Origin of the sequence: Nonomuraea sp. NPDC048916, from assembly GCF_040649575.1 — a bacterium.
Lineage (GTDB): Bacteria > Actinomycetota > Actinomycetes > Streptosporangiales > Streptosporangiaceae > Nonomuraea.
The window spans coordinates 56,780-113,332 of the sequence record NZ_JBEZFS010000020.1 but is presented as its reverse complement, the minus strand read 5'-3'; the positions used below and the strand labels follow the sequence as shown (position 1 = coordinate 113,332).

The following is a 56,553-nucleotide window of genomic DNA, read 5'->3' as shown; positions in this document are numbered from 1 at the left end:
CGATCGCCTGCGCGAACGCGATGCCCGGCGCGACGGTGTCGGCCATGGCGCTGAGGGACAGGCCCCGGCGGCGGCAGGCCAGCCACACGCCCACGGCACCGAGCGCGATCGCGCCCCAGATGCCGAGCCCGCCTTCCCAGATGAACAGCGCCTGGTAGGGCTTCTTGATCGCGCGGTCGCCGAAGTAGGTCTGCCAGTCGGTGATGACGTGGTAGAGGCGGCCGCCGATGAGGCCGAAGATCACCGCGGGCACGGCGATGTCGATGACCGTGCCCGCCTGGCCGCCGCGAGCGCGCCAACGGCGCTCGCTCAGCCAGACGGCGACGACGACTCCGAGGACGATGCACAGGGCATAGGCCCGGATCGGAACGAATCCGAGATACCAGACCCCCTCGGAAGGGCTGGGAATCGAGGCAAGGGGCATGTCAGGTGAGGGTAGCGGACGCTGGGCTACTTGGCCGCCCCCGTGACCTGATCGCGCAGTTCCTGTGGCGCGAACACGACGGAGTTGTCCAGAGCGCGGCCGTCGAGCTTGACGGTCGGTGTGCCCTCGATCTTCTGCTCCTTGGTGATCTTCTCGCTGTAGGCGGCCTGGGCCTGCGCGTATTTCTGGCCGGTGACGCAGCTCTCGAAGTCGGGCGCGGTCACCCCCACGTCCTTGCCCCACGCCACCAGGTCTTCGAGCTTGAACCCCTCGGCGGTCTCGCTGGGCTGGTTCTTGAACAGGATGTCGTGGTAGGCCGACCACTGCCTGCCGTCGCTGACGCAACGGGACGCGGCGCCCGCGCGGATCGAGTTGGACCGCGTCGGGTCCTGGCTGAAGATCGTGATGGGGTGGTAGACCACCTTGGCCTTGCCCTCGGCCGCGAGGTTCCTGAAGGTCTGCCCGCTCACCTCCTCCAACTGCTTACAGGCGGGACACTGGAAGTCCTCGTAGATGTCGATGACGGGTTTGGTGACACCCTGCCGGGCCATCACCACGCCGCCGTCGGCCTGCACGGTGATCGGCGCCAACGCTCCGCCCGACTCCTCCGACTGTGACCGGGTGGCGGCGTACAACCAGCCGGCCCCGACCGCCGCCAGCGCCACCACGCCCACGGTCACGTAGGTCGTGAGGCGCTTGCGCTGCTCCCGCTTGCGATCGGCTGCCTGCTGCTCCCTGATCTTCTCGCGCGCCGATTTCTGGCGGTCGCCCTTGCCCATCAGGCAGTCTCCTCTCCAAGATCAAGTACGCGTTCCCCGCCGGCCAGGCCGAGCGCCGAGTCGAGCGCGAAGCGCCCAGGCGGGAAACGCACGGTCCAGGCACCCAACAGCACCAGGCCGAAGTCGCGGACGAGATCGAGCAGATAGCTCGGCTCCTGTCCGGCCGCGAGCTCGCCTCCGCCGCCGAAGCAGCCGCAGTCGATCCGCAGGCCGTTGGCCCACGCCCAGGCGATGCCGAAGACGAACGCCAGCATGAGCAGCGTGGCGATCACCCCGGCCACCCGGGTCAACAGGCCGACGACCAGCAGAACGCCGACCACGACCTCCAGGATCGGCAGGCCGTAGCCCACCGTCGTGGCGATCGAGTCGGGCAGCAACCGGTATGCCTTGACCGCCACGACGGAGTCGGACGGGTTGCCGATCTTGAGCCATCCGGCCGCTATCAGCACCACGCCCAGAACGAGCCGGGCGACGGTCGTCACCCAGGGTATCGCTGCTCGCACGTTGTGCGACGATTGCGACGCGGTCACGGGCCTTCTCCTTGTCTCTGCGCCGAGATGCGCACAGTACCCGGAGCCATCCGATCACGCTGCGGATAAGCATGGGCTAAGACGGATTTCGCTCCTGTTCACCGTACCGGGTGGGCCTATGTCCGGAAACCGCCGATCGTCGCGCCTACCCGCAACGGAGCCGGCCGGCGCGGTCGCCGCCCGGAGCCCTCTGGCGGACGCACGCCCTTGTGCCGTTGCCCCGGCCCGTTGCTCGCGCCGCCCCAGTCCGGGTCGCCGGCCCGGGCGTCGGCCGCGTCAACGTCCGCACGCAACCCGGCATGGGCGCCGGGTCCGACTCGGAGCCGTACGCCGGGCCACGGTCGGCACGATGGTGGCCACGAGGGCGACGCCGTCCTCTCGGATATGCGTTCACACCTGAAGCCGCCCCGCTAGTCGCCAACTTTGGACCATCGGTACAGCCATTTGCCGACATTTGACACAAACATTCAAGTCCCGCGCTCCAGTGTTCATGCTGCCGGGCACCGCAAAGCTGTTGGATGCCACGGAAAGTACTGGGCATTACGGAGGCTGGATTGCCGCGCAGCGTTGGGCATCACGGAGGCAGGATGGCTCCCTGTCGTGCCGCGGAAAGCAGCGTTGGGCATCACGGAGGCAGGATGGCTCCGTGGGTGCCGCGGAGGCGGGTGGGCGTTCCGGCCGACCGCGATTGCCTGGGCTCTGGTGCATTTGGCCTTCGGCCTTGTTCCGGGCGCGGGGGTAACTGGCACGGTCTTAAGTCGGCCGGAACGCCCACCCGCCTCCGCTTTTACGCCGCCCCGCCGCCCTGTCCACCCACCGCAGTACGGGTTGATCATCGGGTTCATGCTCGCCGCCGACGCTGAAGCTCCTGTGCCCGTGCGGGATATCCGCTCGCCGTAGCTGAAGCCCGAGCTTTCCGGCACAGTGCGGGCTGGTGGCCAGCGTCATAGGCCGCTCACCGCCCCATCACTGGTTCCGCCGATGGTGCAGGAACGCCGAAGGCGCACCGATCCGGCGGCGACATCGATGCCGTAGACCTTCACCCGCACCAGCTTGAACCCGAGCTCGGCCACGGTGTGCCCGTCGGCGTTCAGCGCGCCGGTGGCCGCGGTGTCACCGATGAGCCGAGGCGGCACGACGCCGGCCGTCCGCTTGCCGTTCAGATCGTGGACGCTGAGCGTGCCGGACTTGTCGTCGTCCGCGCTGACGAGGATCTGGTCACCGTCGCCGCTGAAGCTCAGGGCGTCCTCATGGCACCGACACCCCCGACACCTTGCCCAGCAGGGCGCCGATGGCGGCGTCGTACACCCTCGCCGGGTGTTCGGTGAAGCCGGACCAGCAGCAGTTCACCGCCACGAGGGAGCCGTCATACGACATCGTCACGCGGGTGACATCGAGCTCCGTCGTCGACGGCCACGCCTTGGCCCGCGAGACCCGCGTCCGGCCGTCGAGGTCGCGAATGACGAGCCGAGCGCCCTTGGCCCTGATGTAGGCGAGGCGGCAGCTGTCACCGCTGACCGCGACCGGCTCCGTCGTCCGGGCCACTCCGGTGAGCGGGTGGCGCTCGCCGTCGGTCGTCCGGTACCACCAGGGCCCGCACCACGCGGCGTTGTGCGGGTCCTTGGCGCAGTGGCAGGTGTGGGCGGAGGTTGCCGAAACCCCCGGCAAACGCGGGCAGGGAGTGAGCCGTTTCCAACGGAAGGCGCTGATCGAGGGTTAGGGCGAGGCGAAGCTGGGCGTAGCCGATGATGATCAGCCAGGTCCCGCGAACGGCCTGCGGGTCGCGGACCTTGGGGGTGGTCCAGCCGAGGCTCTGTTTCCACATCCGGAACACGCGCTCAAGATCGAACCTGCGGAGAACGCCCGCCAGAGTCGGTCCAGGTGGTGGCGGTGATACCGGCCGCGCCGGCCACCACTTCGTGCCCAGCCCGCACTGTGCCGGAAAGCTCGGGCTTCAGCTACGGCGACCAGGGCCAAAGGGCGGAAACGGGCGCGTCAGCATCGGCGAGAAGGAAGGCGACGGACCCCAGCCCGTTCTGCGGCGGTCAAGCCAGGACGGCCGGGCGCCGTAAAAGCGGAGACGGGTGGGCGTTCCGGCCGACTTAAGACCGTGCCAGTTACCCCCGCGCCCGAAACAAGGCCGAAGGCCAAAAGCACCAGACCCCGGGCAATCGCGGTCGGCCGGAACGCCCACCCGCCTCCGCGGCCAGAGCCGCACCCACCTCTGCGGCCCAGAGCCGACACCCGCCTCCGCAGCCCCGACACAGGGCGCGGGCGCGGATCGAGCGCGCGGGTCCAGGGTGCGGACGCGGGTCAGGCGCGGGCCCGGGTCAGGCGCGGGCCCGGGTCAGGCGCGGGTGCGGACGCGGGTCAGGCGCGGGCCCGGGTCAGGCGCGGGTGCGGACGCCCTGGGCCATTTCGCGGGCCAGCTCGCCGATCGAGGCGAGCCCAGCGGCCTCGTCGGGGGCGTCGAGCATGCGCCGGATGAACGCGGACCCGACGATCACGCCGTCGGCGTAGGAGGCCACCTCGGCCGCCTGGGCGCCGGTGCCCACGCCGAGCCCGACGCAGACGGGCAGGTCGGTGTGCGCGCGGGTGCGCTTGACCAGGTCTTCGGCGGCGACGTTGACGGTCTCCCTGGCGCCCGTGACGCCCATGAGGGAGGCCGCGTAGACGAAGCCGGTGCAGCACTCGACGACCGCCTGGATGCGGGGCTCGGTCGAACTGGGCGCCACCAGGAAGACGGTGTCGATGCCGGCCGCCGCCGACGCCTCGCGCCACGGCCCGGCCTCTTCGGGCGTCAGGTCAGGCGTGATCGTGCCGACCCCGCCGGCGCTGGCCAGGTCACGCGCGAACCGCTCGGCGCCGTAGCGGTCGATGGGGTTCCAGTAGGTCATGACGAGTGTCGCCGCGCCCGTGGCGGCCACGCCTTCGACCGTGCGCATGACGTCGGCGATGCGGGTGCCGTTGGTCAGTGAGCGGTGCACCGCGTCCTGGATGGTCGGCCCGTCCATCAGCGGGTCGGAGTAGGGCAGGCCGATCTCGATGACGTCGCAGCCCGCCTCGACCAGGGCTGCGGCGGCCGCGATCGCGCCGTCCTTGGACGGGAAGCCGGCAGGCAGGTAGCCGACGAGCGCGGCCCGGTTGTCCGCCTTCGCCTTGGCGAACACCGTCTGAAGAGTAGTCATGATCGTCCGTTCTCAGTGGTCGAGGCCGTTTCGCCGCCGTTCTAGCCATGGTGCCATCGCCCGTCGTACCTCTCCCAGGATGCCCCGGCTCGGGTGCGGCGGGAAGGCGCTCGGCGCGAGCGCCGTGTCGTGCTCGCCCGGCAGGCCGTCAGAGGTTGAAGTACTTCATCGCCGTGCCCATGTCCTTGTCGCCGCGCCCGGACAGGTTGACCAGGATGGTCGCCTCCGGACCCAGCTCGCGGCCCAGCTCGAGCGCGCCGGCCAGGGCGTGAGCGGACTCGATGGCCGGGATGATGCCTTCGGTCCGGGCCAGCAGCGAGAAGGCGGCCATCGCCTGGTCGTCGGTGACCCCGTGGTAGGTGGCACGGCCGCTGTCCTTGAGCCAGGCGTGCTCGGGGCCGACGCCCGGGTAGTCGAGCCCGGCCGAGATCGAGTGGGACTCGATCGTCTGACCCTCGTCGTCCTGCAGCACGTAGGTGCGCGAGCCGTGCAGCACGCCGATCGAGCCGGCGGTCAGCGTGAGCGCGTGCTCGCCGCTGGCGAGGCCATGGCCGGCCGCCTCGTAGCCGTGCAGCCGGACGCCCTCGTCGCCGAGGAAGGCGTGGAAGATGCCGATCGCGTTGCTGCCGCCGCCGACCGCGGCGCAGATCGCGTCGGGCAGCCTGCCGGTCAGCTCCAGCATCTGGCGGCGGGCCTCGACGCCGATGATGCGCGCGAAGTCGCGGACGATCTCGGGGAACGGGTGGGGACCGGCGACGGTGCCGAACAGGTAGTGGGTGGTGTCGACGTTGGTCACCCAGTCGCGGAACGCCTCGTTGATGGCGTCCTTGAGGGTCTTGGAGCCGTTGTGCACCGGCACCACGGTGGCGCCGAGCAGCTTCATCCTGGCCACGTTGAGGGCCTGGCGCTCGCAGTCGACGGCGCCCATGTAGATGACGCACTCGAGGCCGAGCAGCGCCGCCGCGGTGGCGGTGGCCACGCCGTGCTGGCCGGCGCCGGTCTCGGCGATCACCCGCTTCTTGCCGAGGCGCTTGGTCAGCAGCGCCTGCCCGATCACGTTGTTGATCTTGTGGGCGCCGGTGTGCGTGAGGTCCTCGCGCTTGAGGATGACCCGCGCGCCGCCGGCCTGCTCGCTGAAGCGCGGCACGTCGGTCAGCGTGGTCGGCCTGCCCGCGTACGTGCGCAGCAGGTGGTCGTACTCGCGCAGGAAGTCGACGTCGGTCTTGGCCTTGGCGTAGACCGCGGCGACCTCGTCGAGCGCCGGGATGAGCGCTTCCGGCACGTATCGGCCGCCGAAGACGCCGAACTTGCCGCGCGCGTCGGGGTCGTCACCGTGGACGCCGTTGCCTGCCAGGTCGGCAGCCGTAAGGATCAAGCCGTCGTTTGCCACTGCTATCCCTCTGCTCCGTGGTCGGGGCGCGTCGCCGGGTGGGCGCCGGCGGTCACCAGCGCCTCCACCGCCTTGCGTGGGTCCTTGCCGGTGACCAGGCTCTCCCCCACCAGGACGGCGTCGGCGCCGGCCCTGGCGTAGGCGAGCAGGTCATGCGGCCCCCGCACGCCCGACTCCGCGATCTTGATCACATTATCCGGGATCTTCGGCGCCAGCTTGGCGAAGACGTCGCGGTCGACTTCGAGCGTCTTCAGGTTGCGCGCGTTGATGCCGATGACCTTGGCGCCCGCCGCGACGGCCCGCTGGAGCTCGTCCTCGGTGTGCACCTCGACCAGCGGGGTGAGCCCGATGGACTCGGCCCGCTCGATCAGCGACACCAGCGCCTCCTGCTCCAGGCAGACGACCATCAGCAGCGCCAGGTCGGCGCCGTGGGCCCTGGCCTCCCACAGTTGGTAGGAGGTGAGGATGAAGTCCTTGCGCAGGATCGGGATGTCGACGCGGGCACGCACCGAGGCCAGGTCGTCGAGGCTGCCGCCGAACTTGCGCTGCTCGGTCAGCACGCTGATCACGTGGGCGCCGCCGGCCTCGTAGTCGGCGGCCAGCGCCGCCGGGTCGGCGATCGCGGCGAGCGCGCCCTTGGACGGGCTGGAGCGCTTCACCTCGGCGATCACCGAGATCCTGTCGCCACCCAGCGCGGCGAGCGCGTCCCGGGGGGCGGGAGCCCGGCCGGCCCGCTGCTTGAGCTCGTCAAGCGACACGTCCTGCCGGCGTGCGGCGAGGTCGGCGCGCACCCCGTCGAGGATGTCGTCGAGGACACTGGGTCCTTCGGTCCGCTCACTCACGCGCTTGGGATCCCTCCGGTCGACAGTAGGGGGCGGCAGAGAGTTCGCGTCGCGTCCGCTCCCGGCCTGTCTTGCGATGGTATCGGCCTCGCCGCCGTTACCTAGCCACAGGGCCCCAGCTACGGCGCCAAGAATGCCCCAAAGGGGAGATTTCGGACTACCCAATAAACGAGTACGACTCCGAGGAACACCCACAGCCAGGCGGGATGGGCCAGAGTCGTTTTCCGGGGCCTCCCCTGCCAGCCGCGCACGAGCCAGCGACCCCACCAGAACACCAGGAAGGGGATCATCACCATGGCGAGCGGGTTGAGCCCCAGCGCGGCCACGGGATCGAGGTGGGCCAGCGCGTGGATGGTGCGTAGGGTGCCGCAGCCGGGGCAGTAGAGGCCGGTGACCCAGAGGAAGGGGCAGGTCGGGTAGTTGCCCGGCTCGTTGGGGTCGATGGCGCCGACGACCGCGAAGACCGCGCCCGTCGCGGCGGCGACGCCGAGCGGCGCGAGCACGGACCGGAGCCGGTCCGTGCCGCGCCGCTCGAGCTTCGCGATGTCCATCAGTACGTGTAGCTCGGGGCGTTCGCCGCGACGAACACGAAGAGCAGGATGTACCCCACGATGATGATGACCTCGGCGATGAGGCCGAAGATCAGCGCGCGCTTCCACCAGGTCTTGGCCTCTTCGGACGCCTGCACGGCGCCCTGGTAGTCGCCCATGGCCCACTTGGAGTTGACCTGCGACGACTTGACGATCGACACGATGCCGAAGGGAAGACAGCAGAACAGCGTCGTGAGGATGGCCGCGACCAAGTGGTTGTCCGGCGGGGTCTGCGGGGCGCCGTAACCGCCCGGCTGGCCGTAGCCGCCGCCGCTCGGCGGCTGCTGACCGTAACCGCCGCCGCTCGGCGGCTGCTGGCCGTAACCGCCGCCGCTGGGTGGCTGCTGGCCGTAGCCACCGCCGGGCGGCTGGGATCCGTAGCCGCCGTCGCCCTGGTTTCCGTAGCTCATGTTAATGACTCCTCATGTGGTCATTCTCTGGCGAGTTGCGCGCGGCAGCCTAGCGACAAACCACCATCGACATGGAATAACACCCCATTTTGGGGACAATTTGTGATCCGACCGCAGCCATGTCCGCCCGGGCCCCTCACCGCCGGGCTTCCGGCCGATCGCTCTCCGCTCAGAATCCGCTTGATGTGGCTGCCGTGCTGAACCCGATGAGCGCGAGCCACATACCGCCGAAGAAGACCCAGAGGATCAGCCAGAGGACGATCGTAATGTAGGAGGTGACCAAGCCGCCCATCGCCATCCCTTGACCGTCCTCGCCGGTCCGCTTGATGCGGTTGAGCGCGATGTGGCCGACGATGGCGCCCGGGATGCTGGTCAGGCCGCAGAAGACCAGGCCGATGACGCCGAGCACCAGCGAGGTGACCGCCAGACCGTTGGTCGACCTGGCGGGGGCCGGGTGACCGTACTGTCCGTAACCGGGCTGGCTGTAGCCCTGCGGCCCGTATCCCTGCCCATAGGCCTGCTGCCCGTAGCCGCCGCTGCCCGGCTGCTCCCCGTAACCCCCCGGCGGCTGCTGACCGTACCCGTAGCCGCCACCACTTGGGGGCTGCTGACCGTAACCGCCACCACCGCTCGGGGGCTGCTGACCGTACCCGTAGCCACCGCCGCTCGGCGGCTGCTGGCCATAACCGCCGCTGCCCGGCTGCTCCCCGTAGCCGCCCGACGGCTGCTGACCGTAGCCGGGCTGCTCCCCGTAGCCGCCCGACGGCTGCTGACCGTAGCCGGGCTGCTCCCCGTAGCCGCCCGACGGTTGCTGACCGTAGCCGGGCTGCTCCCCGTAGCCGCCCGACGGTTGCTGACCGTAGCCGGGCTGCTGGCCGTAGCCGTCACCGCCTTGGCCGTATCCCCCGCCGGGTGGCTGCGAGCCGTAACCGCCGCTTCCCCCCTGGTCCCCGTAACTCATGCCCTTGGCTCCTCAGATGATCGTGCCGCTGTGCACCGGCAGCCTATTGACTAAACGCGGGCCGGAGAGGCAGAGGTTCAGACCGACGAGAATTCGTGACCGGAGCGCGACTGCGCGCGACCGCGAAGGCGCGGGCCGGGCGACTCAGGTGGGGTCGTCGCCGCGGTCGAGGGCGTCCCACAGGGCGCGGTCGTCGGCCACCGGGGCGCGTTCGCCGGCCCGCTCGTAGCGGTCGGACATGCCGGCCCATCCGCGTCCGCGCAGGACGGCCACGACTCCGCCCGCGACCATCAGCGCCGCGCCGGCCCCGGACACCACGGGCCACAGCACCACGGGGTCCCATTCCAGCGAGCCCGTGCCGTGCAGGACGTTGTGCTCCCGCAGCCAGCTCAGCGGCGCGGCGGACCCGGCCGCCAGCCAGGTGCCGAGGCCGGCCGCGAGCCCGCACACCGCGATCAGCACGCCGATCACGGCGCGCCCGGCGCCCTTGGCGGCCAGCGCGGCCACCACGCCGGCGAGCCCGGCCAGCGCCACCGGGGTCAGCACGGGGCCGAGGTCTCCTCCGGTCGGCGTGACCACGTCGCCGCCGCCCGCCGGTGCTCCCACGACGCGTACGTCGGTCACCCAGGCGCGGCTCGCCGCGAACAGCACCAGCACGCAGCCCAGCGCCGTCAGGGCCACCCACGCCCACAGCTCGCGCCGCCGCGACGGGGCGGTGGCGGCGTCGCCGGGGGAAGGCGAGGGGGCGGGCAGGTTCATGACGCTGCCGACACCTCCAGCGGGGTCGCGTCGAAGCAGGTGCGGTCGCCCGTGTGGCAGGCCGCGCCCACCTGGTCGACCTTGAGGAGCACCGTGTCGCCGTCGCAGTCGAGGGCGGCGGACTTGACGTGCTGCACGTGCCCGGACGTGTCGCCCTTCACCCAGTATTCGCCCCGGCTGCGCGACCAGTAGGTCGCCCTGCCGGTGGTGAGCGTGCGGTGCAGCGCCTGGTCGTCCATCCAGGCGAGCATGAGCACCTCACCCGTGTCGTACTGCTGGACGATCGCGGGCACCAGCCCGTCGCCGTTGCGCTTCAACAGCGCGGCGACCTTGGGATCAAGGGACATGCCGTCATTCAACCAGCCGCGGCGACCGCTTCGCGCACCGGCCGCCGGCGTGAGCGACGGGGGGAGGTGGCGCTAGTCGAGCGCCTGGGAGAGCGTGTCGAAGATCGGGAAGAGCGGCGCCAGGTTGGTCCTGCGCAGCCGCCTGAGCACCTGGCCGTCAGGTGCGACGAGGGACAGGGTGCCGTCGCGCTCGCGCAGGCTGTCGAGCAGCCGCACCAGCACGCCGAGCCCTGTCGTGTCGATGAACGTCAGGTTGCTCAGGTCGACGACCAGCCGCGAGCCGGGTGACTCGGCCGCTTCGTCGAGGCACTCGCGCACCTTGGCGGCGTTGTCGACGTCCACCTCGCCCGCGAGGCTGACGACTATCGACTCGCCGTGCCGGTGCCGCGTCATCTCCAGCACATCCACGTCTTGCTCCCTCGACGACCTGCCTGGGCCCCGTCCGAAAAGGTACACCGGACGAGACCCCATCACGGTGGGTTCCGCCGAGAACGCGGTACGTCACGGCATCGCGCGGAGTACCTTCTGTGCCACCGGCCGGAGGGAGGATCGCAGTGGACGTCGCGGGTTCCGTCCTCGATCCGGATCTGGGCGATCACGTCTGCCTGCCGTTCGACGGCGAGCGTGAGCGGATGGCGTCCACCCGGGCGTTCACGATGAACCTGCGCCGCGGCGCGAAGATCGTGATCATCACGCACATCGACTCCCCCGAGTGGACCCGCGGCTGGCTCGCGCCGCTCGTGCCGGGCTTCCGTGAGGCCGAGGCGGCGGGCCAGATCGCCGTCGTGGCGAGCGCCGACACCCGTTTCAGCGGCGGCCGGCTCGATGCCGGGCGGGTGCTCGACGGGCTGAGCGCCGCCTGCCTGCGGGCCCGCGATCAGGGCCGGCGCGGCCTCCACGCGCTGCCGACGCCGTGGCCCGCGTGCTCGACCTGACCAGGGCCGACGAGCTGCTCACCGTCCGCCGGGCCGGCGATGTGTAGGCAGTTGCTCGCGGCGACCTTCGCGCGCGGCCGGGTCACCGTGCTGCGCCGCGCGATCAGCGCCTGCGCCGCCGGGGAGGGGTTGCGGGGCAAGCGCCTGGAGGACTTCGTGCTCGCGGTCAACGAGATCATCACCAACGCGGTGCTGCACGGCGGGGGCAGCGGCCGGCTGCGGCTGTGGGCTCAGCAGGGCCGTTTGTGGTGCGAGGTCACCGACCACGGCCCCGGGCTGCCGCCGGGCTGGATGGGGTCGAGCCGGCCGCCTTCCGGTCACGACACCGGCGGCAGGGGGCTGTGGCTGACCCGCATGCTCTGCGACCACGTCACGATCGTGTCGTCGCCCGGCGGGACCAGTGTGACCTTCTCGGCCGTGATCGAGCAGGCCACGGGGTGAGCCGCCGGGGGTCAGGAGCGGGCGGCCGAGATCCAGGAGGCGTGCAGGTCGGCGTAGACCCCGGGCAGCGCCACCAGGTCCGCGTGCGCCCCGCGCTGGACGAGGCGGCCGTTGTCGAACACCAGCACCTCGTCCGCGTTCTCCGCCGTGGACAGCCGGTGGGCGATCGAGACGGCGGTGCGGCCGCGGGTGACGCCCTCCAGCGCCCTGGCGAGCCGCACCTCCGTGGCCGGGTCCACGGCCGAGGTGGCCTCATCGAGCAGGAGCAGGTCGGGGTCGGCCAGGTAGGCGCGGGCCAGCGCGACCAGCTGCCGTTCGCCCGCCGACAGCGACTCGCCGCGCTGGCCCACCGGCGTGTCCAGGCCCGCGGGCAGGCCGTCGAGCCAGTCGGCCAGGCCGAGTTCGGTGAGCGCGAGCAGGATCTCGTCGCGGTCGGCGGAGGGCCTGCCGTACCTGATGTTCTCCTCCAGTGAGCCGTCGAACAGGAAGCCGTCCTGCGGCACCATCACGATGCGCTCGCGCAGCGAGGAGAAGCGGACGGCGCGCAGATCGTGCCCGTCGACGGTGACGCGGCCCGAGACCGGGTCCATCAGGCGGGTGAGCAGCTTGGCGAAGGTGGTCTTGCCCGATCCGGTCTCGCCGACGACCGCGACGCGCGAGCGTGGCGGGATCTCCAGCGACACCTCGTGCAGGACGGGGACGCCGCCCGGGTAGGCGAAATGCACGCCCTCGAAGGCCACCGAGATGGGCCCGCGCGGCAACTCCAGCCCGTCGGGGCCCGGATCGGCGACGTCGGGCGGGGTGTCGAGCACGCCGAGGACGCGCCGCCAGCCCGCGACCGCGTTCTGGGCCTCGTTGAGCACCTCGGTGGCGGTCTGCATGGGCGAGACGAACAAGGTGATGAGGAAGAGGAACGCGACGAGCTCGCCCGCCGTGATGTCGCCGGACATGCCGAGCCGGACGCCGAGCACCACGATGCCGGCCAGGGCGACGGCGGCCACGATCTCGGTCAGCGGGAAGACGAACCCGACGATGGTCTGCGCCTTGACCTGGGCGGCCTTGTTGGCGTCCACGGCCGCGTCGACGCGTTCGGCGGTGCGCCGCTCGGAGGCGTAGGCCCGGATGACGGCCGCGCCCACGACGGACTCGCTGACCGCGGCGAGCATGTCTCCGGTGCGCTCGCGTACGGTCGTGTAGGCGCTGGACAGCCAGCGCTGAAACTTCGGCAGCGCGACCATGAGCGGCAGGAAGCACACCCACACCAGCAGCGTGAGCTGCCAGGAGTAGACGAACATCAGCACGCTGGCCACGAACAGCTGGCCGAAGGCCACGATGATCATCAGCCCGCCCCACTGCATGAACGTGCTGATCTGGTCGATGTCGTTGGTGACCCGGGAGACCAGCGCGCCGCGGCGCTCGGTGTTCTGGGTGAGCACCGACAGGTCGTGCACGTGGCGGAAGCCGCGCACCCGCAGCGTGGCCAGTGACGACTCGGTCGCCTTGTAGAGGCGCACGTTCATGAGGTATCCGGCGAACGCCGTCAGGACCACCGCCGCCGCACACAACAGGACCGCTCGCGAAATGTACGAGATGTCGGGAGAGGATCCCTTGAACCCGGTGTCGATCGTCTGCTGCACCGCGATCGGGACGATGATCTTGCCGACCGTGGCGACCACGGCCAGCGCCAGGGTGACGAGGAGCCCCTTGCGGAACTCCGGCGTGAGCGACAGCCCATGACGGACGGTGGCCAGAGCCGACCGTTCGGCGCTGCCCCCGATGCTCTGGACGTCGCTCACGCGCTGACCCCTTCTTCCTCTTCGGCCTCGACCGCGGCCCGTTCGGCCTCCTCGCGCTCGTAGGCGGTGACCAGGTTGCGGTAGCCGAGGCAGCGCCCCAGCAGCTCGTCGTGGGGGCCGCGGTCGACGACCCGGCCCCGGTCGAGGTAGACGACCTCGTCGGCCAGCGCGATCGTGGCCATCCGGTACGCCACGACGACCACGCTCGACGCCTCCGCCGCGTCGCGCAGGCCGTACAGGATCTTGGCCTCGACCTGGGGGTCCACGCTGGAGGTGGCGTCGTCGAGGATGAGCAGCCGGGGCCTGCGCACGACGGCGCGGGCCAGCGCGAGCCGCTGGCGCTGCCCGCCGGACAGCGTCGCGCCGCGCTCCCCCACGCGCGTGTCGAGCCCGCCGGCGAGCCTGCCGACGAACCCGTCGGCCTGGGCCAGCCGCAGCGCCGCCCACACCTCCTCGTCGTCGACGGGCAGGCCGAGCGCGACGTTGCCGCGCACGGTGTCGTCGAACAGGAACGTCTGCTGCGGCACCAGCGCCACCGCCTCCGCGACGCCGCCGTAGGCCAGCTCGCGCAGGTCGACGCCGTCGAGCAGCACCCTGCCCGCCGCCGGGTCGACCAGCCGGGCGAGCAACTGGACCAGCGTGGACTTGCCCGACCCGGTCGGGCCGACCAGCGCCACCGTACGGCCGGGCCGCACCTCGAAGGTGACCTCGCGCAGCACCTCGCCCGTTCCGTAGGAGTAGGACACCCCCGACACCTCGAGCTCGGCGGGCTCGGCCTGGGACAGCGACGCCTCGCCGTACTCCATCGAGCCCTGCGCCTCCAGCACGGCCTGCACCCGCTCCCAGCCGACGACGCTGCGCGGCAGCTCGGCCAGCACCCAGCCGAGCGCCCTGATGGGGAAGGCGAGCAGCGTGAACAGGTAGGCGACCTGCACCAGGTCTCCCGAGTCGATGGAGCCGGTCGACATCCGCAGCGCCCCGACGGCGAGCACCGCGAGCACGCCGAGCGTGGGCAGCGCCTCCAGCATCGGGTCGAACAGCCCGCGGACCCGTCCGACCGCGATGTTCGCGTCGCGCAGCTCGTGCGCGCGGCGCCGGAAACGGTCGGTCTCCAGCGCCTCCCTCCCGAGGGTCTTGACGACCAGCGCCCCGTCGAAGCTCTCGTGGGCGATCTCGCTGACCTCCGCCCGCAGCTGCTGCGCGCGGGTCGCGAGAGGGCTGAGCCTGCGCTGGTAGACCAGGTTCAGCACGGCGATGGCCGGAAAGATCAGGAAGCCGACCAGGGCCAGCACGGGATCGACGATCAGCATCGCGATGGCCGCGGTGAACAGCATGACGATCACGCCGACGGCCATCGGCAGCGGCGCGAGCGGCGCCCAGGCGGCCTCGGCGTCGGCGCTGGCGTTCGACAGCAGCTGCCCGGTGGGGTGCCGGTGGTGCCAGTCGAGCGGCAGCCGCAGGTACTGCTTGGTGACCTCGCGGCGGGAACGGGCCTGCATGCGGTACTGCAGGAGGCCGGCGAGGATGCGCCGCCCGGCCACGCCGATCGACTTGAGCAGCGCGGCGCCCATGATGAGGAGCACGCCCGTCCAGAGCGCGCCCGCGGGGACATCACCCCGGTCGAAAGCGGGCAGCACGACGTTCTCGGTGGCCCATCCGAGCGCCCAGGCGGACGCCACGGTCATGCCGCCGTAGAGCGCGCTGGCCAGGACCGCGGCCGCGAAGACCGCCTTCTCGGTGCGGACGGCCACTCCGAGAACACGGAGCCCCTTACGCATCACGGCCGTGGTGACCTTGCTCGCCACTCGCTGGTTTTCCTTCCGTAGCTACAGATTTCTACATCAGTGCCTATCACGGCTGATCGTGCCGTTATTCCCAAAGGTAGGGTTGACGTCGTGACTCACGCTCGTGGCGAACGTGCCGCCCTCTGCGATCTGTTCGATCGGCTCGGCCCAGACGCCCCGACTCTCTGCGACGGCTGGACGACCTACGATCTGGCCGCCCATCTCGTGTTGCGCGAGCGCAGGCCCGACGCCGCGGCGGGCATCGCGCTCAAGCCGCTGGCCGGTCACACCGCCTCGGTGCAGGACGGCCTGAAGGCCCGCCACCCCTACCCCGAGCTGGTCGACCTGGTCCGCAAGCCCGGCGGCGTCTACGGCCTGCTGCCGTTCCTGGACGAGGCCGTCAACACCCTGGAGCTGTTCGTCCACCACGAGGACGTCCGCCGCGCCCAGCCCGGCTGGGAGCCCCGCGAGCTGCCCCCCGACCTCGAACGGCTGCTGTGGAAGCGGGTCTCGGCCGGCGGCAGGCTGATGCTGCGCAGGTCGCCCGTGGGCGTGGTGCTGCACCGCCTCGGCGGCGGCGTGGCGCTCGGCGGGCCGCAGATCGGCCCCAAGGTCGAGGTCACCGGCACCGCGGCGGAGCTGCTGCTCTTCTGCTTCGGCCGGCAGGGGCACGCCCGGGTCGAGTTCAGCGGCGATCCCGACGCGATCGCCCGGCTGAAGAACGCGCGACTCGGCATCTGACGCTCCAGTGCCGCCTGGGATGGCGGCCAGGTTGGGCGCCGGTCGCCTCTACGTCGGTGCCGGATCGCGTGCGATGCCGTGAAACGCCAGGTCGAGCAGCAGGTTGAGGTGCGTGGTGACGTCGCCGGCCCGGCCCTCCGCCCAGTCGCGCATGGCGGCCTCAAAGGTCCGCGCCAGGTGCGCGGTGATGAGCATGGGGGGGACGTCGGTTCGCAGGGCGCCGACCGCGGCTGCGTCCTCGACCACGCGTTCCACCGCCTCGAGGACGGGTGGGCGGGTCCCCTGTCCCAGTAGTGCGGCGTGCCGGATCGGCAGCGTGTAGACGAACCTGGCGAGCTGTTCGCTGGCCACCATTCGGGCCGCGGCACCGGTCAGCAGCTCCCGGATGCGCGGCAACGCCTCGGTGGCCGCGCCCGGCCGGGGAGACACCGGCTCCCCTCCCAGCAGCCGGGCGAAGAGCTCGGCGAGGATCTCCTCCCGTTCGGAGAAGTGCTTGTAAAAGGTCGCCCGTGAGATGCCGGCCGCCTTCGCGATGTCCTCCACCCGCACCCCCACGTAACCACGCTCCGCGAAAAGGCGTAGTGCCGTGTCGACGAGCTGGTCGCGAGCTCGCTCTCGTTCGTCGTTTCGGGTACGGCCGAAGCCGGGAGGCCGTACGACCATCTGATCCTCCGGGCGGGTTGTCCGATCGCGCTCGACACGAATCTACGCCAGGTCGCGAGCGGTTCGGCGGGGAGGCACCCGCCGCCCTCCGGCGTCGCACGGACGCCCGGCCGCGGATTCTCCGGTGGCCGCGCTCGTCCCGCCTCTGCCGCCAAACGTGCGACACGTGTCTAGCCATATGCGTAACATATGGCTAGACACGTGTCTCGATTTGGATATGTGCGACCTGTCGTTCGATCAGGAGGTTCGCTGTGCTCGCTGCCCTCGGAGGCTTCTCGATACGTCACCGATGGTCCGTGGTGATCATCTGGGTGCTCCTGCTCCTTGGTGCGCTTGCAGGCGCCCGTGCGTACGGGGGTTCGTTCACCAACGACCTCACCCTCTCGGGCGCGGACTCTCAGGCCGCCTACAACACGCTACGTGCACGTTTTCCCGACATGTCAGGCGACGGCATGCAGGTCGTCATCCACAGCGAGACCGGAGTGACATCACCGGAGATCCAACGGACGGCGGAGACAGCGCTCGAGAAGGTTCGAAGAGGCCCAGAGGTCACGGCGGTCCGGTCCCCCTACGGGCAGACACCGCGGATGGTCTCCCCCGACGGCCGGACGGCGATGGCCACCGTGCAGTTCTCGTCACGCGCGAAGGACATCCCGAAGGAGGCGGTGGAGCAGGCGCAGACAGCCCTCGACCCGATACGCGACCTGGGTGTCGAGGTCGCCTACGGCGGCCCAGTGGTGCAGACGGAGTCGGGGCCCTCGGGCGGCGAGGTTTTCGGCCTGGCCGCCGCGGTGATCGTCCTGCTGATCGCGTTCGGCTCGCTGTTCGCGATGATAGTGCCGATCATCACCGCACTGATGGGGGTCGGGGTCGGACTGGCGGTGATCACCCTGCTGTCCGGCTGGGTGACGATCGGCACCTCCGGGCCGGTGGTAGCGGCCATGATCGGTCTGGGTGTGGGCATCGACTACGCCCTCCTCGTGGTGACGCGGCACCGTGAAGGACTCGCCCTCGGCCACGACCCCGCCACCTCGATCACCCGCGCGATGGCCACGGCCGGCCGGGCGGTCCTGGTGGCGGGCACGACCGTGATCGTCGCCATTCTCAGCCTCTACCTGATCGGCATCCCGTTCGTCTCCGCCCTCGGACTGGCAAGCGCCATCGCCGTGGCGGCGACCTTGCTCGCCTCAGTGACACTGCTGCCCGCCGTACTGGCCGTTTTCGGGCGGAACCTGGATCGGCTGCGCGTCCGGAGGGTGCGCTTCGACGACGGTGCGGAAAGCGGCTGGCGTCGCTGGGCTCTCACCGTCCAGCGGTTCCGCTGGGTCGCGGTGGTGCTCGGCACCGGCCTGCTCGTCGTTCTCGCCATGCCGCTGTCGTCCCTGCGGCTCGGCACGGCCGACGGCGGCGCCCAGCCGCCGGCGTCCACCCAGAGGCATGCCTACGACCACGTGAGCGACGGCTTCGGCCCGGGCTGGACCGGCCCACTGCTGGTCACCGCCGAATACCCACCCGGTGCCTCACCCGATCAGATCCAGGCGTCCGCCGGTCGGCTGCGTTCAGCGATCATGACGACCGACGGGGTCCGGCAGGTGACGCCGCCGCGATTCGATCAGGAAGGCCGCACCACCGTGCTGACCGTGGTGTCCACCGGGTCTCCCGACGACGAGTCCACCGAACTCCTGGTGCGCCGCCTCCGCTCCGAGGTGCTGCCGCAGGCCGCTCCCGAGGCCCGGACGCACGTCGGCGGCGCGACCGCGACGAGCATCGACCTCGCAGCCAGGCTCGGGGAGCGGATGGGCTGGTTCATGCTGCTCGTGGTGGGCCTCGCGCTGATCCTGCTCCTGGTGGAGTTCCGGTCGGTGCTGGTCCCCGTCGTGGCGGTCGCGATGAACCTGCTGGCCGTCGGCGCGGCTTATGGGCCGGTCGTCGCGGTCTTCCAGTGGGGCTGGTGGCCCGCCTGGCTGCTCGGCGCGCAGCCGGGTCCGGTGGAGTCATTCGCCCCGGTCATGCTCTTCGCCGTGCTGTTCGGGCTTTCGACCGACTACGTGGTATTCCTGTTCAGCCGGATCCACGAGGAGTACCGGTGCACGGGCGACTGGCGCCGGGCGATCGTCGACGGCATGGCGGCGACCTCCCGGGTGATCCTCGCCGCCGCCTCGGTGATGGTGGTGGTCTTCGCCAGCTTCGTCCTCAACGACCAGCGGGTGGTCAATCTCTTCGGGTTCGGGCTGGCCACCGCCATCGCGATGTACGCGCTCGTCGCCATGCTGGTGCTCGCCCCCGCGACGCTCGCCATCCTGCGCCGGGCCGCCTGGTGGATTCCCGGCCAGGAGGGGCGGTGGCCGCGCGCCCGCGCCCGTATGGAGCCTTCCGAGACCGGACATGATCCCGGTCAGGCCATCGCCGCGCCGGCGCCGGAGGCGCCCGCTCGGTGACCGCCGCGACCCGCCGGAGGCCGGGAGACGCCGGAGGCCGGGAGACGCCGGAGGCCGGGAGACGCCGGAGGCCGGGAGACGCCGGAAGGCCTCAGCAGGACGGCCGGCTCATCCGGTCCCGGCCAGCGGTGGCCGCGCCAGCCGCAAGAATCCCGGCACGGAAGGCCCTTCAGCGCCACCTCTTGGCCTTACCATGGCGTGAGAAAGATGCCCCCCGGTTAGGATCAAGAACATCTTCATAGAAGATGCCAGTGATCGCCCAGATCCGGGTATATACGGCTGGGAATGGACTGCAGGAGGCCCCCATGCAGGTCAAGAAGGTGATCACCTACGTTCTCGTGGCGTTCGTGGTCTTCTACCTGTTCACCCGGCCGGCAGAGGCCGCAAGCGCGGTCAACGGCGTGTTCAACGGGATCGTCCAAGGTGCCAACCAGTTGGCCGTCTTCTTTACCAATGTTCTGACCTGACGTGTGGTTCTGTCTGCGTTAGACGCTTCCCCGCGCTGCCGGATCGTGTTACGCAGGCAGGATGAGAGATCGTCCGAGTGCCACCAAGATCAACCAGCCTGATCCCAACGTCCGGCGAATTCTCGAGCGAGCGGAGCTCGAAGGCATCGAGCTCATCCGCTTCCTCTACGCCGACCACGGTGGTGTCATTCGCGGCAAGGCGGCGTCCAGGTCGCGGCTGGCCGAACGCCTCAACACGGGCATCGGGCACACGGTGGCCATGATGGCGATGAACATGCTCGACCAGTTGCAGGAGGTCGAGCATCTGGGTCCGGTGGGCGAGGTACGCATCGTCCCCGATCCGGCGACCTACGTTCCCCTTCCCCACGCTCCCGGCGCGGCCGCCATGCTGTCCGACCTGCGCACTCTCGACGGCGCCCCCTGGGACGCGTGCCCCCGCACCTTCCTCAAGGACGCGATCGCCACGCTGGCGGGCGACGGCTACACCCTGGTGGCCGCGTTCGAGCCGGAGTTCACGCTCGGCCGCCGCCTGCCCGACCCCTCCGGCGGCCCCGACCGGCTGGTGCCGATCGACGACAGCCTCTGCTACGCGAACTCCGGCTTCGACACGGCCCACGACTACACGATCAAGCTCATCCACGCGCTGGAGACCCAGGGGCTGCGGGTCGAGCACTACCATCCCGAGCTCGGGGCCGGCCAGCAGGAGCTGTCCATACGGCACGCGCCGGCGCTGCGGGCCGCCGACAACCACGTCCTCTACCGCGAGACCGTGCGGGGCGTGGCGCTGCGCATGTCGATGTGGGCCTCGCTCGCTCCCAAACCGCTGCCCGACCAGGCGGGCAACGGGGCCCACCTGCACCTGTCGCTGTGGCGCGACACACGGAACGTGTTCGCCGGCGGTGACGGCGAGCTCGAGTGCTTCATCGGCGGGTTGCTCGCCCACCTGCCCGCCCTGACCGCGCTCACCTGCGGCAGCGTCAACGGCTTCCGGCGGCTGGCGCCCCGCTCCTGGGCCGGCGCCTACGCCGTGCACGGCCCCGACAACCGGGAGGCGGCGGTCCGGATCTGCTCGCCGCTGGGTGAGAGCGGGGAGCCCAACCTGGAGCTGAAACCGTCGGACTCCTCGGCCAACCCCTACCTGTCGCTGGGCGCGGTCATCCACGCCGGTCTCGACGGGCTGCGCCGCAAGCTCGACCCGGGCGAGGCGGTCGACGTCGACCCCGACACCCGGCCCGGCCGCTACGCGCGGCTGCCCGCCTCACTGGACGAGGCCCTCGACGCGCTGGAGGCCGACGAGCTGCTCATGGAGGCGCTCGGCCCGCTGAGGCGCGCCGCCTACCTGGCCGTGAAGCGGTCCGAGGCCGCCGCGTTCGCGGCCAAGGACGTCGCCTACGAGTGCTTCCACCACATGCGGATCTTCTGACGCCCGGCCCCGCCGAGCCTCCCGGGCTTCCACCACATGCGGGTCTTCTGACGCCTGGCTGCGCCGAGCCTCCCGGGCTTCCTCCACGCCGACGACCGCCGCGAAGACGATCGTCGGGCGAGCGACCGCCGGACCGGACGACCGGCCCGAACGCGACCGCCGCGCTGGTGACCGCCGCGTCGCGGGCGAACGGCGGCCGTCTCGGGCTCCTAGCGGACCGGGTAGCCAGCGTGGCGCAGCGTCTCCTTGACGTCGCCGATCTTCAGGGTGCCGAAGTGGAACACCGACGCCGCCAGCACGGCGTCGGCGCCCGCCTCGATCGCGGGCGGGAAGTCCTCCAGCCGCCCCGCCCCACCGCTGGCGATCACCGGCACCCGCACCACGGCCCGGACCGCGCGGAGCATCTCCAGGTCGTAGCCGTCGAGCGTGCCGTCACCGTCCATCGAATTGAGCAGGATCTCGCCGACGCCCAGTTCCTCACCGCGGGCCGCCCACTCCACCGCGTCGATGCCGGTGCCGCGCCGGCCGCCGTGGGTGGTCACCTCGAAGCCGCTCTCGGTGCCCTGAGCCCGGCGCGCGTCCACCGACAACACCACGCACTGCGCACCGAAGCGCCGCGACGCCTCGGTGAGCAGCTCGGGCCGCGCGATGGCGGCCGTGTTGAGCGACACCTTGTCGGCGCCCGCCCGCAGCAGCCGGTTGACGTCGTCGACCGAGCGGACGCCGCCGCCCACGGTGAGCGGGATGAACACCTGCTCGGCGGTCCTGCGCACCACGTCGAGCATGGTCTCCCGCTCACCCGACGACGCGGTGATGTCGAGGAAGGTGAGCTCGTCGGCGCCTTCGGCGTCGTAGCGCCTGGCCAGCTCGACGGGATCACCCGCGTCGCGCAGGTTGGCGAAGTTGACGCCCTTGACCACCCGTCCCGCGTCCACATCCAGGCACGGGATCACCCTCACAGCCACCGTCATGCTCGCAATGCCTCAATCTCGATCTCGACCAGCATCCTCGGGTCGACCAGCCCGGCCACCCGTACACCGGTGCACGCCGGCCGGACGTGCCCGAACACCTCAGCGATAGCCTTGCCCACCAGGTCGAAGTGACGGTGCTCCACCACGTAGTAGCGGACCATGACCACGTCCTCGCGGGTGAGGCCGCCCCGCTCGACCGCCTCGAGCGCGATGGCCAGCGCGGTCACACTCTGCTGGTAGGGGTCTTCCACGGATCTGACCTCGCCGTCGACCGTGGCGGTGCAGCCCGACACGATGACCCGGCCGCCTACGACCACGGCGCGGGCATAGCCGTACTTCTCCTCCCAGATGCCACCTGAGAAAACCCTGGAACCGGTGCTCTCCATGCTCATGCCGCCCAGCACGCCCCCTCTCTCTCAACCCACCGCGACCAGCGCGCTCTCCAGCGTGAAGGCTTGGGTGTAGAGGGCCTTTCCCACGATGGCCCCCTCCACTCCGACCGGAACGAGAGAAGCCAGTGCTCGCAGGTCATCGAGGGAGGCTACGCCGCCGCTGGCGACGACGGGCTTGTCGGTGCGGGCGCAGACCTGCCGCAACAGGTCGAGGTTGGGCCCGCGCAGCGTGCCGTCCTTGGTGACGTCGGTGACCACGTAGCGAGGGCAACCGTCGGCCTCGAGCCGCTCCAGCACCTCCCACAGGTCGCCGCGCTCTTCGGTCCAGCCCCGGGCGGCCAGCGTCGTGCCACGCACGTCGAGGCCGACCGCGATCTTGTCGCCGTGCTCGGCGATGATCTTCCGGCACCAGTCGGGGTTCTCCAGCGCCGCCGTGCCGATGTTCACCCGGCGGCAGCCGGTGTCAAGGGCCGCCGCCAGGGAGGCGTCGTCGCGGATGCCGCCGGACAGCTCCACGTTGACGTCGAGCCGGCCGATCATCTCGGTGACCAGCTCCCGGTTGGAACCGCGCCCGAAGGCCGCGTCGAGGTCGACCAGATGGATCCACTCCGCCCCCGCCTCCTGCCAGGCCAGCGCGGCGGCCAACGGCTCGCCGTAGCCGGTCTCGGTTCCGGCCTCCCCCTGGACGAGGCGTACGGCCTGGCCGTCCACCACGTCGACGGCGGGCAGCAATACGAGCGACATCAGATCCTCCGGTCGAAAGCGAGGGTCACCAGGACAGGTGCCAGGAGCAGGGAGAAGACGAGGACGCCGAAGCTCAGGAAGGCCGATCCCCAGATCAGCCACACCAGCGCCTGGACGAGCAGGAAACCGAGCAACACCACGACGTTTCGCGCGCGGCGGCGGCGGGCGAGCAGGCCGCCCTGCCGGGCCACCCGCACCGGGCGCGGGACGAGCCGGCCACGGCGGGCGCGCCGCCGGGCCGCGCGGGCCTGCCGTCGCTCGTTGAGCCGCATCGCGTGCTCCCGCCGCGCCTCACGCTCGGCCCGGCGGCGCGCCCGCTCCTTGCTCACCGGAGCTCGCGTCGAGGGCGGGTCACAGCGTGCCGAGCCAGTTGCGCAGCAGCACCGCACCGGCGTCGCCGGACTTCTCGGGGTGGAACTGGGTGGCCATGAGCGGGCCGTTCTCCACGGCGGCCACGAACGGCACCCCGTGCTCGGCCCAGGTGACCAGCGGCTCGGCGAAACCGTCGTCCGGCCGCAGCTCCCAGTCGCGCACGCCGTAGGAGTGGACGAAGTAGAAGCGCGTCGCGGCGTCGAGCCCGTCGAACAGCACGCTGCCCTCCGGGGCCTTGACGGTGTTCCACCCCATGTGCGGAAGCACCGGCGCGTCGAGCCGCTCGACCGTGCCCGGCCACTCGCCGCAGCCCTCGGTCTCCACGCCGTGCTCGACACCCCGGGCGAACAGGATCTGCATGCCGACGCAGATGCCGAGCACCGGACGGCCGCCGGCGAGCCGCCTGCCGATGATCCGCTCACCGAGGACGGCCCGCAGGCCCCCCATGCACGCCTCGAAGGCGCCCACACCCGGCACGACCAGCCCCTCGGCGTCCATCGCGGCGTCGAAGTCGGAGGTGACGGTCACGTCGGCGCCCGCCCTGGCCAGGGCGCGCTCCGCCGAGCGCAGGTTGCCGGATCCGTAGTCGAGGACGACGACGCGCTTCACCACCACATCACCCCCGCCGTGATCGCCATCGCCGCGCCGACCGCGCAGATGACGGCGCCGATCTTGAGCCCTTGCTTGGCCAGCGAGAACACGCCGCCGATCAGGAAGAGCCCGACGAAGACCATCGCGATGGCGATCGCGTTCTCGCTCATAGGACTCCCTTGGTGCTCGGCACACCCGTGGCGCGCGGGTCGAGCTCGGAAGCCTCGCGCAGCGCCCGGGCCAGCGCCTTGAACTGGGCCTCGACGATGTGATGCGCGTTGCGGCCGTACGGGACGCTGACGTGCAGGCAGACCGCCGCCTGCGCGACGAACGACTCGAGGATGTGGCGCGTCATGGTCGTGTCGTATTCGGGACCGATCATCGGCGCCATGCCCTCGGGCTCGGTGTGCACGAGGTAGGGCCGCCCCGACAGGTCGACGGTCACCTGGGCGAGCGACTCGTCGAGCGGGCACGACGCGCTACCGAACCGCCTGATGCCCGACTTATCGCCCAACGCCTCACGGAACGCCGCACCCAGCGCGAGCGCGGTGTCCTCGATCGTGTGGTGGGAGTCGATGTGCAGGTCGCCCTCGGTCTTGACGGTCAGGTCGAACAGCCCGTGCTTGCCCAGCTGCGCCAGCATGTGGTCGAAGAAACCGACCCCCGTCGACACGTCGACCCGGCCCGTGCCGTCGAGACCCACCTCGACCAGGACCGACGTCTCCTTCGTTGCGCGCTCGACGCGGCCTACGCGACTCACAGAACTCCCTCCAGCGCGGCGCGGAACGCCGCCATCTCCTCGCCGGTGCCGATCGACACTCGCAGCCATTCGGGCGGCCCGACCTCGCGGACGAGCACACCCCTCGCCAGCAGACCCTCCCAGACCGCGCGCCGCTCGGGAAAGCGCCCGAACAGCACGAAGTTGGCGTCGGAGTCGGCGACGGTCAAACCCTTGCCCCGCAGCCACGTCACCGTGGCGTCGCGCTCGCGCCGCAGCTCGTCCACCGTACCGAGCAATTCGGCGCGGTGCCGCAGCGCCACCCGTGCCGCCGCCTGCGTCAGCGTCGACAGATGGTAGGGCAGCCGCACCAGCAGCAGCGCCTCGATCACGGCCGGATGGGCGGCCAGGTAGCCCAGCCGGGTGCCGGCCATCGCGAACGCCTTGGACATCGTCCGGGTGACGATCAGCCTCGGGTGCTCCGGCAGGAGCGAGAGCGCGGACGGCGTGCCCTCCCGGGCGAACTCGGCGTAGGCCTCGTCGACCACCACCATGCCCCCGGCCGCCTCCAGCACCCCGGTGATGGTCTCCAGCGGCAGGGCGGTGCCGGTGGGGTTGTTGGGAGAGGTCAGGAAGACGATGTCGGGCCGGTGCTCCTCGACGGCGGCCGCCGCCTTGGCCGGGTCTAGCGAGAAGTCGTCCTCGCGGACGCCGCCGATCCACTCGGTGCTGGTGCCGGTGGTGATGATCGGGTGCATGGAGTAGGACGGCTCGAACCCCAGCGCCGTGCGGCCGTAGCCGCCGAAGGCCTGCAGGATCTGCTGCAGGACCTCGTTGGAGCCGTTGGCCGCCCACACCTGGGCGGCGCTCAGCCCGTGGCCCAGATAGCCGGCCAGGTCGGCGCGGAGCGCCTCGGCCTCCCTGTCGGGATAGCGGTTGAGCCCGGCCGCGTCGCGCCGCACCTCCTCGGCCAGGTCGTCGACCAGCTCCTTGGACGGCGGGTAGGGGTTTTCGTTGGTGTTGAGCCTGACCGGGACGTCGATCTGAGGGGCGCCGTACGGGGTCAGGCCCCTGAGGTCGTCACGGATCGGCAGGTCGTGCAGGTTCATGCGCTCCCACTTCGTCGCGTCGGCCGGCCCGGGCGTTTCCGGCGCGGTCACGAGGGGACCTGCCAGTCGAAGCGGGCCCTGACCGCGGCGCCGTGCGCGGGCAGGTCCTCGGCGTCGGCCAGCACCGACACGTGCGCCGCCGCGCCCGCCAGCGCCTCACGGGTGTAGTCGACGACGTGGATGCCGCGCAGGAACGACTGCACCGACAGGCCACTGGAGTGGCAGGCGCAGCCGCCCGTGGGCAGCACGTGGTTGGAGCCCGCAAGGTAGTCTCCGAGCGAGACCGGGGCGTAGGGGCCCACGAAGATCGCACCGGCGTTGCGGATCCTCCCGGCCACCTCCGCCGCGTCGGCGGTGTGGATCTCCAGGTGCTCGGCCGCGTACGCGTTGACCACCTTGATCCCGTCGTCGATGCCGTCGACCAGCACGATGCCCGACTGGCGGCCGGCCAGCGCCTCGGTGATGCGGGCGGCGTGCCGGGTCGCGCCGACCTGGCCGGGCAGCTCCTTCTCCACCGCCTCGGCCAGCTCCACGCTGTCGGTCACCAGCACGGCGGCGGCGATCACGTCGTGCTCTGCCTGGCTGATCAGGTCGGCGGCCACGTGCACCGGATCGGCCGTCTCGTCGGCCAGGATCGCGATCTCCGTCGGCCCGGCCTCGGAGTCGATGCCGATGCGGCCCTTGAGCAGCCGCTTGGCCGCGGCCACCCAGATGTTGCCGGGGCCGGTGACCATGGTGGCCGCGCGGCACTCCTCGGTGCCGTAGGCGAACATGGCCACCGCCTGGGCGCCGCCGACGGAGTAGACCTCGTCGACGCCCAGCAGGGCGCAGGCGGCCAGGATCGTGGGGTGCGGCAGCCCGCCGTGCTCCTTCTGCGCGGGGCTCGTCACGGCGAGCGACTCGACCCCGGCCTCCTGGGCGGGGACGACGTTCATGACCACGCTGGAGGGATAGACGGCGCGCCCGCCCGGCACGTAGAGCCCGACGCGCTCGACCGGCACCCACCGCTCGGTGACGGTGCCGCCGGGGACGACCTGGGTGGTGACGTCGGCCCGCCGCTGGTCGCGGTGGACCAGCCTGGCCCGCCGGATCGCCTCCTCGAGCGCCGCCCTGACCTCGGGCGCCAGCGCGTCGAGCGCTCCGCGGACGGCCTGCTCGGGCACCCGGGCGCGCTCGATCTCGACCCCGTCGAACCTGGCGGTCAGCTCCCGTACGGCTGCCGCCCCACGATGGCGCACGGCCTCGCAGATGGGACGCACCTTCTCCAGGGCGGCCTCGACGTCGAGCTCGGCGCGGGGCAGCACGTCGCGCAGGTCTTCGGGCAGAGAACCACGCATGTCAATACGGGAAATCACCCCACCAGTCTACGGAGTCCACCGGGTGTATCCCGTTCCGTCCACCATCCGGACACGCGAGTCGCAGCAGCTCCGGGGCCCCGGGCTAGCATGGCGAGGAAGATCGCACCTTGGAGGCCGCCATGCTGACCGACGACGACCTGCTGCACCTGCGCCGCTGCGTGGAGTTGGCCGCCGCGGCGCTCGACGCGGGCGACGAGCCGTTCGGATCGGTGCTGGTGGCCGCCGACGGCACCGTGCTCGCCGAGGACCACAACCACGTCGCCGCCGGCGACCAAACCCAGCATCCGGAGTTCGCGCTGGCTCGCTGGGCGGCGGCCAACCTGAGTCCCGGAGACCGGGCCGCCGCGACCGTCTACACCTCGGGCGAGCACTGCCCGATGTGCGCCGCCGCGCACGGCTGGGTGGGGCTCGGCCGCATCGTCTACGCGAGCTCCTCCGAGCAGCTGGCCGGCTGGCTGGCCGAGCTGGGTGTCCCGGCGCCTCCCGTCCGGACCCTGCCGATCAACGACGTCGTGCCGGGCGTCGAGGTGGCGGGGCCCGTGCCCGGCCTCGCGGACGAGGTGCGGGAGCTCCTGCGCAGGTTCCACCGCGCGTCCTGACCGCCAAACCGTAACCGCCAGACCGTAACCGCCAACCTGCCCATCAGGACCGGCCCGACAGAACCGGCCCGACAGAACCGGCCCGTCAGGACCGGCGCGTCAGGACCGGCCCGACACGAGGGAGGTGGCCGGCTCGCGCAGGGTCCCCGACAGCAGCCAGGCCAGGGCCGGGAACACGACCAGGACCGACAGGGCCAGGCGCAGCGAGGTGGCCTCCGCCAGCGCGCCGATCAGCGGGCTGGTCAGGCCGCCCGCGCTGACCGCCAGCCCGAGCGTGACCCCGCTGGCCGTGCCCACCCGGCGGGGCAGGTAGTCCTGGCCCAGCGTCACGTGCAGGGAGAAGGGCGCGTACAGGAAGATCGACGTGGCCGCGACGAAGAGGTAGGCCGCGTAGCCGGGCACGAGCACGATCCCGGCGAGGGCCGGGACACTGGCCGCGTACGCCAGCCGCATGGTGCGGATCCGGCCCCAGCGGGCCGCCAGCTTCCCGCCGAGCACGGTGCCCAGGGCGCCGCCCGCGAACAACACGAACAGCGCCACCGCGCCCGCCGCGCCACCGCCCAGGTAGAGGGCGATGAACGCGCTCAGCCCCACGTACACGACGGACCGGAAGACGATGACCAGCGTGAGGCGGATGAACGACGGCCAGTCGTCCCGCCCCGGGGCGTGCGACGCCGCGCGGCCCATGGCCTCGCGTCCGGCCAGCGCGCGGATCACGGTCAGCGTGAGCAGCGCGCCCGCCAGGGCCGGCACCACCAGAAGCGGCGAGGCGCCCAGCCCGCCCAGCGACAGCAGCGGCGTCACGATGATGGGCGCGCTCGCGAAGCCGAGCGTGCCGCCCAGGGAGAACCAGCTCATCCGCACGTGGCTGCCCTCGCTGGCGACGCGGGCCAGGCGCGCGGCCTCCGGGTGGTACGCCGCCACGCCCAGCCCCGACAGGGCCACGGCCAGCCAGGTCAGCACGTACGAGCCGGAGACGCCGCTGAGCGCGACCCCCAGGCCGGCCGTCGTCATGCTGACCGGGATCAGCCACGGCATCCGCCACCTGTCGGTCAGCGCGCCGAACACCGGCTGGACGACCGAGGACAGCAGCGTGGCAGCCAGCACGACTCCGGACGCCGCCACGTATCCGTAACCGCGCTCCAGCACCAGGAACGGCACGAGAGCGGGCACCGCGCCCTGGTAGACGTCCACGCTCCCGTGGCCGATGGCCAGCATGACGACCCTGTTCACCTTCACGGTTCGATCGTCACCGCCGGCCACCTGGCCTGCTTCCGATAAAATGCCAATCTATGACGGTAATCCGCCACCTGCCGGAGGCGCCCACGGGACGACGGCCCCTGGCTCCGGGCACGGGGATCGACGCCCACCGGCACGACACCCACCAGATCATCTACGCCTGCCGGGGCATGGTCTCGGTCACCACCGGCGCCGGCACCTGGGTCGCCCCGGCCAACCGGGCGATCTGGATCCCGGCGGGGACCGTGCACGAGCACCGCGCCCACGGCCGCACCGACCTGCGCCTGGTGGGGCTGCCCGTCACCGACGACCCCCTCGGCCTGGCCCGGCCCGCCGTGCTGGCCGTCGGCCCGCTGCTGCGGGAGCTGATCATCGCCTACACCGACCACTCCGGCGCCACCGGCACCGGCAGACCCGAGCCCGGCGGACCCGAGCCCGGCAGAACCGAGCCCGGCAGAACCGGGCTCGACGGGTCCGAGGCCGACAGGTCCGAGCCTGGCGGACCCGAGCCCAGCCGACCCGAACTCGGCGGGTCCGGGGCCAGCGGGTCCGGGGCCGGCGGTGGGGGTGAGCGGGGGCGGCTGCGGGCGGTGCTGCTCGACCAGCTCCGCCACTCCCCCGAGCAGCCGTTCCACCTGCCCACGGCCAGTGACCCCCGGCTGGCGGCCGTCTGTGCGATCCTGCACGACGACCCGGCCGACGGCCGCACGCTCGCCCAGTTGGGCGCGGCCGCGGGCACCAGCGCCCGGACGCTGGCCAGGCTCTGCCGCGGCGAGCTCGGCATGAGCTTCCCGCAGTGGCGCACGCAGTTGCGGCTGCACCACGCGCTGCTCCTGCTCGCCGACGGCACCGCGGTGACGACCGTGGCGCATCGCTGCGGCTGGGCCTCGGCCAGCGCGTTCATCGACGCGTTCCGGCGGGCGCTGGGGTACACCCCGGGCAAGGCCTTTACATTGTAGATTCGCTACAATGCCGCCCTCGGACTTCGGAAGGGATCGACGACGTGAGCAAGGCGAAGGCCCAGGGGGGCACTCCGGCCACGGTGGCGCTGACCAAGGCCAAGGCCGCGTTCACGCTCCACCCCTACGAGCATGACGCCGGCGCCCAGGCCTACGGCGAGGAGGCCGCCGACGCGCTCGGCGTGCCGTACGAGAGGATCTTCAAGACGCTGGTGGCCGAGGTGGAGAGCGGGCTCGCCGTGGCCGTCGTGCCGGTGGCGGGCAAGCTCGACCTCAAGGCGCTGGCCGCGGCGCTGGGCGGCAAGCGGGCCGCGATGGCCGACGCGGCCAGGGTGGAGCGGGTGACCGGCTACGTGGTCGGCGGCATCAGCCCGCTCGGCCAGCGCAAGGCGCTGCCGACCGTGGTCGACTCGTCCGCGCTGGAGTTCGACACGATCTACTTCTCGGCCGGTCGGCGCGGGCTGCAGATCGAGACCGCCCCGGCCAACCTCGTCGCCCTGACCCGAGCCGTCACCGCCCCCATCGGCAAACACTGACCCGCGGCGATGACGCCGCCCGCAAGCAGACGCTGACCCACGGGCGATGACGCCACCCTGCGGGCAAGCGCTGACCCCGCGCGGCGATGACGCCGCCCGCAAGCAGACGCTGTCCCGCACGGCGATGACGCCGCCCTGCGGGCAGGAGCCGACTCTGGCGGGACGCGGGTGCGCCGCGATCCGCGACGGGCCGCGGCGCGTTCAGGGAGTGACCGGTCAGCGTGGAGGGCGGTCGTCGCGCGGGGAGCGCGGGAGGCGGCGTCCGTCCGGGAAGCGGTGCGGGGGGCGCCAGCCGGCGTGGTTGCCGCGCCGGTGCCTCAACCAGCGCTCGAACCAGTCGCGACGGCGGGCGCCCGCGTGGCCGATGCCGGCCTCCCGGCGCTTCTCCGCCTCCTCGGCCTCCTTCAGCCCGGGAGTGAAGCCACCGCCGAAGCGGCCCATGTCGGGGCCGGGGAATCCGCGCGCCGGAGTGTTGCGCAGCGCCGCCTGCATGGAGTCCACCCAGATCGGCCCCGGCAGCGACGCCCCCTGCACCGAGCCGTAGTAGTCGTCGCCGATCTGCACGTTCTGCAACGGGAACCGGTAGGAGCCCCGGATGTCGCCCATGCTCACGGCTGCCGCCAGGTCCGGGGTGTAGCCGGCGAACCAGGCCGAGGTGTAGCCGTTGTTGGTGCCGGTCTTGCCCGCCGCCGGCCGGCCGATGCTCTGGCCGCGCATGGTGCCCTGGGTGAACACCCCGGACAGGACGTAGTTGACGGCGTCGGCGACCTCCGGGTCGAGGACCTGCTCGCAGGCGGGCGGCACCCGCGTGCGCACGCCGTCCCGGCCGACGATCTCCACGATGGCCAGCGGGCGGCAGTACTTTCCCCTGGCCGCGAACGTGGCGAACGCCGCCGCCACCGTCACCGGGTCCATCTCGTTGATCCCCAGCGTGAACGTCGGCACCTCGCGCAGCGGCTTGCCGTCGGCCCGGGTGATGCCGAGCGCCTTGGCGGTTTTGACCACGTTGCAGAGGCCGACCTTGCGCTCCAGCATCATGTAGAAGATGTTCACCGATTTCCAGGTGCCGGTCGACAGGCTGTGCGGGCCGCCGCTGCCCTCGCCGCCGGCGTTGTAGACGGTCGCCCGCGGGTCGTTGACGGGCCGCCCGCCGCAGTCGCGGTAGCCCTGCGACGGCACCAGCGAGCCGGGCGTCTGGAAGCCCTGGCCGAACCTCCACCCCTGCTTCAGCGCGGTGGCCAGCGTGAACGCCTTGAACGTGGAGCCCGCCTGGAAGCCCATGCCGCCGCCGTGCGCCACGTCCGCCGCCAGGTTGAACGTCGTCTTGGGCCCGTTCTTCCGGTCGCCCGGGTTGCGGCCGAATTCCTTGCTGGCCGCCATCGCCCTGATCCGCCCGGTGTTCGGGGAGACCATGGCCTCGGCGGCCACCTCGGTGTCCTCGGGATGGACCCGCCGGCGGATCGCGTCCTCGGCGGCCCGCTGCGCCACCGGGTCGAGGCTGGTCCTGATCACCAGCCCGCCCCTGGCCATCCTGGTCCGCCGCTCGGCCGCGGTGTTGCCGAACACCGGGTTAGTGAGCAGTTCACGCTGCACGTACAGGCAGTAGAAGGGGTAGAGGCTCTGGCCGCACCCTCCCGGCTCCGGCCGGAGCTTGATGTCGAGCCTGCTCCGCTTGGCGGTCTCGGCCTCCCGGTGGCTGATCAGTCCCAGACCGGACATCCGGTCGAGCACGATGTCCCGTCGTTCCTTCAGCCGTGCCTGCTTGGCCTTGCCCAGCGAGGGGTCGGTGGAGTACGGCATGCGGACGGCGCCGGCGAGGGTGGCCGCCTGGGTCAGGGTCAGGTCGGCGGCCGTGGTGGAGAAGAAGCGCCTGGCGGCGGCCTCGACGCCGTGCGCGCCCGCGCCGAAGTAGGCGATGTTGAGGTACTTCTCCAGGATCTGGTCTTTGGTGTATTTCTTCTCCAGGGCCAGCGCCAGCCGCAGCTCGGTGATCTTGCGGCCCACGCTGGGGGCCCGTGCCCGGTCGCGCTCCTCCTCCGTGTGGGCGCTTTCGACCAGGATGTTCTTCACCAGCTGCTGGGTGAGCGAGGAGCCGCCCTGCCTGATGCCGCCGGCCTGGGTGTTGGTGAGCAGCGCCCGGAACGTGCCCTTGACGTCGAGGCCGCCGTGCTCGTAGAAGCGGGCGTCCTCGATGGCCACGATCGCCCGGCGCATCACGGGCGCCACCTTCGACAGCGTCACCGTCGTCCGGTTGGCCTCGTAGAACTGGGCGAACGTCTTGCCGGTCCGGTCCCGCAGCCGGGTGACCTGGGCCAGTGGTTCCTCACGCGGGGCGGGCGGCAGGTCGACGAAGACGTCCGCGACGCTCTTGGCGGCGATGCCCGCCCCGCTCACCGCTGGCGCGGCCATTGCCGCCGCGAGCACCCCGCAGAGGGCCCCCGCCACGCCGAGCCCGCCGATGGATCTGAGCACACTCACTCAGGTGATCTGCGACCGGCAGATCACCGGTAAACGCCCAGTGCCGACTCCTTTACCGTTCTCGACGGATGTTCAGACCAAGCAACGCGAACTGCTCGAACGGGCGGTGATACCCGCGTTCGATGTGGTGTACGCCACGCAACGTGGAAACGTCGTCGGCCACCGCCGCGGCCAGCACGGCCGAGAACCCCGCCCTGATGTCGGGCAGCGTGACGTCGGCGCCCCTCAGCCGAGAGACGCCGCGCACCACCGCGGAGTGCTTGGCGTTGGTGTCGTGGTAGCGGCAGGCGGGGCCGCCCAGGCACTGGTCGAACACCTCGATCTCGCAGCCCATCTTCTGCAGCGCGGGCACGTACACCAGGCGGTTCTCGAAGACCGTCTCGTGCAGCACCGACATGCCCTGGCTCTGCGTGAACAGCACCATGAGCGGCGTCTGCCAGTCGGTCATGAACCCGGGATGGGTGTCGGTCTGCACGGCGGCCGCGCGCAGTCCCTCGGGCGGGGCCGTGGCGCACAGGTACTCGTCGTTGATGGCGAACTGGGCGCCCATCCTGGCCAGCGTGGTGATCGCGGTGACCAGCCGGTCCTGCGGGCAGCCGTGCACCCGCACCTCGCCGCCGGTGATCAGGCCCGCGACCAGGTAGGAGAACGCCTCGATGCGGTCGCCCGCCAGCCAGGTGGACGCGCCGCGCAGCCGTTCGACGCCCTCGATCACGATCCTGCGGTCGGGTGACAGCTCGATCCGGGCGCCCATCCGCTGCAGGAACAGCGCCAGCTCCACCACCTCGGGCTCCATCGCGGCGTTCTTCACCACCGTCTTGCCCTCGGCCAGCACCGCGGACATCAGGATCGTCTCGGTGGCGCCGACGCTCGGGTAGGGCAGCTCCAGCCTGGTGCCGTTCAGCCGCTTGGCCTTGGCGTAGATGCCGGTGTCGCCGATCTCCACCTCGGCGCCCATCGCGCGCAGCGCCTCGACGTGGAAGTTCACCGGCCGCCGCCCGATGGGGTCGCCGCCGACCAGCGGCACGAACGCCTCGCCCGCCAGATGCAGCAGGGGGCCGAGCATCAGGATCGGGATGCGGTTCAGGCCGGTGAACGCGTCGGGCACGCGCGGCAGGATCTCCGGGCCCTGCTCGATGCGGATCTCCTTCCTGGTGATCTCGACGTTGATGCCCAGCGCCTTCAGCATCTCCGCCGTGATGCCCACCTCTCCCACCTCGGGGACGTTGTGGATGCTGCTCTCGCCGCTGCCCAGCATGGCGGCCACCATGTGCTTGGACACGGCGTTCTTGGAGCCGCGGACTTCGACGTCTCCCCGGAGCGGGCCGGAGGGTTCGATCAGCCAGACCTCTTCTTGAATCACGAAGCGAGCCTAACCGGGAGATACCATCAAGCTGATCCTGACGCGGACGGTGAAGGAGAGTGGCGTGGCGAGGCATGTGCGGCCGTTCGCGGTGACCGTCCTCGCCCTCGCCGCGGCGGCCGTGCTCGCCGGACTGCTCTGGTCGTGGCTGTCTCCCCGCGTGCCCTACCAGATCACGGAGCGGGGGCTGGTGCTGGCCGACCCGTCCACGCAGGCGCTGATCGCCGCCGACGGCTGGTTCGCGGTGATCACCGGCGGGCTCGGGCTGGTCTGCGGGGCGGTGGGCTGGTATCTCGGCCGGCGCCACCAACTGGCCGTGCTGCTGGGGCTCTGCGCGGGCGGGGTGCTCGGCTCTTTCGTCACGTTCTGGGTGGGTTCGACGTTCACGCTGGGCGTGGTCACCGTCGAGGCGGCGGGGCAGCCCGGGGTCACGATCGTGCCCGGCGTACTGGCGCTGACCGCCTCCGGCGTGCGGGTGACCTGGCCGCTCTGCGCGGTCGGCTTCTTCGGGCTGCTGGAGGGCATGAACGGCTACCGCGAGTCGCCGCTGCGCAAGCCATATGGGATCGGCTAGAGGGGCGGGCGGCGCTCGCCGTACCGGGTGGCCTGTTCGAACGCGTGGGCCACGCGCAGCACCCTGGCGTCGGCGAACGGCCGGCCGACGATCTGCACCCCGACCGGCAGCCCCGACGGCGTGAACCCGGCCGGGACCGAGGCGGCGGGCGCGTGCAGGACGCTGATCCAGTAGGCGGAGCGCATCCACGACAGGTAGTCGGGCAGCCGCACCCCGTTGATCTCGCTGACGTGCGGCTGCTCGACCGGGAACGGCGGCACCTGGCTGACCGGCGCGATCAGGACGTCGTAGGTGTCGAAGAAGGCGGCCATCCGCTGGTAGAGGCCGCTGCGCAGCCGCTCGGCCCGGGCCAGGTCGGCCCCGGTGACCCGGCGTCCCTGCTCGACGTTCCAGGCGGTGTTGGGCCCGAGGCCGTTCAGCTCACCGAAGGACAGGGCGTAGAACCAGGCGCGGTAGACGCGGAAGGCGTCGTCGGCGTCGGACAGGTCGAGGTCGACCTGCTCGACGCGCGCGCCCAGCCGTTCGAACACGCCGGGCGCGGTCGCCGTCACGGCCGCGGTCTCGGGGTCCACCGGCAGCCCGCCGAGATCGGGGCTCCAGGCCACCCGCAGCCCCGCGACGCCCCGCTCGGGATCGGGGCTGAAGCCCTCCGTGATCGAGTAGGGGGATCGCGGGTCGAAGCCGGCGACGGCCTCCAGCATCAGGGTCAGGTCTCCGACGGTCCTGGCCATCGGCCCCGGCACGGACAAGGTGTACCAGGCGGCGATCTCGGACGGCGCGGGCACCCGCCCGGGGGTCGGCCGGAGCCCGGCCACGTTGCAGAACGAGGCCGGATTGCGCAGGGAGCCGCCCATGTCGGAGCCGTCGGCCAGCGGCACCATGCCGGCCGCCAGGGCCGCCGCCGCCCCGCCGCTGCTGCCTCCGGCGGACCTGGACAGGTCGTAGGGGTTGCGGGTGGCCCCGAACACCTCGTTGACCGTGTGGGACCCGGTGCCGAACTCGGGGGTGTTGGTCTTGCCCACGGTGATGGCCCCGGCTCGCCTGAGCCGCTCGACGATCAGGTCGTCCTTGTCGGGGACGTTGCCGGAGTAGAGCGGCGACCCGTACGTGGTGCGGATGCCCGCCGTGCTGGCCAGATCCTTGTGCGCCACCGGGACCCCGTGCAGCGGCCCGTCGGGCTCGCGCGCGTCGGCGGCCTTGGCGGCGTCGAGCGCCTGCTCGGCGACCAGCGTCACGATCGCGTTGACCCGCGGATTGACCTGCTCGATCCGGTCGAGATGCGCCTGCGTCAACTCGACGGCGCTGATCTGCCGGGTCCTGACGAGGCGGGCCATCTCGGCGGCGGTCAGGTAGCAAAGCTCGCTCACATGCCCATCCTCCCCCACCGGCTCGGCCCCGGACGATGGCGAGGGTTGCCAGGTCCGGGGCCGCCGGCGAGCAAAAGCCCCCGCGCGGTGCGGAGCTCAGGCGCCCAGGCAGGCCGGGCCGAGCAGTTGCTTCAGGTCGCCCATGAGCGCCGGCGACGGCGTCACCCGGAGGCGGTCCTCGACCCGCATGACGGTCGTCTTGGGGCCGTTGTGCACCTGCAGGTGGACCTCGGAGGTGCCCGGATGGGTGCTGAGGATCTCCTTGAGGCGGCCGACGACCGGCGCGGTGCACCGGTTGAGCGGCAGGCTCACCAGCAGCGGGCCGCCCGCCTCCTGTGTGAGGTCGGGCGCGGTCACCTCCATGGCGATGACCTTGGCGACGTCCTCGCGCTTGTCGACGCGGCCCTTGACGAAGACGATCGCGTCCTCGGCCAGGATCGTCGAGCACAGCTGGTAGGCCGACGGGAAGATCATCACCTCGATGGCGCCCTCAAGGTCCTCCAGCTGGGTGAGCACCCAGGTGTCGCCCTTCTTGGTGACCTTGCGCTGCACCCCGCTCAGGATGCCGCCCACCGTGACGATCTGGCCGTCGGGGCGGCTGTCGTCCTGGAGGGCGGCGATCGAGCAGTCGGCCCCCGAGGCCAGGATGTGCTCGACGCCGAACAGCGGATGGTCGGAGACGTACAGGCCGAGCATCTCCCGCTCGAACTGCAGCAGGGTGTTCTTGTCCCACTCGCCCACCGGGATCTGCACGTCGAACGTCTGGTCCTCGCCGTCCTCGATCGCGCCGAACAACGAGTCCTGGCCGATGGCCTCGTTCTTCTTGATGTCGATGATCGCGTCGACGGCCTGCTCGTGCACCATGACCAGGCCCTTGCGGACGTGGCCCAGCGAGTCGAAGGAGCCGGCCTTGATCAGCGACTCGATCACCCGCTTGTTGCAGACGATCGCCGGGACCTTGCGCAGGAAGTCTTTGAAGTCGGCGAAGCGGCCCTTCTCCCGGCGGGCGGAGATGACGCCGTCGACGACGTTGCCGCCCACGTTGCGCACCGCCGACAGGCCGAAGCGGATGTCGGTGCCGCGCGGGGTGAAGTCGAAGTCGGAGTCGTTGACGTCCGGCGGGAACACCTTGATGCCCATGCGGCGGCACTCGTTGAGGTAGAGGGCCGACTTGTCCTTGTCGTCCTTGACACTCGACAGCAGCGCGGCCATGTAGGCGGCCGGGTGGTTGGCCTTGAGGTAGGCGGTCCAGTAGGAGACCAGGCCGTAGGCCGCGGAGTGGGCCTTGTTGAAGGCGTAGTCGGAGAACGGCAGCAGGATGTCCCACAGCGTCTTGATCGCCTCGGCGGAGTAGCCGTTGGCCTTCATGCCGGCCTCGAAGGACTCGAACTGTTTGTCCAGCTCGGCCTTCTTCTTCTTGCCCATCGCGCGGCGCAGCAGGTCGGCCTTGCCGAGCGAGAACCCGGCGACCTTCTGCGCGATGGCCATGACCTGCTCCTGATAGACGATCAGGCCGTAGGTCGTGTCGAGGATCTCGCCCAGCGACTCCTTGAACTCCGGGTGGATCGGGGTGATCTCCTGCTGGCCGTTCTTGCGCAGCGCGTAGTTGGTGTGGGAGTTGGCCCCCATCGGGCCGGGCCGGTAGAGGGCGCCGACGGCGGAGATGTCCTCGAAGTTGTCGGGCTTCATCAGCCGCAGCAGCGAGCGCATGCCGCCGCCGTCGAGCTGGAACACGCCCAGCGTGTCGCCCCGGCCGAGCAGCTCGTAGGTCTTGCGGTCGTCGAGCGGCAGCTTGAGCAGGTCGATCGACTCGCCGGCGGTCGACTCGATCATCTTGAGGCAGTCGTCGATGATCGTGAGGTTGCGCAGGCCCAGGAAGTCCATCTTCAGCAGGCCGAGCGTCTCGCAGGTCGGGTAGTCGAACTGCGTGATGATGGCGCCGTCGGAGTCGCGGCGCATGATCGGGATGTAGTCGGTGATCACCTCTGATGACATGATCACGCCGGCGGCGTGCACGCCGGTCTGCCTGATCAGGCCCTCCAGGCCCTTGCCGAGGTCCATCGTCGCCTTGACGTCGACGTCCTCCTCGTAGAGCCTGCGCAGCTCGCCCGCCTCGTCGTAGCGGGGGTGGTCCTTGTCGAAGATCCCGGCCAGCGGGATGTCCTTGCCCATCACCGCGGGCGGGAACGCCTTGGACACCTTGTCGCCGAGCGCGTAGGGATAGCCGAGGACGCGGCCGGCGTCCTTGATGGCGGCCTTCGCCTTGATGGTGCCGAACGTGGCGATCATGGCGACCTTGTCGGCGCCCCACTTCTCGGTCACGTAGCGGATCACGTCGGCCCGCCTGCGCTCGTCGAAGTCGATGTCGACGTCGGGCATGGAGACGCGGTCGGGGTTGAGGAACCGCTCGAAGATCAGGCCGTGCGGCAGCGGGTCGAGGTCGGTGATGCCCATCGCGTAGGCCACCAGCGAGCCGGCGGCCGAGCCTCGGCCCGGCCCGACGCGGATGCCGTTTTCCTTGGCCCACATGATGAAGTCGGCGACCACGAGGAAGTAGCTCGGGAAGCCCATCTGCTCGATGATGCCGATCTCGTAGTCGACCTGCCGGCGGTGCTCGTCGTCGTAGCCCTGCGGCCAGCGGCGGTCCATGCCCTCCCAGACCGTCTTGCGGAAGAACGCCTGCTCGGTCAGGCCGTCGGGGATCGGGTAGGTCGGCATGAGGTTCTTGAACTCGAAGAACCCGCTCGGATCGACCTTCTCGGCCACCAGCAGCGTGTTGCGGCAGCCCTCCGCCCACAGGTCGGAGGTGTCGACCGCGCGCATCTCGTCGGCGGTCTTGATGTAGTAGCCGCTGCCGTCGAAGCGGAACCGGTCGGGGTCGGACAGCTGCTTGCCGGTCTGGATGCACAGCAGGGCGTCGTGCGAGGCCGAGTCGGACTCGTAGGTGTAGTGGGAGTCGTTGGTGACCAGCGGCGGGATGCCGAGCTCCTTGCTGATGCGGGTCAGCCCGTCGCGGACCCGGCGCTCGATGTCGAGCCCGTGGTCCATGATCTCCAGGTAGAAGTTGTCCTTGCCGAAGATGTCCTGGAACTTCGCCGCGGCCTTGAGCGCCTCGTCGTACTGGCCGAGCCGGAGCCTGGTCTGCACCTCGCCCGACGGGCAGCCGGTGGTGGCCATCAGGCCCTCGGCGTGCTCGGCCAGGATCTCCGCGTCCATCCGCGCCCACTTGCGGACGAACCCCTCGGTGTAGGCGCGCGAGGACAGCCGCATCAGGTTGTGCAGGCCGGCCTTGTCGCGCGCCCAGATCGTCATGTGGGTGTAGTAGCCGCCCGCCGAGACGTCGTCGCGCTTTTGGTGGGGCTCGCCCCACAGCACCGGCTTCTTGTTGTGGCGCAGCTCGGGGGCCACGTAGGCCTCGATGCCGATGACCGGCTTGATGCCCGCCCCGGTCGCCTGCTTGTAGAAGTCGTAGGCGCCGTGCAGGTTGCCGTGGTCGGTGATCGCGATCGCGGGCATACCCAGGTCGCCGACCTGCTTGAACATCTGCTTGAGGCGTGCGGCCCCGTCGAGCATGGAGTATTCGGTGTGCACGTGCAGATGGACGAACGAGTCGCTGGACGACATGGAGCGGCGCCTCCCGGTCTGTTGTGGTGTGCGCTCCGACTCTAGTGGTCCCCACCGACATCTCGCCTGCCGTACGGGACGGCGTGCCGACCTCGCCGGGAGGCATGTCCCGGTTATCGTCATCTTTACGGAGAGTGACGAAAGGGACACCCGATGCGTACGGAAAGCGACGAAGGGTACCGGCATTCGCTGGGCAACCGCCAGGTCCAGATGATCGCCATCGGCGGGGCCATCGGCGTCGGCCTGTTCCTCGGCGCGGGCGGGCGGCTGGCCGCGACCGGTCCCGCGCTCATGATCTCCTATGCCGCCGCCGGGCTGGCCGCCTTCTTCGTCATGCGGGCGCTCGGCGAGCTGGTGCTCTACCGGCCGGTGTCGGGCTCGTTCGTCGAGTACGCCGGCGAGTTCATCGGCCCGTGGGCGGCGTTCGCCAGCGGCTGGATGTACTGGATCAACTGGGCCTTCACCGGCATCGCCGAGCTGGTGGCGATCGCCGCCTACGTCTCCTACTGGGCCCCGGGCTTCCCGCAGTGGCTCACCGCGCTGATCGCGCTGACGTTCGTGCTGGTGGTCAACCTGCTGTCGGTCAGGCTCTTCGGCGAGCTGGAGTTCTGGTTCGCGATGCTCAAGGTGCTGGCCATCGTCACCTTCCTGGTGGTCGGCCTGGCGCTGGTGCTCTTCTCCGTGGGCCAGGCCGGGCCGCAGAACCTCGTCGCACACGGCGGCTTCTTCCCCACCGGCGCCCCGCTCGTGCTGATGAGCCTGCAGTCGGTGGTGTTCGCGTACGCCTCGATCGAGCTGGTCGGCATCACCGCGGGCGAGACGGCCAGGCCGCACGAGGTCATGCCGAAGGCGATCAACGGGGTGGTGTGGCGCATCGCGATCTTCTACGTGGGGTCGGTGGTGCTGCTGGCCATGGTGCTGCCGTGGACCGCCTACCGGGCCGGCACCTCGCCGTTCGTGACGGTCTTCGACGGCCTGGGCGTGCCGTGGGCGGCCGACGCGATGAACCTCATCGTGATCACCGCCGCGCTCTCCTCCTGCAACTCCGGCCTGTACGCCACGGGCCGCATCCTGCGCTCGATGGCCCGCAAGCGGGAGGCTCCGGGCTTCACCGGGACCCTCAGCTCCAGGCACGTGCCGATCGGCGGCATCGTGTTCACGGCCGCGATGTTCCTCGGCGGCGTGGCCCTGTTCTACTTCCTGCCCGAGCGGGCGTTCAACATCGCCACCGCCGTCGCCTCGCTGGGCGTGATCACCACCTGGGGCACCCTGGTCTACTGCCAGCTGCGGCTGCGCAGGTCGGGGCACCGCTCGGCGTTCCCCATGCCGGGCAGCCCCTACACGAACTGGCTGACGCTCGCCTTCCTGGCGCTGGTCGTGCTGCTGATGCCGTTCGCGGACGAGGACCAGCGCGTGGCCTTCTACCTGCTGCCGGTGCTGGTGGCGGCGATCGCGCTCGGCTGGGCGGCGCTCAGGAGGCGGCGTGCGGCCACGGTGATCGAACCCGTCGCCGACCCGGCCGTGAATCCCGCCGAGTGAACGCGGGCTGATCGCCCGGCTGACCGGCGGCCCGGGCGTACGAGCCGCGACGTTCGGGGCCCGTCGTCCACCTCACCGGCGGGCGCGGTCCTCCGCCAGGTGCAGGCCCGCTTCGATGACCGCGTTCATGACCGGCGCCAGCCGCTCCTCTCCCAGCTCGGGCGCGCGGCGCGCCATGCGGGCCACGAGGTCGCGCTCGCGCCCCGGGTCGCGGCCCGCGAAGCCGCCGACCGGCTTGAGCGTCTGGACGATCCCGGCCAGCGCGGCCCGCCGCTCCAGCAGCGTGGCCAGCGCCGCGTCCACCCGGTCGATCGCCTCCCTGCACTCCGGCAGCGTGGCGGGCGTCTCGGGCCGCAGCAGCGCCCCGACCAGCGTCACGGCCTCCTCCGCCACGCGCATCGCCTCCCCTGCCATCGCGCCCCGCGCCGTCTCTCCGGCCGTACGGTCAGCCGTCGCGTCGTCGCCCGGATGGGAAGCACGGGGAACCGGCGGGCCGGCGATGAGCAAGTGGTCCAGCACCAGTCCGTCAGCGCCCGCCGAGAGGGAGCGGTCCGGCGCCGGTCCATCGGCCCCCGCCGAGAGGGAGTGGTCCAGCACCAGTCCGTCGGCGCCCGCCGCGACGGCCGCCGCCGACAGGCCGGCGTCGGCCGACACGTCGGCGAGCACCGGGCGGCCGGACGCCGTCCGGGCGGCCCGGAGCAGCCCGAGGTTCAACCGGCCGCCCTCGCACAGGATCACCTGGTCACCGCCCTCGGCCGCGCAGTAGTCGGCCAGTCCGAGCCACTCCTCCAGCGACGCCGAGGGGCGGCGCTCGACCACCACCGGCAGCCCCAGCCCGGCCGCGGCGCGCACCAGCGGGATGTCACGCGTCCACGCCGCCCCCACCACCACCGCGTCGGCCCGCGCCGCGATCACGGGCAGGTCGGCCGCGCAGGACGGCTCCACCAGCGTGGCCCGCTCGCGCAGGACCTCCCCGGCCGGGCCCCGGCGCTCCCGCAGGCTCACCCGGCCGCCGATCACCACGGCCGCTCCCGCGCCCACGCGCAGCCCGCCCACGGTGACGACGTGCCGTTCCAAGGTCGATGACATCTCGGCTCCTCGCTCGGGCCGGCCCGCTGGAGCCGGCAGAAACCAAAAAGGCAGAGACGAGGCGTCTCTGCCTGTTGCCGACTCCAGGTGGTCGCTAGCGGACGACCGGCCCTCCCGGAGCCGGCTCGGTAAACGCGTAGCGACAAGTCATGTCAGAACCTTACACCGGTCATCCACGTGCTGGACTCCCCTTCTCATATGGCGGACTGTCCTTGCGGCGAGTCGCCGTTGATCCCTCGCTATGGGAGTATTTCTTGGCCTAGAGGGAGGGTTTGAGGCCGTTGATGTCGGATCGCAAGCGTGACGGACGCCGCATCGCCGGCCGTTACCAGCTGCAGGAGCCCATTGGCAAGGGCGGCATGGGCATCGTCTGGCGAGCCCATGACGAGCTCCTTGACCGCGTGGTCGCGGTCAAGGAGGTCCGTTACGCCGCCGCCCTGGGCGACGAGGTGCAGCTGCTCAACCGCCGTACGATGCGCGAGGCGAGGGCCGCGGCCAGGTTCGAGCACCCCAACGTGATCGTCGTGCACGACGTGATCGAGGAGGACGACCGGCCGTGGATCGTCATGCAGCTGGTCCCCTCGCGCTCCCTGGGCGCGGTGATCAAGCAGGACGGGCCGTTGCCCCACAAGAAGGTGGCCGAGATCGGCCTCGCGGTGCTCGACGCGCTGCACCGCGCGCACGAGTCGGGCGTGCTGCACCGTGACGTCAAGCCGGAGAACGTCCTGCTGGCCGACGACGGCCGGGTGGTCCTCACCGACTTCGGCATCGCCACGCTGGAGACCGAGACACAGCTCACGGTGACGGGCCTGGCCGGCACTCCGGCGTTCATCGCGCCCGAGCGGCTCAAGGGGCTGCCCGCGCGGCGCGAGTCCGACCTGTGGTCGCTGGGCGCGACGCTCTACACGGCGGTGGAGGGCCGCTCGCCGCACGAGCGCGGCATGGCGCTGGCGACCATGCACGCCGTGCTGACCGACGAGCCCGATCCCGCGCCGCACGCGGGGCCGCTCGCCGAGGTGATCAGCGGCCTGCTGGCCAAGGAGCCGGTCCAGCGGCCCTCCTACGAGGAGACGACCCAGCTGTTGCGCCGGGTCATCACCCAGGCGAGTCCGCCGCCGACCATGCGGATGCCCGCGCAGCCGCCCGCCGACACACGCGGCCGGCGGATCCCCGTGCAACGGGACCCGGCCGAGGACGACACCCCGACCGACCCCGATCTGGTCCTCCCGGCCGGACAGTCCACCCAGCGCGCCCGGCCCGCGCCGCCGGAGACCGGCGCGCGGCTCGGCCCGGCGCCCGGGAAGCCCGCCGAGCCGACCGGTCCCACCATGGAGTCCGGCGGCTCGGGAGGCGGCCGGCGGCTCGGGCCGATCCTCGCGGCGGCCGGCGCGGTCGTCCTCGTCGCGGGCGTGGGCGGCTACCTCGGCCTGCACTCCGCCCCCGACCCGGGCTCCGGCCGGACCCACACGTCGGCCGACCCCTCCTCCCCTCCGGCGTCTCCCTCCGCCAGTGGGTCCACGTCGCAGAGCACCACGCCCGGCGAGTCGGCGAGCCCCGATCCCAGCCCCAGTCCGGCCCCGTCGTCCGGCCCGACGGCGTCGGCCGCCACGCTGCCCAGCGGCTGGAAGATGTACAAGGACAAGATGGGCTTCTCCATCGGCCTGCCGAAGGGCTGGAAGGAATACACCCGCAACGGCGCCCAGGTGTTCTTCCGCGGTCCGGGGGCGGCGTCCAACGCCTTCCTGATGATCGAGGAGGCACGTAAGCCGGGCTCCGACCCGTACAAGGACTGGAAGGAGCAGGAGCCGGGGGCCAGGGGCCGGTTCGGCGGCTACAAGCTGATCGACATCAAGAAGGTCGACTACATGAAGGCCGCCGCCGACTGGGACTTCACCTGGAACACCAACACCGGCAAGACCCGGGTCCGCAATCGCGGCTTCCTTACCGAGAACGGCCGTGGCTATGCCATTTACTGGCACAACCTGAACAGCCGCTGGAAAAAGGACAAGCACTTCTTCGACACGTTCGCCGCGACGTTCAAACCCGCCAAGTAGGCTGCGCCGCGTGGAAAGGCGGATCAACGGCCGATACCGGCTCATCGAGCCGCTCGGCGAGGGCGGCATGGGCGTCGTCTGGCGTGCCTACGACGAGCTGCTCGACCGTACGGTGGCGATCAAGGAGGTCCGCTACACCGGTGTCGGCGACGCCCAGCTGGCCGACCTCAACCGCAGGACGATCAGGGAGGCCAGGGCGGCGGGCCGGCTCGACCACCCGTCGGTGATCGTCATCCACGACGTCGTGGAGGAGGACGGCCTCCCATGGATCGTGATGCAGCTGGTCAAGTCACGTTCGCTGGCCGAGGTGGTCCGCGAGCGCGGGCCGTTGACGGTCGGGCAGGCCGCGGTGATCGGCGGCCGGGTGCTCGACGCGCTGCGGGCCGCCCACGCGACGGGGGTCCTGCACCGTGACGTCAAGCCGGAGAACGTCCTGCTGGCCGACGACGGCCGGGTGGTCCTCACCGACTTCGGCATCGCCTCGCTGGAGGCCGAGGCGGGCCTGACCGCCACCGGCGGCCTCGTGGGCACACCCGCCTACATGCCGCCCGAACGCCTCCACGGGGAGCCCGCGAGGCCCGAGTCCGACCTGTGGTCGCTGGGCGCGACGCTCTACACCGCGGTGGAGGGAGCGCCGCCGTACAAACGCGACTCGTGGGCGGCGACGGTCGCGGCGGTGCTGCGTGACGAGCCCGCCCCGCCCACGCGGGCGGGCGCGCTCCGTCCCGTGATCATGGGGTTGCTCACCCGCGACCCCCGCGCCCGGATGGGCGCCGACGAGGCCGCCGCGCTGCTGCGGAAGGCGTTCGGCGAGGGCGGCACCACGGTCCCCGTCCAGACGCGACCCCGGCGGGGCGGCGCGCGCCCGGTCGTCGTGGCCTCGGTCCTGGCCGCGACGGCGGCACTGGCCACGGGCGCCGTGCTGGCGATCCGCTGGGCGGGCGCACCGGACCCGGGCGCCGCCACCCTCTCGACCACCACCCCTCAGACGGGACACCCCGCCACCGGCGTGCCCATCCCCACCACGCAGGGCTCCACCGGACCGACTCCCACCGGGGCCACTCCCACCGGGGCGGCCACCAGCGCACCGGCGTCCGCGAGGCCCACCCCGCCCGCGACCGGCCGGCAGGTGCCCGACGGCTGGCGCGCCTACCGCGACACGGCCGGCCGGTTCTCGATCGCCGTTCCCCACGGCTGGCAGGCCACGAAGCACCCCGTGAGAGACAGCGTCAGCGTGACAAGGCCCGGCTCGCCGGGAACCCTGATCGTCGAGTGGACCGTTCCCGAGCGCCCCTGGACCGACCCGGTGCGCCACTGGAAGGACCTGGAGAAGGTGATCCAGGACCGGGGCGAGTTCACCGGCTACCGGCGCCTCGCCATCGATCCCACGACCTACCTCGGCCGTCCCGCGGCCGACTGGGAGTTCACCAGGCTGCGCGACGGCGCCCTGATCCACGTGATCAACCGCGGATTCCGCACCGCCGACGGCCGGATGTACGCCATCTACTGGGAGACCACCCACTCCCGCTGGCCGCGAGAGCGCCGCTATTTCGACACGTTCGCGCAGACGTTCAGGCCGTCCTGAAGGCCCCGCGGACGCACGGCTGAGGATTCCGGACAGCACATAACCTGTGTCACATGGAACAAACAGGGCATCGTTCGGCCGCCATCCGGGACGGTCTGGGGGTGGGCCTGGCCGTGGGGCTGTCCGGGCTGGCCTTCGGCGCGGCAGCGATCACCGCCGGGCTGAGCGTGGCGCAGGCGTGCGTGCTCAGCCTGCTGACGTTCACCGGCGCCTCGCAGTTCGCGCTGGCCGGAGCGGTGGGCGCGGGCGGCAACCTGGCCGCCGCCGCCGCGGGCGCGCTGCTGCTCGGCGGCCGTAACACCCTGTACGGCCTGCGCATGGCCGACCTGCTGCGGGTACGCGGGCCGCGCAGGCTGCTGGCCGCGCACGGCGTGATCGACGAGACGGCCGCCGTCACCCTCGCCCAGCCGACCCCCGCCGCCGCCCGAGTCGGGTTCACGGCCACGTTCGCCAGCCTGTACGTGGCCTGGAACCTCACCACGCTCGGCGGAGCGCTCGGCACGTCGTTCCTCGGCGACCCGGGCGTGCTGGGGCTGGACGTGGTCGGCCCCGCCACGTTCCTGGCGATCCTGTGGCCGAGGCTGGCCGGGAGCGCGGAGCTGCGGTGGCTGGCGCTGGGCGGCGCGGCGATCGCGCTCACCGCCACCCCGTTCCTCCCGCCGGGCGTCCCGGTGCTGCTGTCGGCCGCGGCCGTGCTCGTGGTGATGGCGCGATGACGCTGTGGTGGGCCATCGCCGCCGTCTGCCTGGGCTGCTACGCGCTGAAACTGGCCGGGCTCGCGGCGCCGCGGCGGATCCTCGACCATCCGGTGGTGAGCCGCTTCGCCGAGCTGGTGCCGGTGGCGCTGCTGGCCGCGCTCATCGCCGTGCAGATGTTCAGCGAGAACGGCGGGCTGCACATCGACCCGGCCCGCACGGCCGGGCTGGGCGCGGCCGTGGTCGCGCTCCTGCTCCGCGCGCCCTTTCTCGTCGTCCTGGCCACGGCGGCCGTGGTTACCGCGCTTGTCCGGAGCTTTCTCGGGTAGTCGGGCCGCATGTCCGAATCTGCTGGCCTCGTCGGTGGGCGTTACCGGCTGATCAAGACCATCGGCTCGGGCGGCATGGGCACCGTCTGGCAGGGCCACGACGAGGTGCTCGGCCGGGATGTGGCCCTGAAGGAGATCCATCCGCCCCACGAGCTGAGCGGCCCCGAACGCGACGAGTTCAACGTCCGCACCTTCCGCGAGGCCAGGGTGGCGGGGCGCGTCGCGCACCCGGGCGTCGCCACCGTCTACGACGTGCTGGAGGAGCACGGCCACCCGTGGATCGTCATGCAGCTGGTCCACTCCCGCACGCTGGGCGAGCTCGTGCGCGACCAGGGCCCGATGTCTCCCGCCGAGGCCGCGGGCATCGGCATCCAACTGCTGGAGGCGCTGCGCGCGGCCCACGCGGCGGGTGTCCTGCACCGGGACGTCAAGCCGGACAACGTGCTGCTCACCGACTCCGGCCGGGCGGTGCTGACCGACTTCGGGATCGCCACCACGGAGGACGAGGCCCCGTGACCAGGACCGGCATCCTCGTCGGCACGCCCGCGTTCATGGCGCCGGAGCGGGCGGCCGGCGGCCGGGCCCACGCCGCGTCCGACCTGTGGTCGGTCGGCGTGACGCTCTACGTCGCCGTCGAGGGCCACTCCCCCTTCCAGCGCCCGCACGCCCTGGCCACGCTGGGCGCGGTCATGCACGCCGAGCCCGATCCGATGGCCCGCGCCGGCGTGCTCGCGCCGGTCGTACTCGGGCTGCTGCGCAAGAACCCGGCCGAGCGGCTGTCCCTGGACGAGGCCGAGCGGCGGCTGCACGCGATCGTGACCGGCGAGGTGCCCGAGCCGACCGCGCCCCTGACCCCGACCGCGCCCCTGACCGCGCCCGCGCGCTCCCTTGCCCCGCGCCGGCCGAACCGGCGGATGCCGCTGGCCGTGCTGGCGGCCGGCACGATCGTGGTCGCGCTCACGACGGGCGGCATGGCGTGGCTGTCACATCGCGAGCCCACCACCCGCCCGCCCGCGTCGGTCCCCGCCGGCAGCCCCAGCGCGGTGCCGTCCAGCTCCGGCCCCACCCCGGTCCCCACGGACGAGCCGGCGGAACGGACCGTCACCACCCCGGGCGATCGCCGGGCGCGCACCGGCACCCCGCCCTCCGGCGCGCCGGAGTCGCCCGACCCCACGCGGGAAGACCGCGGCAAGGCCACCCGCGGCCCCACCGGCGAGCCGGCCCCCACCAAGTCCAAGAAGGACGACGAGCCGGCCTCGGGCACCCCTGGCCGGGTCGAGCCCTCCGACAACGGCCGGAAGGGTGGGAAGAAGAAGGCCGGGAAGAAGGACTGACCCGCGAGGTCAGGACTCGGCGCGGACGATGTCGAGAGCCTTCTGCAGGTCGTCGGGGTAGTCGGTGCCGAAGGAGATCCACTCGCCGCTGCCGGGGTGCTCGAAGCCGAGCGCCACCGCGTGCAGCCACTGCCGGGTGAGACCCAGCCGGGCCGCGATCGTCGGGTCGGCGCCGTACATCAGGTCGCCCACGCACGGGTGGCGCAGCGCCGACATGTGCACCCGGATCTGGTGGGTGCGGCCGCTCTCCAGCTTGATGTCGAGCAGCGAAGCCGCCCGGAACGCCTCGATCGTGTCGTAGTGGGTGATCGACGGCTTGCCGCCCGCCACGACCGCGAACCTGCCGTCGCCCGAGGGGTGGCGGTCGATGGGCGCGTCCACGGTGCCCCTGAACGGGTCGGGGTGCCCCTGGACCAGCGCGTGGTAGCGCTTGTCGACCGTACGCTCCTTGAAGGCGCGTTTGAGGTGGGAGTAGGCGCGCTCGCTCTTGGCCACCACCATCGCGCCCGTGGTGTTGGCGTCGAGCCGGTGCACGATGCCCTGGCGTTCGGCCGCGCCACTGGTGGTGATCGTGTGGCCGGCGCCGAGCAGCCCGCCGAGCACGGTCGGGCCGGTCCAGCCGACGGTCGGGTGGGCGGCCACCCCGATGGGCTTGTTGACCACGACGATGTCGTCGTCCTCGTAGACGATGCTCATGCCGGGCACCGGCTCGGCGATCGGCATCGGCGTCGCCACCGGCGGAGGGAGCGTCACGTCGAGCCAGGCGCCCGCGTGAACCCGGTCTGACTTGGCCGGCCGGCGCCCGTCGACCAGCACCTCGCCGGCGACGATCAGCTCGGCCGCCCGGGTGCGGGAGAAGCCGAACAGCCGGGACAGAGCGGCGTCGAGCCGCTCGCCCTCCAGCCCGTCGGGCACGGGCAGGCTACGCTGCTCGGTCACTCTTGATCTCCCTCGTGCCGTCGATCTGGTAGCCCCGCCAGGCCAGGACCACCGCCAGGATCCCGCCGCAGACGATCGCCGAGTCGGCGATGTTGAACACCGGGAAGTAGTCGATCACCGGGAAGTGGCCGGGCAGCACCTCGATGAAGTCGACCACGTGCCCCTGGAACTGCGTGTCCCTGCCGAGCCCCGACGGGTAGCGCAGGAGCCGGTCGGTCAGGTTGCCGAGCGCCCCGCCGAGCAGCAGGCCCAGCGTGAGCGCCCACGGGACGCTGCCCAGTTTACGGGCGGTGCGGAGGATGGCCACCACCACGCCCACGGCGATGAAGGTGAAGATGATCGTCATTCCGGTGCCGATGCTGAAGGCGGCACCGGAATTGAAGATCACTCTGAACTGCAGCACGCCCTCGATCACGACCAGCGGCGGCTTGCCCTCCAGGGCCCGCAGCACCACGGTCTTGGTGATCAGGTCGGCCGTGTAGATGACCACGGCCAGCCCGACGAGGACCGCGACGAGACGTCCGCGCCGCCCGCCTACCGGCGTTCCTCCCTCTGCTTGCAGGCCACGCACAGCGTCGCCCTCGGGAACGCCTGCAGGCGTTCCTTGCCGATCGGCTTGTGGCACGATTCGCACACTCCATAGGTCCCTGCGTCGATCCTGGCGATCGCACGTTCATTCTGCGCGACCAGGTCGCGCGCATTCAGGGTAAGGGCGATCTCGCGCTCGCGCTCGTACGTCTTGGCCCCGGCGTCCGCCTGGTCGTCGCCGGCCCCCTGGGTCACATCGCCGGAGGCGATCTCGGACTCGTGCCGGAGGATGTCGGTGTTGAGTTCGTCGATCTCCGTCTTCAGCGTGCCGCGTACCTCGGCCAGCTCCTCTTCGGACCACATCGACGGTGTAGCGGTCTGCGTGACTGCCGCCATGGCTGCCTCCATTGCTGATCAAGGCCGTGAATGGTGCGGGCAGCTTAGGTGCCCCCATAACGGCACGACAAACGACCCGCCGGGCCGTTTACCTCTCCCGTACTATCCCCCTCGCGCTTTCAACTCCTCGCCGCTACGGTCCATTCCCTCACCTTTGTCGGCGTTTACGACTTCCGTACCGGAGAGAGGATCGTCACCGGCTAAACGAGGAAGCCTTTGGCTCCGACCTGCGTTATGGTTTGAAGGCTGCAAGGCGTCGATGGGGCCCAGTGTGAGGGACATCACCCCGGAGCCGCCGGAAGAACGGCTTCCCGAAGCTCACTAGACCCGGCCGCAGCCCGAACGAAGAGGGTCTCCCCGGAGACCAAGAAGGGTGGTACCGCGGGGCCGTCGCCGGCTTCGTCCCTTCACGCAGCCCTGTAGCCAGTGATCGCGTGGAGGCCCGCCCGAGATGTCTTCCCCTATGTTCCGCTCTCTTCCCGCGCAGGTCGACCTGCCCGCGCTCGAGCGCGAGGTCCTCGACCGATGGCGGGACGGGAAGATCTTCGAGCGCTCCGTCGAGCAGAACGACGGCAACCCGCCCTGGGTCTTCTACGAGGGCCCGCCCACCGCCAACGGCCTGCCCGGTGTGCACCACGTCGAGGCCCGCGTCTTCAAGGACCTCTTCCCCCGCTACAAGTCGATGCGGGGCTTCAGCGTGCCGCGCAAGGCCGGCTGGGACTGCCACGGCCTGCCGGTCGAGGTCGGCGTGGAGAAGGAGCTCGGCCTCACCGGCAAGAAGGACATCGAGGACTACGGCATCGCCGAGTTCAACGCCAAGTGCCGAGAGTCCGTGCTGCGGCACGTCGACGCGTTCGAGCAGATGACCGAGCGGATGGGCTACTGGATCGACCTGTCCACGGCCTACCGGACCATGGACCCGTCCTACATCGAGTCGGTGTGGTGGTCGCTCAAGGTCGTGTTCGACAAGGGGCTGCTGTTCCGCGACTTCCGCATCACCCCCTACTGCCCGCGCTGCGGCACCGGCCTGTCCGACCACGAGCTGGGCCAGCCGGGCGGCTACGAGACCGTGTCCAGCCCGTCCGTCCACGTCCGCATGCCGGTGACCTCCGGGCCGCTGGCCGAGCTGGACGCCTCGCTGCTGGTCTGGACGACGACGCCGTGGACCCTGGTGTCCAACACCGCGGTGGCCGTGCACCCCGACGTGACCTACGTCGCGGCGCGCACCCCCGGCGGCGAGGTGCTGGTGGTGGCCGAGCCGCTGCTGGCGGTGCTCGGCGACGGCGTCACCGAGGTCGCCCGCCTCACCGGCCGCGAGCTGGAGCACACCACCTACACCAGGCCCTTCGACCTGGTCGACATCCCCGACGCCCACTACGTGGTGCTCGGCGACTACGTGACCGTCGAGGACGGCACCGGCCTGGTCCACCAGGCGCCCGCGTTCGGCGCCGACGACCTGGCCGTGATCAGGCGCTACGACATGCCGGTGGTCAACCCGATCGGTCCCGACGGGCGCTTCCTCGACGACGTGCCGATGGTCGGCGGGCAGTTCTTCAAGGACGCCGACGAGGCGCTGACCGGCGACCTGCGGGAGCGGGGCCTGCTGTTCCGCGGCGGCCACTTCGAGCACAGCTACCCCCACTGCTGGCGCTGCCACACGCCGCTGCTCTACTACGCGCTCCCCTCCTGGTACATCCGCACCACCGCGGTCAAGGACCAGATGCTGGCCGAGAACACGACGACCAACTGGTACCCCGAGACGATCAAGTGGGGCCGGTTCGGCGAGTGGCTGCGCAACAACGTCGACTGGTCGCTGTCGCGCTCGCGCTACTGGGGCACGCCGCTGCCGCTGTGGGTGTGCTCGGCCGACGAGTCACACGTGACGTGCGTGGGGTCCATGGACGAGCTCGGCACCCTGGCCGGCCGGGACGTGTCCGCGCTCGACCCGCACCGCCCCTACGTCGACGACGTGACCTTCCCCTGCCCGACCTGCGCCGCCGAGGCGCGCCGGGTGCCCGACGTCATCGACGCCTGGTACGACTCCGGCTCCATGCCCTTCGCCCAGTGGGGCGCCCGCGGCAAGCCCGAGGGCGTCTACCCGGCGCAGTTCATCTGCGAGGCGACCGACCAGACCCGCGGCTGGTTCTACTCGCTGATGGCCGTCGGCACCCTCGTCTTCGGCCAGTCCTCCTACGAGAACGTGCTCTGCCTCGGGCTCATCCTGGCCGAGGACGGCCGGAAGATGAGCAAGCACCTGGGCAACGTGCTGGAGCCCATCTCGCTGATGGACGAGCACGGCGCCGACGCGCTGCGCTGGTTCATGGCCTGCTCCGGCTCCCCCTGGGCGGCCCGGCGCGTGGGCCACAACGCGCTGGAGGAGATCGTCCGCAAGGTCCTGCTGACCTACTGGAACACCGCGTCGTTCTTCACCCTCTACGCCAACGCCGAGTCCTGGTCGCCCGCGATGCTGGCGGAGGCGCCGCCCGCGTCCGAGCGCCCGCTGCTCGACCGGTGGGCGCTGGCCGAGCTGCACCGCACGGTGGCCGACGTCACGGCCTCGCTGGACGAGTACGACACCCAGCGCGCCGGCCGCAGGCTCGCCGAGTTCCTCGACGACCTGTCCAACTGGTACGTACGCCGCTCCCGCCGCCGCTTCTGGCAGGGGTCACGGGAGGCGTTCGCGACCCTCTACGAGTGCCTGGAGACGGTCACCCGGCTGATGGCGCCCATCGCGCCGTTCGTCACCGACTACCTGTGGGACGTGCTGCGTGCCGGTGACGCGCCGTCGTCCGTGCACCTGACCTCCTGGCCCGCCGTGCGCCACGAGCTCCTCGACCCGGCGCTGTCGGAGCAGATGGCGCTCGTCCGCCGCCTGGTGGAGCTGGGCCGCTCGGCCCGGGCCTCCTCCGGCGTCAAGACCCGCCAGCCGCTGGGCCGCGCGCTCGTCGGGGCGCACGGCTGGCCGTCACTGCCGGCCGAGCTGCGCGACCTCATCGCCGACGAGCTGAACGTCCAGGCCCTGGAGGACATGTCCGGCTTCAGCGCCGACCTGGTGTCCTACACGGTCAAGCCCAACTTCCGGGCCCTGGGCAAGCGCTTCGGCTCCCAGACCAAGCTGGTGGCCGCCGCGGTGACCGCCGCCGACGCCACCTCGCTGGCCCGTGCCCTGCGCTCCGGCGCCACGGTGACCGTGGAGGCGGGCGAGCTGGGCCAGGTCTCGCTGGGGCCCGACGAGGTGATCGTCACCGAGCAGCCGCGCTCGGGCTGGGCGGTGGAGACCGGCGCGGTCGACACGGGCACCGGCGAGACGGTCGCGCTCGACCTGGAGCTGACCGACGAGCTGCGCCGCGCCGGCCTGCTGCGCGAGGTCATCCGCCTGGTGCAGGAGGCCCGCAAGTCCACGGGCCTGTCCATCACCGACCGCATCGACCTGTGGTGGACCGCCACCGGCCCCGACCTGGCCGGAGCCCTGCGTGCAGGCGCGGGCCCGGTGGCCGACGAGGTTCTGGCCACGTCGGTCACGGAGGGATCGCAGCCCGGCCTCCCCACCCACACCGACCCCGACCTGGGCCTGAGCTTCCAACTCCGCCGCTCCTGACCCACCCGGGGCCCTGTCGCGCGGGCGTGCCCCTCTTGGGGCACACCCGCGCCGTCCTACCAACGCCTCGCCACGGGCCGGCGCCCCAGAACCCCGGCAGCACGTCCTGCGGCCAGGCCGACCGGAAGCCGGCGGCCACTCCGCCGAAGACGCCGACGATCTTCCGCGCGACCGCCGTCCGTGGAACAGCTCCTCATCCCGCTCCCCCACGAGCACGGCCGGTCGCGGGCCGGCGCCACCGGACTCGTTCACACAGCCGCAGTCGAGGGAGGGGGTCAGGCGACGGTTTCGTGGTCGTTCTGGCAGACCGAGCAGCTGGTCAGGCCCGCCGCCTCTGCCTGGGCGAAGGTCATGGTCTCCACACCGCTGTCACCGGCGCCTCTGATCAGCGGGCAGTCGGTGCTGTGGTAGCGGCGGGTCCCGGCGATCACCTTCACGGTGGCGGCCCGCTCCTTGGCGGGCGTGTCGGTGCCGGACTCGCCCTGGCCGGCACGCTCGCCGCTGTTGGGGCCCTCGGAAGCGGTGTCCTTGCCTTTGCCGGACGGCAGGGCGGGCTCGGTGCCGGCCTCCGGCTTGCCGCCGGCCGTCTTCGCCGACCTGTCCTCGCCCGGACCACCGCTCCGCCCGGACCCGGATCCCGCTCGTGGCAAGGATCCGGCCGACGTGCTCGGGGTCGCACCGGTCGGCAGAGGGCCATGTGGCTTGGCCGCCGACTCGGCCGCCGACGCCGGACGCTCCGGCACCACCCGCTGCCCCGGACGCCCGGCCGCCGAACCACCGGCTGGCCGTGCCCCTCCGGACTCAGCAGCCCCGGCCCCGCGCGGCCCCGCGGACTCACCGGCTCCGGGACGCCCGGCCGCCGAAGCACCAGACGGCCGCGATCCTCCGGAGCCGCCTGCCTCGTGCTCCCGCGCCCCTGCGGGGTCGCTCGCCCCGGGGCGCCGCGGCTCGTGGGCCTCGCTCCCGCCGGCAGTCCGTGGTTTCCGGGCCTCGTCGGACGGCTCCGATCGAGTCGGCCGCGAGGGAAAGCGCGCGGTCTCCTCCTGGGCGGACTCCGGCGCCGTGCTCGCCTCACCCCGGCCGGGTGACGACGCGGGCCGCTGGGACTCACTCCGGGAACCGGCTCCCGACCCCCGCTCCCCGGAATCCCCTGGAGACGCGGACGACGCCCCCGGGCGCTGCGGCCTGCCCGAATCGTCCTGGCCGCGGGGCGATGCTGAACGTGGCCGCTCCCCCTGAGAAGCGGTGCCGGGGCGCCGCTCCTTGGCCCCGGACTCGCCCTGGCCCCCGGACGGCCCCGGACGCTTCGGGGAGGGCTCGATGGGCTCTCCCGTCGCGGACACGGCCCGCTGGGGCTTGGTCTCAGGACCCTGGTCGGTGACGTCGGCTTCGGATGTGGCGGGCGCCGCGCCCGCGGAGCGACCCGGCGGCGCCGAACGCTCGGCACGGCCCTGTTCGGGCGATACGCGCTCAGAACGACCCGGCTCGGACGGGACACGCTCGGAACGACCTTGTTCGGACGTCACGCGCTCGGAACGGCCCGGCTCGGACGGGACACGCTCGGAACGACCCTCTTGGGGCGAAAGGCGGTCGGGACGGCCTGCGGGGGCGGGGCGATCGCCCCGGGAAGGGGATGCGGCGGCATCCGCTCGGGAGGTGTGGGGGCCCTGGCGGAAGGCCGCGGAAGTCGTCTGGTCAGACTCGTCCTCGCCGGGCCTGGCTCCGGGCGAGGAAGGGCGCTTGGCGGGGCCGCCGGACGGCGAGGCCTGCGCGGGATCCGCGGGGCGCCCGAACCACCCACCCGACCGGTCCTCGTGGGAGGCGGCGGGGTTGGGCTCCGGGCTGGGGGTGGAAGCCGGGGACTCGGGCTTCGGCCGGGCGACCGGCTGCCTGTCCGTGCCCGGGGGGACGGGGGCACGCGGCTCGTGGACGGACCCGGAACGGGCGGGATCCGACCCGGAAGGCTCGGAGCGAGCAGGGTCAGAGGGGTGAGCCCGGCTCTCGGTGGACCTCTCGGTGGACCGCTCAGGGGACCCGGCGGGGTCGGCGGCAGGCGGCAACTGCCGTCCGCCGATCGCGGCGTCGGGCAGGCACGTGGTGCAGGGGGTGAAGCCTTCCTCACGTGCCTCTTCGTGCGTGAGCTCCTCGTGATCCCGTCCGACCAGCTGGCGGCAGCCCGGAACGTGGTAGCGCTTGCGCCCGGGAATCACCAGGACGATCGAGTCCGGGGAGATCCCCCTCGCCGCGGGGCGGCGTGGAGCGGGCGCGGGCATGGTCACCGTCTGCTGCGTCAACTGCGGACGCGGAGCCGGCGGCGCTCCCATCGGGCCGGTCCGGGTGTGCGGCACCCCGGGCGGCGCGAGGCCCACGGGCGGCGTGACCGGCTCGGAGGCCCGCCCACCACCAGGGAACAACTCGTGACGCCGCAGGAACGCACCGATCACCAGGAACAACGCGGACAGCACGCTGGCCACGATGGACCACATGATCAGGTAGACCTTTGCCAGTACGAAGCCCGCGATCAGTAATACGACCGCCGCGAGCACCAAACCAGCGCTGATAAGG

Annotated in this window: 55 protein-coding genes (1 of these 55 running past the window's edge); 19 read left to right on the top strand and 36 right to left on the bottom strand. The window is 71.6% G+C overall.

Annotation, left to right across the window (positions count from 1 at the left end):
• The 14 genes from lgt to AB0C16_RS22725 form a co-directional block, all read right to left on the bottom strand.
• Positions 1-424 carry the beginning of a prolipoprotein diacylglyceryl transferase gene (gene lgt, locus AB0C16_RS22790; protein WP_357685897.1) on the bottom strand. Its footprint begins 689 nt before the window's first position, so 424 of the gene's 1,113 nt are visible here — the first part of the coding sequence; it begins with the start codon at positions 422-424; its stop codon lies off the left edge, out of view.
• Between the two features lie 26 nt (positions 425-450).
• On the bottom strand, positions 451-1,203 hold the full coding sequence (locus AB0C16_RS22785; protein ID WP_357685896.1) for a thioredoxin domain-containing protein: 753 nt from the start codon (positions 1,201-1,203) through the stop codon (positions 451-453).
• Positions 1,203-1,733: a MauE/DoxX family redox-associated membrane protein gene (locus AB0C16_RS22780; protein WP_357685895.1), complete on the bottom strand. Its 531-nt coding sequence runs from the start codon at positions 1,731-1,733 to the stop codon at positions 1,203-1,205. Before AB0C16_RS22780 ends, AB0C16_RS22785 begins: the two co-directional genes overlap by 1 nt.
• Before the next feature lie 944 nt (positions 1,734-2,677).
• Positions 2,678-2,869: a hypothetical protein gene (locus AB0C16_RS22775; protein ID WP_357685894.1), complete on the bottom strand. Its 192-nt coding sequence runs from the start codon at positions 2,867-2,869 to the stop codon at positions 2,678-2,680.
• Positions 2,870-2,981: 112 nt separating this feature from the next.
• The gene (locus AB0C16_RS22770) at positions 2,982-3,401 is read right to left on the bottom strand and encodes a hypothetical protein (protein ID WP_357685893.1); all 420 of its coding nucleotides are present in this window, start codon (positions 3,399-3,401) and stop codon (positions 2,982-2,984) included.
• A 719-nt stretch (positions 3,402-4,120) separates the two neighbouring features.
• Complete coding sequence (gene trpA, locus AB0C16_RS22765) at positions 4,121-4,921, bottom strand: tryptophan synthase subunit alpha (protein ID WP_357685892.1); 801 nt, start codon at positions 4,919-4,921, stop codon at positions 4,121-4,123.
• Positions 4,922-5,069: 148 nt separating this feature from the next.
• Complete coding sequence (trpB, locus tag AB0C16_RS22760; RefSeq protein WP_357685908.1) at positions 5,070-6,275, bottom strand: tryptophan synthase subunit beta; 1,206 nt, start codon at positions 6,273-6,275, stop codon at positions 5,070-5,072.
• Between the two features lie 38 nt (positions 6,276-6,313).
• On the bottom strand, positions 6,314-7,153 hold the full coding sequence (gene trpC, locus AB0C16_RS22755; protein ID WP_357685891.1) for an indole-3-glycerol phosphate synthase TrpC: 840 nt from the start codon (positions 7,151-7,153) through the stop codon (positions 6,314-6,316).
• Between the two features lie 119 nt (positions 7,154-7,272).
• On the bottom strand, positions 7,273-7,704 hold the full coding sequence (locus tag AB0C16_RS22750; protein WP_357685890.1) for a DUF2752 domain-containing protein: 432 nt from the start codon (positions 7,702-7,704) through the stop codon (positions 7,273-7,275).
• The gene (locus AB0C16_RS22745; RefSeq protein ID WP_357685889.1) at positions 7,704-8,153 is read right to left on the bottom strand and encodes a CD225/dispanin family protein; all 450 of its coding nucleotides are present in this window, start codon (positions 8,151-8,153) and stop codon (positions 7,704-7,706) included. Before AB0C16_RS22745 ends, AB0C16_RS22750 begins: the two co-directional genes overlap by 1 nt.
• A gap of 169 nt (positions 8,154-8,322) precedes the next feature.
• Positions 8,323-9,114, bottom strand: a complete 792-nt coding sequence (locus AB0C16_RS22740) for a DUF4190 domain-containing protein (RefSeq protein WP_357685888.1) — start codon at positions 9,112-9,114, stop codon at positions 8,323-8,325.
• Positions 9,115-9,258: 144 nt separating this feature from the next.
• Complete coding sequence (locus AB0C16_RS22735; protein WP_357685887.1) at positions 9,259-9,873, bottom strand: Trp biosynthesis-associated membrane protein; 615 nt, start codon at positions 9,871-9,873, stop codon at positions 9,259-9,261.
• On the bottom strand, positions 9,870-10,220 hold the full coding sequence (gene hisI / locus AB0C16_RS22730; protein ID WP_357685886.1) for a phosphoribosyl-AMP cyclohydrolase: 351 nt from the start codon (positions 10,218-10,220) through the stop codon (positions 9,870-9,872). The genes AB0C16_RS22735 and hisI overlap by 4 nt, the downstream gene beginning before the upstream one ends.
• A gap of 72 nt (positions 10,221-10,292) precedes the next feature.
• Positions 10,293-10,628 (bottom strand): STAS domain-containing protein, encoded by a 336-nt coding sequence (locus AB0C16_RS22725; RefSeq protein ID WP_357685885.1) that lies wholly within the window; start codon positions 10,626-10,628, stop codon positions 10,293-10,295.
• Positions 10,629-10,774: 146 nt separating this feature from the next.
• Here AB0C16_RS22725 and AB0C16_RS22720 point away from each other — a divergent pair, with 146 nt between their 5' ends.
• On the top strand, positions 10,775-11,155 hold the full coding sequence (locus tag AB0C16_RS22720; RefSeq protein ID WP_357685884.1) for an MEDS domain-containing protein: 381 nt from the start codon (positions 10,775-10,777) through the stop codon (positions 11,153-11,155).
• 51 nt (positions 11,156-11,206) lie between these two features.
• On the top strand, positions 11,207-11,596 hold the full coding sequence (locus tag AB0C16_RS22715; protein WP_357685883.1) for an ATP-binding protein: 390 nt from the start codon (positions 11,207-11,209) through the stop codon (positions 11,594-11,596).
• A gap of 11 nt (positions 11,597-11,607) precedes the next feature.
• On the opposite strand, the gene AB0C16_RS22710 is transcribed toward AB0C16_RS22715, so the two are convergent.
• The gene (locus tag AB0C16_RS22710; protein WP_357685882.1) at positions 11,608-13,392 is read right to left on the bottom strand and encodes an ABC transporter ATP-binding protein; all 1,785 of its coding nucleotides are present in this window, start codon (positions 13,390-13,392) and stop codon (positions 11,608-11,610) included.
• The gene (locus AB0C16_RS22705) at positions 13,389-15,170 is read right to left on the bottom strand and encodes an ABC transporter ATP-binding protein (RefSeq protein WP_357685907.1); all 1,782 of its coding nucleotides are present in this window, start codon (positions 15,168-15,170) and stop codon (positions 13,389-13,391) included. The genes AB0C16_RS22710 and AB0C16_RS22705 overlap by 4 nt, the downstream gene beginning before the upstream one ends.
• A gap of 117 nt (positions 15,171-15,287) precedes the next feature.
• Here AB0C16_RS22705 and AB0C16_RS22700 point away from each other — a divergent pair, with 117 nt between their 5' ends.
• Positions 15,288-15,917, top strand: a complete 630-nt coding sequence (locus tag AB0C16_RS22700) for a TIGR03085 family metal-binding protein (protein WP_357685881.1) — start codon at positions 15,288-15,290, stop codon at positions 15,915-15,917.
• A 48-nt stretch (positions 15,918-15,965) separates the two neighbouring features.
• Here the strand turns inward: AB0C16_RS22700 and AB0C16_RS22695 are convergent, their stop codons facing one another.
• Positions 15,966-16,580: a helix-turn-helix domain-containing protein gene (locus tag AB0C16_RS22695; RefSeq protein WP_357685880.1), complete on the bottom strand. Its 615-nt coding sequence runs from the start codon at positions 16,578-16,580 to the stop codon at positions 15,966-15,968.
• 251 nt (positions 16,581-16,831) lie between these two features.
• Between AB0C16_RS22695 and AB0C16_RS22690 the strand changes: the two genes are divergently transcribed.
• From AB0C16_RS22690 to AB0C16_RS22680, 3 genes are all read left to right on the top strand, one after another.
• Complete coding sequence (locus AB0C16_RS22690) at positions 16,832-19,018, top strand: MMPL family transporter (protein ID WP_357685879.1); 2,187 nt, start codon at positions 16,832-16,834, stop codon at positions 19,016-19,018.
• 305 nt (positions 19,019-19,323) lie between these two features.
• Positions 19,324-19,485, top strand: coding sequence for a hypothetical protein (locus AB0C16_RS22685; RefSeq protein WP_189126612.1), 162 nt, complete (start codon positions 19,324-19,326; stop codon positions 19,483-19,485).
• A gap of 61 nt (positions 19,486-19,546) precedes the next feature.
• Entirely contained in the window at positions 19,547-20,908 is a 1,362-nt protein-coding gene (locus tag AB0C16_RS22680; protein WP_357685878.1) for a glutamine synthetase family protein, read from the top strand.
• Positions 20,909-21,117: 209 nt separating this feature from the next.
• Here the strand turns inward: AB0C16_RS22680 and hisF are convergent, their stop codons facing one another.
• Genes hisF through hisD form a run of 9 tightly spaced genes read right to left on the bottom strand, consistent with a single transcriptional unit; the run spans position 21,118 to position 27,160 of the window.
• Positions 21,118-21,879, bottom strand: a complete 762-nt coding sequence (gene hisF / locus AB0C16_RS22675) for an imidazole glycerol phosphate synthase subunit HisF (protein WP_357685877.1) — start codon at positions 21,877-21,879, stop codon at positions 21,118-21,120.
• Entirely contained in the window at positions 21,876-22,271 is a 396-nt protein-coding gene (locus tag AB0C16_RS22670) for a Rid family hydrolase (protein WP_357685876.1), read from the bottom strand. The genes hisF and AB0C16_RS22670 overlap by 4 nt, the downstream gene beginning before the upstream one ends.
• 24 nt (positions 22,272-22,295) lie before the next feature.
• On the bottom strand, positions 22,296-23,015 hold the full coding sequence (priA, locus tag AB0C16_RS22665; protein ID WP_357685875.1) for a bifunctional 1-(5-phosphoribosyl)-5-((5-phosphoribosylamino)methylideneamino)imidazole-4-carboxamide isomerase/phosphoribosylanthranilate isomerase PriA: 720 nt from the start codon (positions 23,013-23,015) through the stop codon (positions 22,296-22,298).
• Positions 23,015-23,344, bottom strand: a complete 330-nt coding sequence (locus AB0C16_RS22660; RefSeq protein WP_357685874.1) for a hypothetical protein — start codon at positions 23,342-23,344, stop codon at positions 23,015-23,017. Before AB0C16_RS22660 ends, priA begins: the two co-directional genes overlap by 1 nt.
• 22 nt (positions 23,345-23,366) lie before the next feature.
• Positions 23,367-23,999, bottom strand: coding sequence for an imidazole glycerol phosphate synthase subunit HisH (hisH, locus tag AB0C16_RS22655; protein WP_357685873.1), 633 nt, complete (start codon positions 23,997-23,999; stop codon positions 23,367-23,369).
• Positions 23,993-24,148: a hypothetical protein gene (locus tag AB0C16_RS22650; RefSeq protein WP_357685872.1), complete on the bottom strand. Its 156-nt coding sequence runs from the start codon at positions 24,146-24,148 to the stop codon at positions 23,993-23,995. The genes hisH and AB0C16_RS22650 overlap by 7 nt, the downstream gene beginning before the upstream one ends.
• The gene (gene hisB, locus AB0C16_RS22645) at positions 24,145-24,738 is read right to left on the bottom strand and encodes an imidazoleglycerol-phosphate dehydratase HisB (RefSeq protein WP_357685871.1); all 594 of its coding nucleotides are present in this window, start codon (positions 24,736-24,738) and stop codon (positions 24,145-24,147) included. Before hisB ends, AB0C16_RS22650 begins: the two co-directional genes overlap by 4 nt.
• Positions 24,735-25,805, bottom strand: a complete 1,071-nt coding sequence (locus AB0C16_RS22640; protein WP_357685906.1) for a histidinol-phosphate transaminase — start codon at positions 25,803-25,805, stop codon at positions 24,735-24,737. Before AB0C16_RS22640 ends, hisB begins: the two co-directional genes overlap by 4 nt.
• Before the next feature lie 47 nt (positions 25,806-25,852).
• Positions 25,853-27,160, bottom strand: coding sequence for a histidinol dehydrogenase (gene hisD, locus AB0C16_RS22635; protein WP_357685870.1), 1,308 nt, complete (start codon positions 27,158-27,160; stop codon positions 25,853-25,855).
• Positions 27,161-27,282: 122 nt separating this feature from the next.
• On the opposite strand from hisD, the gene AB0C16_RS22630 reads away from it, so the two are divergent.
• Positions 27,283-27,762 carry a nucleoside deaminase gene (locus AB0C16_RS22630; protein ID WP_357685869.1) on the top strand — a complete coding sequence of 160 codons (480 nt, stop codon included), beginning with the start codon at positions 27,283-27,285 and terminating at the stop codon, positions 27,760-27,762.
• Between the two features lie 99 nt (positions 27,763-27,861).
• Here the strand turns inward: AB0C16_RS22630 and AB0C16_RS22625 are convergent, their stop codons facing one another.
• A complete protein-coding gene (locus tag AB0C16_RS22625) occupies positions 27,862-29,001 on the bottom strand; it encodes an MFS transporter (RefSeq protein ID WP_357685868.1) in 1,140 nt (379 codons plus the stop codon).
• Positions 29,002-29,054: 53 nt separating this feature from the next.
• Here AB0C16_RS22625 and AB0C16_RS22620 point away from each other — a divergent pair, with 53 nt between their 5' ends.
• Both AB0C16_RS22620 and ybaK read left to right on the top strand, forming a co-directional pair.
• A complete protein-coding gene (locus tag AB0C16_RS22620; RefSeq protein WP_357685867.1) occupies positions 29,055-29,960 on the top strand; it encodes a helix-turn-helix transcriptional regulator in 906 nt (301 codons plus the stop codon).
• 44 nt (positions 29,961-30,004) lie between these two features.
• Complete coding sequence (gene ybaK, locus AB0C16_RS22615; protein ID WP_357685866.1) at positions 30,005-30,496, top strand: Cys-tRNA(Pro) deacylase; 492 nt, start codon at positions 30,005-30,007, stop codon at positions 30,494-30,496.
• A gap of 216 nt (positions 30,497-30,712) precedes the next feature.
• On the opposite strand, the gene AB0C16_RS22610 is transcribed toward ybaK, so the two are convergent.
• The gene (locus AB0C16_RS22610) at positions 30,713-32,974 is read right to left on the bottom strand and encodes a transglycosylase domain-containing protein (protein ID WP_357685865.1); all 2,262 of its coding nucleotides are present in this window, start codon (positions 32,972-32,974) and stop codon (positions 30,713-30,715) included.
• 52 nt (positions 32,975-33,026) lie between these two features.
• Entirely contained in the window at positions 33,027-34,337 is a 1,311-nt protein-coding gene (gene murA, locus AB0C16_RS22605; protein ID WP_357685864.1) for a UDP-N-acetylglucosamine 1-carboxyvinyltransferase, read from the bottom strand.
• Positions 34,338-34,401: 64 nt separating this feature from the next.
• Between murA and AB0C16_RS22600 the strand changes: the two genes are divergently transcribed.
• On the top strand, positions 34,402-34,911 hold the full coding sequence (locus AB0C16_RS22600) for a hypothetical protein (protein WP_357685863.1): 510 nt from the start codon (positions 34,402-34,404) through the stop codon (positions 34,909-34,911).
• Here AB0C16_RS22600 and AB0C16_RS22595 read toward each other — a convergent pair.
• Positions 34,908-36,278, bottom strand: coding sequence for an amidase (locus AB0C16_RS22595; protein WP_357685862.1), 1,371 nt, complete (start codon positions 36,276-36,278; stop codon positions 34,908-34,910). The genes AB0C16_RS22600 and AB0C16_RS22595 overlap by 4 nt on opposite strands.
• Before the next feature lie 96 nt (positions 36,279-36,374).
• Positions 36,375-39,902, bottom strand: a complete 3,528-nt coding sequence (gene dnaE, locus AB0C16_RS22590; protein WP_357685861.1) for a DNA polymerase III subunit alpha — start codon at positions 39,900-39,902, stop codon at positions 36,375-36,377.
• A 153-nt stretch (positions 39,903-40,055) separates the two neighbouring features.
• On the opposite strand from dnaE, the gene AB0C16_RS22585 reads away from it, so the two are divergent.
• On the top strand, positions 40,056-41,441 hold the full coding sequence (locus AB0C16_RS22585; RefSeq protein WP_357685860.1) for an amino acid permease: 1,386 nt from the start codon (positions 40,056-40,058) through the stop codon (positions 41,439-41,441).
• A 72-nt stretch (positions 41,442-41,513) separates the two neighbouring features.
• Here the strand turns inward: AB0C16_RS22585 and AB0C16_RS22580 are convergent, their stop codons facing one another.
• A complete protein-coding gene (locus AB0C16_RS22580; protein ID WP_357685859.1) occupies positions 41,514-42,530 on the bottom strand; it encodes a chorismate mutase in 1,017 nt (338 codons plus the stop codon).
• 284 nt (positions 42,531-42,814) lie between these two features.
• Between AB0C16_RS22580 and AB0C16_RS22575 the strand changes: the two genes are divergently transcribed.
• From AB0C16_RS22575 to AB0C16_RS22550, 6 genes are read left to right on the top strand one after another with little or no spacing between them, the layout of a single operon-like run.
• Entirely contained in the window at positions 42,815-44,584 is a 1,770-nt protein-coding gene (locus AB0C16_RS22575; RefSeq protein WP_357685858.1) for a protein kinase, read from the top strand.
• Between the two features lie 10 nt (positions 44,585-44,594).
• Complete coding sequence (locus AB0C16_RS22570; RefSeq protein ID WP_357685857.1) at positions 44,595-46,169, top strand: protein kinase; 1,575 nt, start codon at positions 44,595-44,597, stop codon at positions 46,167-46,169.
• A 53-nt stretch (positions 46,170-46,222) separates the two neighbouring features.
• Positions 46,223-46,885, top strand: a complete 663-nt coding sequence (locus AB0C16_RS22565) for an AzlC family ABC transporter permease (RefSeq protein ID WP_357685856.1) — start codon at positions 46,223-46,225, stop codon at positions 46,883-46,885.
• Positions 46,882-47,193, top strand: a complete 312-nt coding sequence (locus AB0C16_RS22560; protein ID WP_357685855.1) for an AzlD domain-containing protein — start codon at positions 46,882-46,884, stop codon at positions 47,191-47,193. Before AB0C16_RS22565 ends, AB0C16_RS22560 begins: the two co-directional genes overlap by 4 nt.
• 9 nt (positions 47,194-47,202) lie before the next feature.
• Positions 47,203-47,709: a serine/threonine-protein kinase gene (locus tag AB0C16_RS22555; protein WP_357685854.1), complete on the top strand. Its 507-nt coding sequence runs from the start codon at positions 47,203-47,205 to the stop codon at positions 47,707-47,709.
• The gene (locus AB0C16_RS22550) at positions 47,706-48,527 is read left to right on the top strand and encodes a hypothetical protein (RefSeq protein WP_357685853.1); all 822 of its coding nucleotides are present in this window, start codon (positions 47,706-47,708) and stop codon (positions 48,525-48,527) included. Before AB0C16_RS22555 ends, AB0C16_RS22550 begins: the two co-directional genes overlap by 4 nt.
• A 9-nt stretch (positions 48,528-48,536) precedes the next feature.
• Here the strand turns inward: AB0C16_RS22550 and AB0C16_RS22545 are convergent, their stop codons facing one another.
• The 3 genes from AB0C16_RS22545 to AB0C16_RS22535 are packed head-to-tail and all read right to left on the bottom strand — an operon-like array spanning position 48,537 to position 50,390.
• Positions 48,537-49,466 (bottom strand): RluA family pseudouridine synthase, encoded by a 930-nt coding sequence (locus AB0C16_RS22545; protein WP_357685852.1) that lies wholly within the window; start codon positions 49,464-49,466, stop codon positions 48,537-48,539.
• Positions 49,450-49,962, bottom strand: a complete 513-nt coding sequence (lspA, locus tag AB0C16_RS22540; RefSeq protein WP_357685905.1) for a signal peptidase II — start codon at positions 49,960-49,962, stop codon at positions 49,450-49,452. Before lspA ends, AB0C16_RS22545 begins: the two co-directional genes overlap by 17 nt.
• 38 nt (positions 49,963-50,000) lie before the next feature.
• Positions 50,001-50,390, bottom strand: a complete 390-nt coding sequence (locus AB0C16_RS22535; RefSeq protein WP_357685851.1) for a TraR/DksA C4-type zinc finger protein — start codon at positions 50,388-50,390, stop codon at positions 50,001-50,003.
• A 463-nt stretch (positions 50,391-50,853) separates the two neighbouring features.
• On the opposite strand from AB0C16_RS22535, the gene ileS reads away from it, so the two are divergent.
• Positions 50,854-53,988, top strand: a complete 3,135-nt coding sequence (ileS, locus tag AB0C16_RS22530; protein WP_357685850.1) for an isoleucine--tRNA ligase — start codon at positions 50,854-50,856, stop codon at positions 53,986-53,988.
• Positions 53,989-54,263: 275 nt separating this feature from the next.
• Here the strand turns inward: ileS and AB0C16_RS22525 are convergent, their stop codons facing one another.
• Entirely contained in the window at positions 54,264-54,638 is a 375-nt protein-coding gene (locus tag AB0C16_RS22525; protein WP_357685849.1) for a hypothetical protein, read from the bottom strand.
• Between the two features lie 1,543 nt (positions 54,639-56,181).
• Here AB0C16_RS22525 and AB0C16_RS22520 point away from each other — a divergent pair.
• Positions 56,182-56,409, top strand: coding sequence for a hypothetical protein (locus AB0C16_RS22520; RefSeq protein ID WP_357685848.1), 228 nt, complete (start codon positions 56,182-56,184; stop codon positions 56,407-56,409).
• Positions 56,410-56,553: the final 144 nt, after the last annotated feature.

What these genes read in the sequence shown, in the direction of transcription:
- AB0C16_RS22750 (WP_357685890.1), bottom strand. Translation starts at nt 7,704, where the DNA reads ATGGACATCGCGAAGCTCGAGCGGCGCGGCACGGACCGGCTCCGGTCC.
- AB0C16_RS22745 (WP_357685889.1), bottom strand. Translation starts at nt 8,153, where the DNA reads ATGAGCTACGGAAACCAGGGCGACGGCGGCTACGGATCCCAGCCGCCC.
- AB0C16_RS22575 (WP_357685858.1), top strand. Translation starts at nt 42,815, where the DNA reads ATGTCGGATCGCAAGCGTGACGGACGCCGCATCGCCGGCCGTTACCAG.
- AB0C16_RS22650 (WP_357685872.1), bottom strand. Translation starts at nt 24,148, where the DNA reads ATGAGCGAGAACGCGATCGCCATCGCGATGGTCTTCGTCGGGCTCTTC.
- AB0C16_RS22695 (WP_357685880.1), bottom strand. Translation starts at nt 16,580, where the DNA reads ATGGTCGTACGGCCTCCCGGCTTCGGCCGTACCCGAAACGACGAACGA.
- AB0C16_RS22785 (WP_357685896.1), bottom strand. Translation starts at nt 1,203, where the DNA reads ATGGGCAAGGGCGACCGCCAGAAATCGGCGCGCGAGAAGATCAGGGAG.
- AB0C16_RS22620 (WP_357685867.1), top strand. Translation starts at nt 29,055, where the DNA reads ATGACGGTAATCCGCCACCTGCCGGAGGCGCCCACGGGACGACGGCCC.
- AB0C16_RS22705 (WP_357685907.1), bottom strand. Translation starts at nt 15,170, where the DNA reads ATGCGTAAGGGGCTCCGTGTTCTCGGAGTGGCCGTCCGCACCGAGAAG.
- AB0C16_RS22735 (WP_357685887.1), bottom strand. Translation starts at nt 9,873, where the DNA reads ATGAACCTGCCCGCCCCCTCGCCTTCCCCCGGCGACGCCGCCACCGCC.
- dnaE (WP_357685861.1), bottom strand. Translation starts at nt 39,902, where the DNA reads ATGTCGTCCAGCGACTCGTTCGTCCATCTGCACGTGCACACCGAATAC.
- AB0C16_RS22585 (WP_357685860.1), top strand. Translation starts at nt 40,056, where the DNA reads ATGCGTACGGAAAGCGACGAAGGGTACCGGCATTCGCTGGGCAACCGC.
- ileS (WP_357685850.1), top strand. Translation starts at nt 50,854, where the DNA reads ATGTTCCGCTCTCTTCCCGCGCAGGTCGACCTGCCCGCGCTCGAGCGC.
- AB0C16_RS22670 (WP_357685876.1), bottom strand. Translation starts at nt 22,271, where the DNA reads ATGAGCATGGAGAGCACCGGTTCCAGGGTTTTCTCAGGTGGCATCTGG.
- AB0C16_RS22740 (WP_357685888.1), bottom strand. Translation starts at nt 9,114, where the DNA reads ATGAGTTACGGGGACCAGGGGGGAAGCGGCGGTTACGGCTCGCAGCCA.
- hisF (WP_357685877.1), bottom strand. Translation starts at nt 21,879, where the DNA reads ATGACGGTGGCTGTGAGGGTGATCCCGTGCCTGGATGTGGACGCGGGA.
- AB0C16_RS22555 (WP_357685854.1), top strand. Translation starts at nt 47,203, where the DNA reads ATGTCCGAATCTGCTGGCCTCGTCGGTGGGCGTTACCGGCTGATCAAG.
- trpA (WP_357685892.1), bottom strand. Translation starts at nt 4,921, where the DNA reads ATGACTACTCTTCAGACGGTGTTCGCCAAGGCGAAGGCGGACAACCGG.
- hisI (WP_357685886.1), bottom strand. Translation starts at nt 10,220, where the DNA reads ATGTCCCTTGATCCCAAGGTCGCCGCGCTGTTGAAGCGCAACGGCGAC.
- AB0C16_RS22680 (WP_357685878.1), top strand. Translation starts at nt 19,547, where the DNA reads ATGAGAGATCGTCCGAGTGCCACCAAGATCAACCAGCCTGATCCCAAC.
- AB0C16_RS22640 (WP_357685906.1), bottom strand. Translation starts at nt 25,805, where the DNA reads ATGAACCTGCACGACCTGCCGATCCGTGACGACCTCAGGGGCCTGACC.
- AB0C16_RS22580 (WP_357685859.1), bottom strand. Translation starts at nt 42,530, where the DNA reads ATGTCATCGACCTTGGAACGGCACGTCGTCACCGTGGGCGGGCTGCGC.
- AB0C16_RS22560 (WP_357685855.1), top strand. Translation starts at nt 46,882, where the DNA reads ATGACGCTGTGGTGGGCCATCGCCGCCGTCTGCCTGGGCTGCTACGCG.
- AB0C16_RS22535 (WP_357685851.1), bottom strand. Translation starts at nt 50,390, where the DNA reads ATGGCGGCAGTCACGCAGACCGCTACACCGTCGATGTGGTCCGAAGAG.
- AB0C16_RS22685 (WP_189126612.1), top strand. Translation starts at nt 19,324, where the DNA reads ATGCAGGTCAAGAAGGTGATCACCTACGTTCTCGTGGCGTTCGTGGTC.
- AB0C16_RS22565 (WP_357685856.1), top strand. Translation starts at nt 46,223, where the DNA reads ATGGAACAAACAGGGCATCGTTCGGCCGCCATCCGGGACGGTCTGGGG.
- priA (WP_357685875.1), bottom strand. Translation starts at nt 23,015, where the DNA reads ATGTCGCTCGTATTGCTGCCCGCCGTCGACGTGGTGGACGGCCAGGCC.
- AB0C16_RS22630 (WP_357685869.1), top strand. Translation starts at nt 27,283, where the DNA reads ATGCTGACCGACGACGACCTGCTGCACCTGCGCCGCTGCGTGGAGTTG.